This is a genomic window from Tumebacillus amylolyticus (assembly GCF_016722965.1).
GTDB lineage: Bacteria > Bacillota > Bacilli > Tumebacillales > Tumebacillaceae > Tumebacillus > Tumebacillus amylolyticus.
Map to the genome: position 1 here is coordinate 461,372 of NZ_JAEQNB010000001.1, position 57,671 is coordinate 519,042.

The 57,671-nt window shown below is 55.7% G+C and carries 50 protein-coding genes and 2 riboswitches (2 of these 52 running past the window's edge); of the genes, 45 read left to right on the plus strand and 5 right to left on the minus strand.

The window, feature by feature from the left end:
• The 18 genes from nuoH to fabZ form a co-directional block, all read left to right on the plus strand.
• Nucleotides 1–157: the 3' end of an NADH-quinone oxidoreductase subunit NuoH gene (gene nuoH / locus JJB07_RS02205; RefSeq protein ID WP_201630735.1), read on the plus strand. The gene continues 848 nt to the left of window position 1, outside the view; the window shows 157 of its 1,005 coding nt (coding positions 849–1,005); the start codon falls outside the window, past its left edge; its stop codon occupies nucleotides 155–157.
• 19 nt (nucleotides 158–176) lie between these two features.
• Nucleotides 177–617, plus strand: a complete 441-nt coding sequence (locus JJB07_RS02210; protein ID WP_201630737.1) for a NuoI/complex I 23 kDa subunit family protein — start codon at nucleotides 177–179, stop codon at nucleotides 615–617.
• Nucleotides 617–1,150 carry an NADH-quinone oxidoreductase subunit J gene (locus tag JJB07_RS02215; RefSeq protein WP_201630739.1) on the plus strand — a complete coding sequence of 178 codons (534 nt, stop codon included), beginning with the start codon at nucleotides 617–619 and terminating at the stop codon, nucleotides 1,148–1,150. Before JJB07_RS02210 ends, JJB07_RS02215 begins: the two co-directional genes overlap by 1 nt.
• Nucleotides 1,147–1,458, plus strand: a complete 312-nt coding sequence (gene nuoK / locus JJB07_RS02220) for an NADH-quinone oxidoreductase subunit NuoK (RefSeq protein WP_201632671.1) — start codon at nucleotides 1,147–1,149, stop codon at nucleotides 1,456–1,458. The genes JJB07_RS02215 and nuoK overlap by 4 nt, the downstream gene beginning before the upstream one ends.
• Before the next feature lie 33 nt (nucleotides 1,459–1,491).
• Nucleotides 1,492–3,396, plus strand: a complete 1,905-nt coding sequence (gene nuoL / locus JJB07_RS02225) for an NADH-quinone oxidoreductase subunit L (RefSeq protein WP_201630741.1) — start codon at nucleotides 1,492–1,494, stop codon at nucleotides 3,394–3,396.
• On the plus strand, nucleotides 3,397–4,914 hold the full coding sequence (locus JJB07_RS02230; protein WP_236587562.1) for a complex I subunit 4 family protein: 1,518 nt from the start codon (nucleotides 3,397–3,399) through the stop codon (nucleotides 4,912–4,914).
• Nucleotides 4,915–4,918: 4 nt separating this feature from the next.
• Nucleotides 4,919–6,454, plus strand: coding sequence for an NADH-quinone oxidoreductase subunit N (locus JJB07_RS02235; RefSeq protein ID WP_236587564.1), 1,536 nt, complete (start codon nucleotides 4,919–4,921; stop codon nucleotides 6,452–6,454).
• Between the two features lie 135 nt (nucleotides 6,455–6,589).
• The gene (locus JJB07_RS02240) at nucleotides 6,590–6,838 is read left to right on the plus strand and encodes a DUF1146 domain-containing protein (RefSeq protein ID WP_201630743.1); all 249 of its coding nucleotides are present in this window, start codon (nucleotides 6,590–6,592) and stop codon (nucleotides 6,836–6,838) included.
• Between the two features lie 83 nt (nucleotides 6,839–6,921).
• Nucleotides 6,922–7,683: a YwmB family TATA-box binding protein gene (locus tag JJB07_RS02245; protein WP_201630745.1), complete on the plus strand. Its 762-nt coding sequence runs from the start codon at nucleotides 6,922–6,924 to the stop codon at nucleotides 7,681–7,683.
• Nucleotides 7,684–7,698: 15 nt separating this feature from the next.
• Nucleotides 7,699–8,985 (plus strand): UDP-N-acetylglucosamine 1-carboxyvinyltransferase, encoded by a 1,287-nt coding sequence (gene murA, locus JJB07_RS02250; RefSeq protein ID WP_201630747.1) that lies wholly within the window; start codon nucleotides 7,699–7,701, stop codon nucleotides 8,983–8,985.
• 115 nt (nucleotides 8,986–9,100) lie between these two features.
• Entirely contained in the window at nucleotides 9,101–10,117 is a 1,017-nt protein-coding gene (spoIID, locus tag JJB07_RS02255) for a stage II sporulation protein D (protein WP_201630749.1), read from the plus strand.
• A 94-nt stretch (nucleotides 10,118–10,211) separates the two neighbouring features.
• A complete protein-coding gene (locus JJB07_RS02260; RefSeq protein ID WP_201630751.1) occupies nucleotides 10,212–11,174 on the plus strand; it encodes a M23 family metallopeptidase in 963 nt (320 codons plus the stop codon).
• Nucleotides 11,175–11,389: 215 nt separating this feature from the next.
• The gene (gene spoIIID / locus JJB07_RS02265; RefSeq protein WP_038087410.1) at nucleotides 11,390–11,698 is read left to right on the plus strand and encodes a sporulation transcriptional regulator SpoIIID; all 309 of its coding nucleotides are present in this window, start codon (nucleotides 11,390–11,392) and stop codon (nucleotides 11,696–11,698) included.
• 113 nt (nucleotides 11,699–11,811) lie between these two features.
• The gene (gene mreB, locus JJB07_RS02270) at nucleotides 11,812–12,840 is read left to right on the plus strand and encodes a rod shape-determining protein (RefSeq protein WP_201630753.1); all 1,029 of its coding nucleotides are present in this window, start codon (nucleotides 11,812–11,814) and stop codon (nucleotides 12,838–12,840) included.
• 40 nt (nucleotides 12,841–12,880) lie between these two features.
• Nucleotides 12,881–13,726: a flagellar hook-basal body protein gene (locus JJB07_RS02275; RefSeq protein WP_201630755.1), complete on the plus strand. Its 846-nt coding sequence runs from the start codon at nucleotides 12,881–12,883 to the stop codon at nucleotides 13,724–13,726.
• Nucleotides 13,727–13,744: 18 nt separating this feature from the next.
• Entirely contained in the window at nucleotides 13,745–14,593 is an 849-nt protein-coding gene (locus JJB07_RS02280; RefSeq protein WP_201630757.1) for a flagellar hook-basal body protein, read from the plus strand.
• 7 nt (nucleotides 14,594–14,600) lie between these two features.
• Nucleotides 14,601–15,119 carry a CDP-alcohol phosphatidyltransferase family protein gene (locus JJB07_RS02285; RefSeq protein WP_347338308.1) on the plus strand — a complete coding sequence of 173 codons (519 nt, stop codon included), beginning with the start codon at nucleotides 14,601–14,603 and terminating at the stop codon, nucleotides 15,117–15,119.
• A gap of 191 nt (nucleotides 15,120–15,310) precedes the next feature.
• Nucleotides 15,311–15,742, plus strand: coding sequence for a 3-hydroxyacyl-ACP dehydratase FabZ (fabZ, locus tag JJB07_RS02290; RefSeq protein WP_201630759.1), 432 nt, complete (start codon nucleotides 15,311–15,313; stop codon nucleotides 15,740–15,742).
• A 194-nt stretch (nucleotides 15,743–15,936) separates the two neighbouring features.
• Here fabZ and JJB07_RS02295 read toward each other — a convergent pair whose 3' ends face one another.
• Nucleotides 15,937–16,503, minus strand: a complete 567-nt coding sequence (locus JJB07_RS02295) for a sigma-70 family RNA polymerase sigma factor (protein ID WP_201630761.1) — start codon at nucleotides 16,501–16,503, stop codon at nucleotides 15,937–15,939.
• A gap of 201 nt (nucleotides 16,504–16,704) precedes the next feature.
• On the opposite strand from JJB07_RS02295, the gene JJB07_RS02300 reads away from it, so the two are divergent.
• Nucleotides 16,705–17,184 (plus strand): hypothetical protein, encoded by a 480-nt coding sequence (locus tag JJB07_RS02300; protein ID WP_201630763.1) that lies wholly within the window; start codon nucleotides 16,705–16,707, stop codon nucleotides 17,182–17,184.
• A 99-nt stretch (nucleotides 17,185–17,283) separates the two neighbouring features.
• Here the strand turns inward: JJB07_RS02300 and JJB07_RS02305 are convergent, their stop codons facing one another.
• A complete protein-coding gene (locus JJB07_RS02305; protein WP_201630765.1) occupies nucleotides 17,284–17,931 on the minus strand; it encodes a YigZ family protein in 648 nt (215 codons plus the stop codon).
• A 129-nt stretch (nucleotides 17,932–18,060) separates the two neighbouring features.
• Here JJB07_RS02305 and JJB07_RS02310 point away from each other — a divergent pair, with 129 nt between their 5' ends.
• The 16 genes from JJB07_RS02310 (at nucleotide 18,061) to JJB07_RS02380 (ending at nucleotide 45,626) form a co-directional block, all read left to right on the plus strand.
• Nucleotides 18,061–18,768, plus strand: a complete 708-nt coding sequence (locus JJB07_RS02310; protein ID WP_201630767.1) for an S-layer homology domain-containing protein — start codon at nucleotides 18,061–18,063, stop codon at nucleotides 18,766–18,768.
• On the plus strand, nucleotides 18,768–20,108 hold the full coding sequence (locus JJB07_RS02315; RefSeq protein ID WP_201630769.1) for an O-antigen ligase family protein: 1,341 nt from the start codon (nucleotides 18,768–18,770) through the stop codon (nucleotides 20,106–20,108). The genes JJB07_RS02310 and JJB07_RS02315 overlap by 1 nt, the downstream gene beginning before the upstream one ends.
• Nucleotides 20,109–20,125: 17 nt before the next feature.
• Nucleotides 20,126–21,253 (plus strand): glycosyltransferase, encoded by a 1,128-nt coding sequence (locus JJB07_RS02320; protein ID WP_201630771.1) that lies wholly within the window; start codon nucleotides 20,126–20,128, stop codon nucleotides 21,251–21,253.
• A 536-nt stretch (nucleotides 21,254–21,789) separates the two neighbouring features.
• Nucleotides 21,790–24,921, plus strand: a complete 3,132-nt coding sequence (locus JJB07_RS02325) for an S-layer homology domain-containing protein (protein WP_201630773.1) — start codon at nucleotides 21,790–21,792, stop codon at nucleotides 24,919–24,921.
• Between the two features lie 103 nt (nucleotides 24,922–25,024).
• Nucleotides 25,025–25,537: an SLAP domain-containing protein gene (locus JJB07_RS23870; RefSeq protein WP_201630775.1), complete on the plus strand. Its 513-nt coding sequence runs from the start codon at nucleotides 25,025–25,027 to the stop codon at nucleotides 25,535–25,537.
• 146 nt (nucleotides 25,538–25,683) lie between these two features.
• Nucleotides 25,684–27,378 (plus strand): phospho-sugar mutase, encoded by a 1,695-nt coding sequence (locus tag JJB07_RS02335; protein ID WP_201630777.1) that lies wholly within the window; start codon nucleotides 25,684–25,686, stop codon nucleotides 27,376–27,378.
• Between the two features lie 161 nt (nucleotides 27,379–27,539).
• Nucleotides 27,540–31,337: an S-layer homology domain-containing protein gene (locus JJB07_RS24340; protein ID WP_201630779.1), complete on the plus strand. Its 3,798-nt coding sequence runs from the start codon at nucleotides 27,540–27,542 to the stop codon at nucleotides 31,335–31,337.
• A gap of 60 nt (nucleotides 31,338–31,397) precedes the next feature.
• Entirely contained in the window at nucleotides 31,398–32,840 is a 1,443-nt protein-coding gene (locus tag JJB07_RS02345; RefSeq protein ID WP_201630781.1) for a S41 family peptidase, read from the plus strand.
• A gap of 98 nt (nucleotides 32,841–32,938) precedes the next feature.
• The gene (locus tag JJB07_RS02350) at nucleotides 32,939–36,742 is read left to right on the plus strand and encodes an S-layer homology domain-containing protein (RefSeq protein WP_201630782.1); all 3,804 of its coding nucleotides are present in this window, start codon (nucleotides 32,939–32,941) and stop codon (nucleotides 36,740–36,742) included.
• 148 nt (nucleotides 36,743–36,890) lie between these two features.
• Nucleotides 36,891–38,513, plus strand: a complete 1,623-nt coding sequence (locus JJB07_RS02355; RefSeq protein ID WP_201630783.1) for a CPBP family intramembrane glutamic endopeptidase — start codon at nucleotides 36,891–36,893, stop codon at nucleotides 38,511–38,513.
• A 137-nt stretch (nucleotides 38,514–38,650) separates the two neighbouring features.
• Nucleotides 38,651–39,937 carry a helix-turn-helix domain-containing protein gene (locus tag JJB07_RS02360; protein WP_201630784.1) on the plus strand — a complete coding sequence of 429 codons (1,287 nt, stop codon included), beginning with the start codon at nucleotides 38,651–38,653 and terminating at the stop codon, nucleotides 39,935–39,937.
• Nucleotides 39,934–40,083, plus strand: coding sequence for a hypothetical protein (locus JJB07_RS23880; protein WP_236587566.1), 150 nt, complete (start codon nucleotides 39,934–39,936; stop codon nucleotides 40,081–40,083). Before JJB07_RS02360 ends, JJB07_RS23880 begins: the two co-directional genes overlap by 4 nt.
• Before the next feature lie 117 nt (nucleotides 40,084–40,200).
• Entirely contained in the window at nucleotides 40,201–41,292 is a 1,092-nt protein-coding gene (locus JJB07_RS02365; protein WP_201630785.1) for an SGNH/GDSL hydrolase family protein, read from the plus strand.
• Nucleotides 41,289–42,434 carry an MBOAT family O-acyltransferase gene (locus JJB07_RS02370; protein ID WP_201630786.1) on the plus strand — a complete coding sequence of 382 codons (1,146 nt, stop codon included), beginning with the start codon at nucleotides 41,289–41,291 and terminating at the stop codon, nucleotides 42,432–42,434. Before JJB07_RS02365 ends, JJB07_RS02370 begins: the two co-directional genes overlap by 4 nt.
• 213 nt (nucleotides 42,435–42,647) lie before the next feature.
• On the plus strand, nucleotides 42,648–44,237 hold the full coding sequence (locus tag JJB07_RS02375; protein ID WP_201630787.1) for a copper amine oxidase N-terminal domain-containing protein: 1,590 nt from the start codon (nucleotides 42,648–42,650) through the stop codon (nucleotides 44,235–44,237).
• 68 nt (nucleotides 44,238–44,305) lie between these two features.
• Nucleotides 44,306–44,397, plus strand: a riboswitch (cyclic di-GMP riboswitch).
• A 62-nt stretch (nucleotides 44,398–44,459) separates the two neighbouring features.
• Nucleotides 44,460–45,626 (plus strand): copper amine oxidase N-terminal domain-containing protein, encoded by a 1,167-nt coding sequence (locus JJB07_RS02380; protein ID WP_201630788.1) that lies wholly within the window; start codon nucleotides 44,460–44,462, stop codon nucleotides 45,624–45,626.
• A gap of 91 nt (nucleotides 45,627–45,717) precedes the next feature.
• Here JJB07_RS02380 and JJB07_RS02385 read toward each other — a convergent pair whose 3' ends face one another.
• Nucleotides 45,718–45,873 carry an aspartyl-phosphate phosphatase Spo0E family protein gene (locus tag JJB07_RS02385; protein ID WP_201630789.1) on the minus strand — a complete coding sequence of 52 codons (156 nt, stop codon included), beginning with the start codon at nucleotides 45,871–45,873 and terminating at the stop codon, nucleotides 45,718–45,720.
• A 98-nt stretch (nucleotides 45,874–45,971) separates the two neighbouring features.
• Nucleotides 45,972–47,081 (minus strand): polysaccharide pyruvyl transferase CsaB, encoded by a 1,110-nt coding sequence (gene csaB / locus JJB07_RS02390; protein WP_201630790.1) that lies wholly within the window; start codon nucleotides 47,079–47,081, stop codon nucleotides 45,972–45,974.
• Between the two features lie 152 nt (nucleotides 47,082–47,233).
• Here csaB and JJB07_RS23885 point away from each other — a divergent pair, with 152 nt between their 5' ends.
• The 6 genes from JJB07_RS23885 (at nucleotide 47,234) to metK (ending at nucleotide 52,456) form a co-directional block, all read left to right on the plus strand.
• A complete protein-coding gene (locus JJB07_RS23885; protein WP_201630791.1) occupies nucleotides 47,234–48,349 on the plus strand; it encodes an LCP family glycopolymer transferase in 1,116 nt (371 codons plus the stop codon).
• Nucleotides 48,350–48,351: 2 nt separating this feature from the next.
• Complete coding sequence (locus JJB07_RS02400) at nucleotides 48,352–49,083, plus strand: WecB/TagA/CpsF family glycosyltransferase (RefSeq protein WP_201630792.1); 732 nt, start codon at nucleotides 48,352–48,354, stop codon at nucleotides 49,081–49,083.
• 83 nt (nucleotides 49,084–49,166) lie between these two features.
• A complete protein-coding gene (locus JJB07_RS02405) occupies nucleotides 49,167–49,646 on the plus strand; it encodes a hypothetical protein (RefSeq protein WP_201630793.1) in 480 nt (159 codons plus the stop codon).
• An 86-nt stretch (nucleotides 49,647–49,732) separates the two neighbouring features.
• Nucleotides 49,733–50,695, plus strand: a complete 963-nt coding sequence (locus tag JJB07_RS23890; protein WP_201630795.1) for an LCP family glycopolymer transferase — start codon at nucleotides 49,733–49,735, stop codon at nucleotides 50,693–50,695.
• Between the two features lie 96 nt (nucleotides 50,696–50,791).
• Nucleotides 50,792–51,025, plus strand: coding sequence for an alpha/beta-type small acid-soluble spore protein (locus JJB07_RS02415; RefSeq protein WP_201630797.1), 234 nt, complete (start codon nucleotides 50,792–50,794; stop codon nucleotides 51,023–51,025).
• A gap of 237 nt (nucleotides 51,026–51,262) precedes the next feature.
• Nucleotides 51,263–52,456 (plus strand): methionine adenosyltransferase, encoded by a 1,194-nt coding sequence (metK, locus tag JJB07_RS02420; protein WP_201630799.1) that lies wholly within the window; start codon nucleotides 51,263–51,265, stop codon nucleotides 52,454–52,456.
• Nucleotides 52,457–52,526: 70 nt separating this feature from the next.
• Here the strand turns inward: metK and JJB07_RS02425 are convergent, their stop codons facing one another.
• Nucleotides 52,527–53,771 carry a helix-turn-helix domain-containing protein gene (locus JJB07_RS02425; RefSeq protein ID WP_201630801.1) on the minus strand — a complete coding sequence of 415 codons (1,245 nt, stop codon included), beginning with the start codon at nucleotides 53,769–53,771 and terminating at the stop codon, nucleotides 52,527–52,529.
• A 436-nt stretch (nucleotides 53,772–54,207) separates the two neighbouring features.
• On the opposite strand from JJB07_RS02425, the gene JJB07_RS02430 reads away from it, so the two are divergent.
• The 4 genes from JJB07_RS02430 to JJB07_RS02445 form a co-directional block, all read left to right on the plus strand.
• On the plus strand, nucleotides 54,208–55,356 hold the full coding sequence (locus JJB07_RS02430; protein WP_201630802.1) for a histidine kinase: 1,149 nt from the start codon (nucleotides 54,208–54,210) through the stop codon (nucleotides 55,354–55,356).
• 16 nt (nucleotides 55,357–55,372) lie between these two features.
• Complete coding sequence (locus tag JJB07_RS02435; RefSeq protein WP_201630803.1) at nucleotides 55,373–56,065, plus strand: response regulator; 693 nt, start codon at nucleotides 55,373–55,375, stop codon at nucleotides 56,063–56,065.
• A gap of 79 nt (nucleotides 56,066–56,144) precedes the next feature.
• The gene (locus JJB07_RS02440) at nucleotides 56,145–56,582 is read left to right on the plus strand and encodes a glycosyltransferase family protein (protein ID WP_201630804.1); all 438 of its coding nucleotides are present in this window, start codon (nucleotides 56,145–56,147) and stop codon (nucleotides 56,580–56,582) included.
• A gap of 51 nt (nucleotides 56,583–56,633) precedes the next feature.
• A riboswitch (cyclic di-GMP riboswitch) is annotated at nucleotides 56,634–56,729 on the plus strand.
• A 514-nt stretch (nucleotides 56,730–57,243) separates the two neighbouring features.
• Nucleotides 57,244–57,671: the beginning of a putative bifunctional diguanylate cyclase/phosphodiesterase gene (locus JJB07_RS02445; protein WP_201630805.1), read on the plus strand. It continues 1,369 nt past the right edge of the window; only the first 428 of its 1,797 coding nucleotides appear in the window; the start codon lies at nucleotides 57,244–57,246; its stop codon lies off the right edge, out of view.

A 57,671-nucleotide genomic window follows, 5' to 3' on the forward strand; every position in this document is an offset into this window, starting at 1 on the left:
CAAAGTAACTTGCTTTATCTTCTTCTTCTTCTGGCTGCAGGCGACCATGCCGCGGATTCGTACCGACCAACTGCTCACTTTCGCTTGGAAAGTGCTGATTCCGCTCTCCATCGTGAACTTGGTCTTGACCGCAGTCCTGAAGTACCTTCTCCACTAAGAAACGGGGTGAAATTTCGATGTTTGGGTTCCTCAAAGGGTTGAAAATCACGTTTGCTCAACTGGCACACAAGAAAGTCACCCTCCAATACCCGGACGTAATGCCGGACTGGGGCGAACGCTACCGGGGCGTTCACAAGTTCTACGCAGAGAAGTGCATCGTTTGTAACCAATGTGCACGGATCTGCCCGACGTCCTGCATCTCGCTTTCCGGCAGTAAGCGCGAGGACAAGAAGTTGCACATCGATACGTACGATATCAACTTCGAGATTTGCATCCTCTGCGACCTCTGCACGGAAGTTTGCCCGACCGAAGCGATCCAAATGACCGACCGCTTCGAACTGGCTACGTACAGCCGCGTCGACCTGTACAAGAACATCTACTGGCTTGATGAGAACGCTCGTCGAGCTGACGGCGTGATCGAGCAGGAAGGCAACCAGAAAGCCGGGGGTGAGAAGTAATGTTTTCCGGACTTGTCATCACGGGCCAAACGGTCGCATTCTTCCTCATCGCACTCTTTCTGATCGCATGCGGCGTCATGTTGCTCTCGATGAAGAAAGTCATCTACATGGCCATCTCCATCGGCGGCGTGTTCATCGGGGCGGCTGCCATCTATATTTTGCTGGAAGCGGACTTCCTCGCGTTTGCACAAGTTCTCGTCTACGCAGGCGCGATTACGATCATGCTTCTGTTCGCCATCATGCTCACAAAGCATGAGGAGATGGAGCGTCCGGCTGTGCTGACCGCGCATCCGGTCTGGGCCACGATCGGCACCGCCGGTCTTGGCTTGATCGTCCTCTGGGTCGTCAAGTTCTCCAACATCAAGTGGCCGCAAGCGACGCCCGACTCTCCGTTCCAAGGGCAAGACAACGTCAAGCTGATCGGTGAAGCGTTGTTCAGCCAGTATGTGATTCCGTTTGAGCTCGTGTCGGTGGTGCTGATCGTGGCACTGGTCGGCGCGATCACGCTCGCGAACAAGGAGGAGAAAAAATAATGCTGAGTGTCGAGCAGTTTTTAACCCTTGGCGCGATTCTCTTCTGCATCGGACTGTTTGGCGCTTTGACCAAGCGCAACATCATCATCGTCCTCGTATCGGTCGAGTTGATGCTCACCGCCGTGAACATCAACTTGCTCACGTTTGCACGTTACGGCCTCACCCCGTCGATCAACGGTCAGATTTTCACGTTGTTCGTCATGACGATCGCGGCGGCGGAAGTCGCAGTCGGTCTTGCAATTTTGATCGCGCTTTACCGCAACCGCAACACCAGCGATGTGCGGGATCAGGATCTCATGAAGTGGTAATGATCCTGCAGAACTCCGGAGAAAGGTGATCTTATGGTACAAAATGCCTGGGTTATACCCCTCTTTCCGCTGGTGGCCTACGTGCTCCTGTTCGTATTGGGGCGACGAGCGCAAGAGGGTATTGTAACAGCGATCAGCGTGCTGGCGGCACTCGCCGGCTTCCTTGTGTCCCTGTTGATTTTGTCGGATGTGAGCGCGAACGGCGCACAAGCACCGTACGTGTTCCACTGGCTGACGGTTGGCCAACACTCCTTGAGCATGGGCTTCGAAGTAACCCCGCTCAACGCGATGATGTTGACCGTCGTCACGTTCATCTCCACGCTGGTTCTGCTCTTCTCGAAGGGCTACCTGCACGGCGATGCGCGCTACTCGGTTTTCTATCAGTACTTGAACCTGTTTATCTTCTCGATGCTCGGTCTCGTCATCTCCCCGAACTTGCTGCAAGTCTACATCTTCTGGGAGTTGGTCGGTCTTTGCTCGTTCTTGCTCGTCGGTTTCTGGTATTTCAAACCGGAAGCGGCGGCGGCAGCGAAAAAGGCCTTCATCGTCACCCGAATCGGGGACGTCGGCCTGTTTATCGGGATCGTGTTGATCTACGTTGCGACCGGTACGTTTGAGTACTCGGGCGTTTTCGAAGCGTTCCAAGCGAAAAAGTTTGCGATTGACTGGATCTCTCCGGAACACCTGATCACCCTCGTGGGGATCTTGGTCTTCATCGGGGCGATGGGGAAATCGGCGCAGTTCCCGCTTCACACCTGGTTGCCGGACGCAATGGAAGGTCCGACTCCGGTATCTGCGCTCATCCACGCCGCCACCATGGTTGCAGCGGGTGTTTATCTCGTCGCCCGCGCGTTCCCGATCTTCGAAGCATCTCCCGACACGCTGACCGTAATCGGCATCATCGGGGGCATCACGGCGATCTTCGCCGCGTTGATCGGTCTCACGCAAAACGACATCAAGCGCGTGGTTGCGTACTCGACCGTTTCGCAGCTCGGGTACATGGTCATGGCACTGGGCGTTTCGGCGTACACCGCTTCGACGTTCCACCTGATGACCCACGCGTTCTTCAAAGCTCTGCTCTTCTTGGCTTCCGGTTCGGTCATTCATGCGATTCACCACAACCAAGACATTCGCAAGATGGGTGGTCTGTGGAAGAAACTGCCGTTGACCGGTTGGACGTTCCTGATCGGGGCGCTCGCACTGTCCGGGATTCCGCCGTTTGCCGGCTTCTGGTCCAAGGACGAGATCTTGCTCGGTGCGCTGAACTCCGGCCACTACGTGTTGTTCACGCTGGCGTTGATCGCGGCGTTCTGCACGGCGTTCTATATCTTCCGCGTGTTCTTCATGACCTTCACGGGCGAGTTCCGCGGGGACAAGGAAGTCTACGATCATGCACACGAATCCGGTCCGGTGATGTCGATTCCGCTCGTGTTGCTCTCGATCATGGCGGTTGTCGTCGGGTTCTTGAACTCTCCGCTGATGGATCATGCGTTTGAACACTTCCTGTTCAAAGGCGGCGAAGAAATCGGCAACGTGTACGAAGCGAACTGGGGTCTGGCAGGTCTGGCCACTCTGGTCGCGCTGGCGGGGATCGGACTTGCGTACCTCATGTACAAAAAGCAATCGATCAAGCCGGAAAGCTTGGCAAACGGTCCGCTGCGTCCGTTCTACCAACTTTCGCTCAACAAGTTCTATGTGGATGAACTGTACCATGTTGCGATCGTGAAACCGGTCGTCTGGATCGGTCACATCCTCAACTTCATCGACAAATGGATCGTCGACGGCATCGTTCACCTGTTTGGTGAAGGAACGTTCATCGGCTCGCTGGGCCTCAAGTACTCCCAGAACGGTCAAGTGCAAACCTACGGGTTGGTCACTTTGGTCGGGGCGGTGCTGTTGATCGGCTTTGCGATGTATGCAGTAGGGGGGGTTAAGTAGATGATGGGGAATTTGTTGACGCTCATCGTATTCCTCCCGTTGCTTGGCGCTCTGATTCTCGGGTTTGTCCCGCGCTCTGCGAGCAGTCAACCCAAGGCCATCGCCTTGATCGCAACATTTCTTCCGCTGCTGTTCGCCGGCATCCTGTACGGGAATTTTGACGGCGCACAGCACGGGATGCAATTTACCGAATCGAAGGAATGGATTCATATCGCGCACGCCTTCCAAGACAAGGAGCTGGTCATCGGCTACTCCTTGGGGGTTGACGGTCTGTCGCTTCCGTTCCTGCTCTTGACCTCGATTGTGACGTTCCTCGGCGTGTTGGCGACGAAGTCCGTACAGCGCGTGAAGGAGTTCTTCATCTGGTACCTGATCTTGGTCACCGGTCTGTACGGCTGCTTCTTGGCCCAAGACCTGTTCCTGTTCTTCCTGTTCCTTGAGATGACGCTCGTGCCGATGTACTTCCTCATCGGAATCTGGGGCGGCGATCGCAAAGGGCAGGTGGCAACGAAGTTCTTGATCTACCGCGGTTTGGCTTCGGTAGGGATTCTCGTCTCCTTCGTGGCGCTGGCGTTCAAAGCGGCAGCCGTTACCGGGGTGATGACGATGGATATGACGTCGATTGCAAACGCCTTTGCGAAAGCTCCGGCCGATGTGATCTCGTCGAGTTTCAAACACGGGATCTTCCTCGTGCTGTTCCTCGCGATCTTGATCGAGGAAGCGTTCTTCCCGTTCCACACCTGGTTGCCGGATACGCATGAACAAGCGCCGTCCACGATCTCGATGGTCGTCGGGGGCGTGCTGATGAAAATCGGCGCGTACGTGCTGTTCCGCATCGGGGTCGGCATCTTGCCGGATGCCATTCAGTATTACGCGACGCTGATCGCTGTGATCGGGGTCATCAACATCGTGTACGCAGCACTTGTCGCGATGGTGCAAAAAGACTGGCGCCGACTGCTCGCGTTCTCCGCGATCTCGCACATGGGGGTTGTCCTCCTGGGCGTGGCGGCGCTGAACCAAGAGGGTCTGCAAGGCGGGATCTTCATGACGATCTCGTCCGGTCTGCTCTCCGGTCTGCTGTTCTTCTTGATCGGCGCGATCAAGGAACGCACCGGCACGACGGTGATCAACGCTCTGGGCGGTCTGTCCAAGCCGATGCCGATTCTGGCGGGCTTCCTGTTGGCCGCCGCGCTCGGATCGCTCGGCTTGCCGGGCATGAGTGGGTTCATCTCGGAGATCTTGGCGTTCATGGGTGCTTTTGCAGCGTTCCCGGGTCTGTCCGCTGTGGGTACGCTCGGCATCATCTTCGCCGCTGTCTACCTGCTGTGGGCGATGCAACGCACCACCTACGGTCCGACGACGGCGCAATGGGAAGGCCTGTCTGACGCACGCGCGGTCGAATACGTGCCGATGGTCGTGTTCGTCGCTCTGATCATCTTGATTGGTGTCTATCCGTCGATCCTCGGTGACCTGGTGAACCCCACGATTTCCTCATACGTCACGAGGATAGGAGGATAGTTCCATGAATGCGATGAACGGTGTTACACAACTTGCATTTCCTGATGTCTGGCACGTCATGTCGCCGGAGATCATCTTGATTCTGGGCGGTTTCTTGATTCTCGTGCTCGATCTGTTCATGAGCAAGGAGAGCTCTCGTCGCCTCTCGCCGCAACTGGGGATTCTGTTCCTGATCGCGGCGTTCGTCCTGACCATTCGCAACTTCGGCATCGTCGCAGACAATGCGGCGGCCGGAACGGGCGAGATGGTCAACCTCTCGAACATGCTCTACGTCCTCGATGACTTCGGCAACGTGTTCAAACTCTTGTTCACGGCGGGGACGGCGATCGTCCTGCTGATGTCGATGGACTTCTTCAAGCACAACTTGGAAGTCAAAGTCGCCGAGTACACGTACATCATGCTCTTCGCGACTGTCGGTGCGATGGTCATGGCGTCCGCGCTCGACCTGATCACCCTGTTCGTCGGCCTTGAACTGCTCTCGATCTCGTCTTATGTGCTGGTGGCGATGCGTCGCAACCACGCGAAGTCGACCGAGGGTGCGATGAAGTACCTCGTCATCGGTTCGATCGCTTCGGCGATGGCTCTGTACGGGATGTCGTTCATCTACGGCGTCACCGGCCAGACCAACCTGGCGATGGGCGCAGGGACGATGCTGCAACTCTGGGATCAGTTCAAGCCGTTGCTCGTCCTCGGCTTCCTGCTCATGCTGGTCGGTTTCGGGGTAAAAGTGGCGCTGGTTCCGTTCCACCAATGGGCACCTGACACCTACGAAGGTGCGGGCAACCCGGTGACTTCGTTCCTCGCGGTCGTGTCCAAAGCGGCAGGCTTCGCGCTGATCTTGCGCGTGTTCCTGTGGGGCTTCTCCCGCGAGTTTGGCGACATCTACATCTACCTCGTCATCCTCGCGGCGGTCACGATGGTGATCGGGAACGTGGCGGCGCTTTCGCAGAAGAACATCAAACGCCTGCTCGCTTACTCCTCCGTCGCTCAAGCCGGGTATCTCTTGATCCCGCTGGCGACGCTTGGCAAGGGCAGTGCCATCGACAACATCTGGTTGTCGCTGGGTGAGACGGTGTTCTACCTCGTGGCGTATCTGTTCATGACGATGGGCGCGTTCGCCGTGCTGAGCGTTGTGACGCGCAACGGGGGCAACGAAACGCTCGAATCGTTCCGCGGTCTCTGGAAGCGTTCGCCGTTCCTCGCCGTGTCGATGGCGGTGTTCATGCTCTCGATGGCAGGGATGCCGTTGACCGCCGGTTTCGTCGGGAAGTTTTACATCTTCCTGAGCACGATCAACACGGAAATGTACTGGCTCGGCGGCCTGTTGTTCGCAACTTCGGCCATCGCGTTCTACTACTACTTCGGCGTGCTCAAAGCGATCTTCTTCAAAGACAGCGCCGTGGAATCCCACGACAAAATCGAAGTTCCGACTTCGATTGCCGTCACCATCGCCATCGGCCTGATCGGCACGATTGCGCTGGGGGTCTTCCCGGACTTGCTGATGAAAGTTCTGAACGGACTGCACTGGTTCGGACAATAACAAAAAAAAGACTCAGGTCCTCACGGGCCTGAGTCTTTTTTTATGGGCAGTACCAAAGTACGGTACCCTCCAACCGCGCAGTATGGTAGAATCGAGGTTGTATGTATGAACCCGTGAGTCAGGAGGAATCCCCTCATGCCCTTGGAGCAAGTCGCAACCGATGTGGGTTGGATGGCAGGGCTCAACATGGTGTTGTTGCTGTTCGGGATCTTGATTGCGTGGTACAGCTTGCAGGCGGTGCGTTGGGATGTGTTCGTCAAGGACCCCAAGGGCCGACCGGCGGCGGTGCTCCGGTTGTTGCTTTCCGTGACACTGGGCTACTCCCTCATGAAATTCGTCAGCGACTACGTGTCCTTGTCCTCGATGCTGAAACATCTTTTCTAGAAATCTAGCAAGTAGAGTATAAATGCTCTCCCCCGCGTCCAGAATGGGTAGTATCATTCACACGGCGTTGGGAGAGATACTCTATGAAAAAAATCGGCATCGTTGGCGTCATCCTCTGCTTGTTGATTGCAACCTACAGCGTGATTCAAACCCGTCAACAGACGGTGGCAAGTCAGGCGGACACGGGTGATTTCCTCGCCCAAGCGTTCGCCGCGACCAAAGCGGATGTGGAAGGCTACACCGTTCACAACTGGTCTCTCGTGGACAAGGAATTCCACACCCCCGACCAACTGAAAGCGCTCGGCCAGAAACTCAACAAGACCTTTGCCATGCAAAACGCCAAGGAGTCGCAAGATTCTGCAGGCGATCAGAACGCCTACACCTTGCGCGGAACGACGGCTGTCGGCGGTACGGCGCAGATCGTACTGACTTCGATGAAGTTCCAAGACAAAGCCCCGCAAACGGTGCTGGTGCTGCGCGTCGAACGCGAAGCCACAGACCTCGGCGGTTTCAAGGAAGCGATTCAAGGTGTGCGCGAAACGGTCTCGGAAGCGAATGCAATCCCACAAATTAGCACTTGTATCAAAGGTTTACGTGCTGATAAAATGAGTGACGGTTCCTCGAACTCTTTGATCCAAAACGTGTTTCAAACGGTGAAGGCCAAGGAGATCGAAGGGGTTCGCTCGGAACTTGTGACCAGTCTGTCCGGCTATTCTCCTCTAACCAAGGATTACATAGTCACCAACGGAAACAAGATGAACCTGCAAGTCGCCGTCCACTACGACGCGCATCTCGACAAGACGCGTGTTCTGGTCGGCTCCCCGATTGTGACGATTGAATATTAGGGTGGAGGGTCACCATTGGCACTTATCGTCGTTCAGGGCGGACAACGCCTAGAAGGCACCGTGCGTGCGTACGGTGCCAAGAATGCAGTTTTGCCGATTCTGGCAGCCACGCTGTTGCCCGAGTCCGGTGCCTCTCTCTTGGATCAGGTGCCACCGCTCTCTGACGTATACCACCTGCGCGGGATCTTGGACGCGCTCGGCTGCGTCACGGAGGAACTCGGCGACGGGAAACTGCGCCTCACTGCACAACATGTTGATACAACAGAAGCGCCGACAGAGTTGGTCTCCAAACTGCGGGCTTCTTTTCTCGTTATGGGCCCTTTGTTGGCACGATTTGGAAAGGCACGCGTCGGCATGCCCGGCGGGTGTTCGATCGGCTCGCGTCCGATCGACCTGCACTTGGAGGGCTTTGCAGCGCTCGGCGCCGAGATTGAAATCGGCGAGACGTTTATTGAAGCAACGGCACCGACAGGACGCTTGAAGGGGGCTTCCATCCCTTTGCGTTTTGCCAGTGTCGGCGCCACGCAGAACTTGATGATGGCCGCCGTGCTCGCAGAGGGCAAGACGGTCATCGAAAACGCAGCGTGTGAGCCGGAGATCGTCGATCTCGCCGACTTCCTCAATGCGATGGGAGCCGATGTCCGCGACGCGGGCACGGCGACGATGACCATCTACGGCGTCGACTCGTTGCGCGGCGCGAACCATTCGATCATCCCGGATCGCATCGAAGCGGGGACGTTCCTCGTCGCCGGTGCGATCACGGGCGGCAACGTTCTCGTCGAAGGAGCGCAAGCGCAACATCTGCGCCCCGTGATCGAGAAACTTCGCGAAGCCGGAGCTCAGATCACCGAGGAAAAAAACGCCCTGCGCGTCGTGCGCACAGGTCGTTTGCGTCCCCTCGACGTCACCACCGGCGTGCATCCGGGCTACCCGACCGACATGCAAGCGCAGATGTCGGCGTTGCTCGCGGTGACGCCGGGCACGTCGTATGTGACGGAGACGGTGTTTGAGAACCGCTTTCAACACTTTGACGAACTGGCACTCATGGGAGCAAATGTACGTATCGATGGCCGCACTGCGGTCGTCACCGGCGTCAACCGCCTGCAAGGGGCCGACGTGACGGCGACCGACCTGCGCGCCGGAGCTGCGATGATTCTCGCCGGCCTCGTTGCCGAGGGAGAGACTCGCATCCACGCCATCCACCACATCGAACGCGGCTACGTAGACGTCGTCGAACGCTTCCGAGCGCTCGGGGCCGACCTGCGCAAAACGGAAGATGTGCGGGAACTGCAACTGAAGTAAGTGAAACGAAAAACGACTCTGGTATCCCGCATACCAGAGTCGTTTTTTTTCATAACGCCTCCCACTCTCTCATAGACTCTGGTAGACACTCTGAGAATGGAGGATCTTCACCCTTATGACCAAAAAGACCTGGCTCCTGATCCCACTGCTCATCCTCGCGCTGATCACTGCAACGGTGCTCGTGCCCTCGGCGTTCGTCACGCTGTGGCCGTCGAGTGCCAAACAGAACGCCTCCACCTCGCCAAGCCTCGTGGAATTGGACAACCAAGACGATTTCGAAATCAAAGTCTACCTCAAAGACCAAGACAAGATCGTCCCGATGAGCCTGGAGAAATACGTGCGCGGTGTCGTGGCGGCCGAGATGCCGATCACGTTCCAAGACGAAGCGTTAAAAGCCCAAGCCGTTGCCGCTCGCACCTACGTCGTGCGTCGTCTCCTCGCCGGGACGAAGACCGAGCAAGGGGCGGACGTCAGCGACGACCACAACGACGGGCAGGCCTATTCCACCGACGAGAAGCTCCAGAAGAACTGGGGCATGTTCAACTACCCGAAGAACATCTCCAAAATCAACAACGCCGTCAACGCCACCAAAGGCAAAGTCTTGCTCTACCAAGGCAAGCCGATTGAAGCTTTGTTCTTCTCAACCTCCAGCGGCAAGACGGAGAATTCCGAAGACTACTGGGGCAAGGAAGTTCCTTATTTGCGTTCGGTCGACTCTCCGTGGGACTTGAAATCGGAGAAGTATGCGGCCGACCTGACGCTTTCGCTCGTGGACTTCTCCTCGAAACTCGGCATCACCGCCGTTTCTGCTTCCACGATGAGCAAGTTGATCGCTCCCGTGGAGCGCACCGTCGCCGATCATATCAAGAAGATCAAAGTCGGGGACAAAGTGTTCAGCGGCCCGGACTTCCGCAAACTGCTCGGACTGCGCTCGACGATGTTCACGTGGGAGATCGACCGCGGGAACAACACGATCGTGTTTCACACCAAAGGCTACGGCCACGACGTTGGCCTCTCCCAATACGGGGCGGACGGAATGGCCAAGGAAGGGAAAAAAGCGGAGGAGATCCTCCTGCACTACTACCAAGGCGTGCAGGTTGGCAACGCCCGCGATTTGTTGCAAACGAAGTAGTGTGCGCAGACTTCTGTTTTTTTATCAAAAATCTCCGGGGGACATGTTTATCAATCTCACAATGGGGTGAGAATGTCTTCTAGAGGTGATTGATATGAACAACAACAATGAAAACAAAAACATGCAAGACAAAGCGCAAGAAACGAACAAATCTGCCAAGTCTTCGTTTTTTGCCAAGCGCTGGACGTTCCCGGTTATCTATCTCGCAGCATCCGTCCTCATCGTTGGTTTGATGTACGCCAAATCCCAAGAAGCGTCACCGTACGATGTGAAGAAAACGACGGAAACCCCGAATGTGGCCGGCCCGACGATTCCGAGCACCGACAACGCGGCAACCCCGACGAACGCAGCACCGACCTTCCAATGGCCGGTCGGAGAAGGCGGCGGCGACGCGGCGATCTCGATGGACTTCTACCGCGAAGACGCGTCCGAAGAAGAGCAAGCGGCATCGCTGATCTCCTATGAAAACCGCTTCATCCCGAACCAAGGTGTGAACCTCGGTCTGCAAAACGACGCACCGTTCACCGTCATCGCAGCAGCGAAAGGCACCGTCCTCTCCGTCACCGAAGATCCGCTGATGGGTCAAACCATCGAGATCCAACATGACGGCGGCTACACCACCTACTACGCATCGCTCTCCAACGTCGATGTGCAAAAAGGCGCGCAAGTCCTCGCAGGCCAACCGATCGCCAAGACCGGCAACAACCGCCTGGAGAAAGACGAGAAAAACCACCTGCACTTCGAACTGCGCAAGGACGGCAAACCGGTAGACCCGAACACCCTGCTCCCGGAAAAACCGAAGATGGACAACGCGAAAACCACGCATACCGACTCTCAGCAATCGACGACCACGTCCGGCACCGCAAGCGACGCTTCCGAAAAAGCTTCCAGCACCGCAACGCAACCGGCTGAGAAGAAAGACGGCGCGAACGCTTCCGACACCAGCAAAGCGAAAGACAGCACCAAAACCGATGACACCGGCAAAGCGACCGACGATGCAGCGAAAGACCAAGCTCCGGCTGAAAAAACCGACGGTGCAACGACTCCCGCCGAGTAGTCTCCAAGACGCACAAGCGTCTCAAAACCGCCTCTCACCCCGCGTGAGAGGCGGTTTTTTTTCGACTTCCTAAAAAAATGCTAGGGTGAGATAGAGAGAGATATTTAGCGAAAAACGCCTGTCAGGGCTTGTCAAACCGCAATTTTGGAATATGAAGTACCCCTCCTCATATACATGTATCAGACAATCCGATGAACATGGGGAGGCGAAGGAGAATGCATGATTACATCAAAGAACGCACCCTAAAAATCGGCGAATACATCGTGGAGACCAAGAACACGGTCCGAACGATCGCCCGAGAGTTTGGGGTCTCCAAAAGCACGGTACACAAAGACCTGACGGAGCGTTTGCCGGAAATCAATCCGGATCTCGCAAACCGGGTGAAAGAGATTCTGGAATACCACAAATCCATCCGCCATCTGCGGGGAGGAGAGGCGACCAAGAAGAAGTACCGCAAAGACGAAACAAAGCGAAAAATGGCGAAAAACCTGCATGTGGAAAGAGGAGTTTCCGCACCCCTGTAGAACTTCTAGAGAGCGGAATCTCATCTACTTAGCCCTCTAGTGGCGTACCCGAGCTGAGACTTCGCTTCTACCTATGTACAAATGCAACGGGGCTAAGGGAGGATCTTTCGAACATGTTCGGAATTGACATCGGCGTGGACTTAGGTACGGCGAACGTGCTGGTTCATGTCAAAGGCAAGGGTATTGTACTCGATGAGCCGTCAGTCGTGGCCATCGACAGTCAAACGAAAAAAGTCGTTGCAGTCGGCGAAGAGGCGCGTCGGATGCTTGGACGTACGCCGGGGCACATCGTGGCAACCCGGCCGCTGCGTGAAGGCGTCATCGCCGACTTTGATACTACAGAGATTATGCTTCGCCATTTCATCAACAAGTCGATCGGCAAAAGTCCGTTCAAGCGTCCGCGCGTGATGATCTGCGTGCCTTCCGGGATCACCTCGGTCGAGCAGAAAGCGGTCATCGAAGCGGCGGAGCGAACGGGTGCGAAGCAAGTCTATTTGATTTCAGAACCGAAAGCAGCCGCGATTGGGGCCGGGCTCGACATCTTTGAGCCGTCCGGCAGCATGGTGGTCGATATTGGCGGAGGCACGACCGACGTAGCCGTTCTCTCGCTCGGAGATGTGGTCACCGCCAATTCGATTCGCGTCGCGGGGGACAAGTTTGACGAAGCGATCATTCGCCATATTCGCAAAGACCATTCTCTGTTGATCGGTGAACGCACGGCCGAAGAAATCAAGATCAAAGTGGCGTCCGTTTTCCCGTATGCTCGTCATGAGACGCTGGATATTCGCGGTCGCGACATGATCTCCGGATTGCCGAAAACGGTGACGGTTGTATCGGAAGAGATGCGGGAAGCGTTGCAAGAGACGGTCGATCTGATCGTCGTCACAACGAAAAGCGTCTTGGAACAGACCCCGCCGGAGTTGGCAGCCGATATTTTTGACAAAGGCATCGTATTGACCGGGGGCGGCGCTCTGTTGCACGGGCTGGACCGCCTGTTGCAGCAAGAGTTGCAAGTTCCGGTGCATATCGCCCAAGACCCGCTGTTCTGCGTCGTCAAAGGCACCGGCATCGCACTGGACAACCTCAACAAAGTCACTCGGTCGCTTCTTAATAAAAAAACCACCAACGCCGTCCATGTCTAAGCACCAGAGTTCGCAGTCTCTACGAGGGAGGAACTGAGCTATGATTCGCGGTCTGTACATCGCACAGTCGGGCATGCATTCCAACGAACGCATGCAGGAAGTGATCACGAACAACATTGCCAACGCCAATACCGTCGGCTACAAGGGCGACACGTCTGTCGTCCGCTCGTTTCCGGATGAGTTGCTGTTTCGCATGAACGACTTGCAGAAGGGCGGACCGGGCGGCAACAAGCGCGAAATCGGGACGCTCAGCAGCGGGGCTTTCTTGGAAGAGATCGTGCCGCGCTTCGTGCAAGGTCAACTCGTCGCGTCGGACAACCCTCACGCCCGCGCCATCGTAGACTCTCTGCCGCGCGACGATCAGGACTTCCGCCGTGCTTTCTTCCCGGTGCAGGAGCGCAACTCCGGCAACGTCATGTATACGCGCGACGGTGATTTCCATGTCGAGCCGGGCACGAACTTCCTCGTCGATTCCGGCGGCAACTACGTGCTGCCGACCGATTCGACGACGCACAACGCCGTCAACGACGCTCGGATCAAAGTCGATCCCGACGGCAAGTACGCGATCACCGACGCAAACGGCCGAGGATATCAAATTCCGCCGGGCCGCACGATCCAAGAGGGCATCGTTTACATCCAAGACAGCAACAAATTGGAGAAGTACGGCGATTCGCTCTACCAGGGCGGCACGGTGATCACGAACAACGCCGAGCTCTCGACTCTTGCAAGCACCATGCAGGAGAAGCAGTTGGAGCAGTCCAACGTGGACATGGCGGGCTCGATGGTCTCGATGATGCAAGTGATGCGCAGTTACGAAGCCAATCAACGGATGATCAAGACGTTGGACGGCACGCTTGAAAAAGCCGCCACCATCGGTCGTCTCTAAGAAGAGGGGGTGTAAGCCATGAGATCGCTGTGGACTTCGGCTCATGGGATGTCCGCGATGCAGACGCGTCTGGATTCGCTCGGGCATAACATGGCCAACTTGAACACGACCGGCTACAAGTCGGAGGATGTGCAGTTCAAAGATATGCTCTACCTCACGATGCAGCAGAAGGACGGAGTCAAGTCTCTCCCGGGACGCTTGACGACGGCAGACCTGCGGCTGGGTCACGGGGTTCTCGCCGTCGGTACGGTCGCGTCGTTTGCGCAAGGCGAGATTCAGACCACGCAAAACGCCCTCGACCTCGCGATTCAAGGGGACGGATTCTTCAAGATCCGAGCGTACGACCAATCGAACACCCCGTTCGACGCGTACACCCGTGACGGTTCGTTCAAAGTCGGCACCGTCGGGACCGATCAATACTTGGTCACCGCCGACGGCAATCCGGTGCTCGACACCAACAACCAACCGATCCTGCTGACCGACTACGACGCGGCCTCCGTAAAAGTCGATCAGAACGGTGTGATCTCGGCGCTCCCGAGCTCGCCTGCCAACGGCACCGCGTATGTGGAGCTTGGCCAGATCGAAGTAACGCGCATCGCGCATCCGGAATCCAATCTCACCGCTGCGGGTGAGAATCTCTATCGCCAGGTGGCCAACGCCAACCCGGCTGACATTCAAGCAAACGGAACTGTACTCAACGGCGTTCGTCACAGCACCCTGCAACAGCGGGCGCTGGAAATGTCCAACGTCGATATGTCCCAGCAGATGACGGAGATGATCGTGGCCCAGCGTGCCTACTCGTTGAACGCACGCGCCTTGACGACAACCGATCAGATGATGGGCATCGCCAACAACCTGCGGGCGTAGGTTCTGGATGTTGAACCTTCCGAACCTGTTGACGATGCTGCGATTCGGGTGTATCCCGGTCTACGGCATCGTCTTTTTTTCGGACTCTCCTTACAACATGCTGTATGCGTTGCTCGTGCTCGCCCTCGCCGGGCTGACCGATGTCATCGACGGGTACTTGGCACGGACGTTTGATTGGGTCACGGAATTGGGTTCGATGCTCGACCCGTTGGCCGACAAACTGATGATGCTGGCGGTGATCCTGTCCTTGGTGATCGACGGTCGCGTCTCGTGGTGGGCAACCGGTTTGATGGTCCTGCGCGAAGTCGGGATGATCGTGACGAGTGTGTTTTTCGTCTCGCAGGGCAAGAAAACCGTTCCGGCGATGTTCTGGGGCAAAGCGACGACGGTGCTGATGTATCTCGCGCTGGTCGCCTTGTTGTTGCGCTGGCCGCACGCAGAGTGGTTGTTATGGGGAGTCCTCGTCGTGGCTTTCGGTACATCCTGTGTCTATCTGCAACGATTCCGAGCGCTGAACGTCAAATAAAAAGCACCTCTACCCGTACTTGTTGCGGGGTGAGGTGCTTTTTATATAAACTCCCGTGCCGGCCGGCCTGCGGAAGGTGTCTGTAGTATGTGACCGAGGGCTGTTCGCTATGCGGCGTAGAAAGCGGAAGTAAAATTTGGTATGCTAAGAGACAGTGTATTTCCGTTGAAGTCGAAGGAGGACGAACAGCCATGATGAACATTGATGAAATTCAATCGGTGTTGCCGCACCGCTACCCGTTTTTGCTGGTGGACCGTATCGAAGAGGTTGTCATCGGGGAGAAAGCGGTAGGGATCAAGAACGTCACGATCAACGAACCGTTCTTCCAAGGTCACTTCCCGGGCTTCCCGGTGATGCCGGGCGTGCTGATCGTCGAAGCGATGGCACAAGTCGGCGGCGTGGCGATGCTCTCCAAACCGGAGAACCAAGGTCGTCTCGCTCTGTTTGCCGGGATCGACGCATGCCGTTTCCGTGGACAAGTCCGCCCGGGCGATGTCCTGCGCATGGAAGTGGAGATCACCCGCTTGAAGGGGCCGATCGGCAAAGGCAAGGGCGTTGCAACGGTAGACGGCAACGTGGTTTGCGAAGCGGAATTGATGTTTGCGTTCGTGGATCAGAAATAATTTTCGAGAAAAAGACCTCGTCCTGAGCTGGACGAGGTCTTTTTTTATTGCGTGTTCTTTCAATAGATAGCGGGAGTTTCTGAAGTCTTGCAGAGGTTCGCAAAGGCGTGCGTTTCTACGCGAGAGTTCCCGAGGCTGTGCGAGCGTTTGCCGAAAGTTACTCCCTTGACGTGGGCTTGGCGGGTCTGGTTTGATTAGCTCCGACGGAGTTGCGCTTTGATCTTGTGGAAGGCTTGTCTCTTCCACATGTGGACGGTGTTGCGGTGGACGCCTTGCAAACGGGCGATGTCTGCCACGGTGTGACCGTCGAAAACGAGACTCTCGACATAGAGAACTTCGCGGTCTGAAAGTGAGGAGAGCAACTCGTGCCATTCGATTTCGGAGAAGTCGGCGTGGAGTTGGGGGCTTGAATTCGGCAGCAAGTCGAGGAGAGAGTCTTGGCCGTCGGCAGTCTCCCGGCTGGCAGAGAGTTCGCGAGCCTGCCTTCTGCCTCGCATCCTGACATAGTGCCAGACGGCCGCTTTGGTTTGCGTTTTGGCAACGCTGGCAAACGGGTGGTCGAGTTCGGGGTCGAAGGTGTGGATCGCTTTTAGAAAGCCCATGTACGATTCTTGCAAGAGCTCACTGCGCTCTTGGTGGGGGACGTTGTAGCGTTTAACAGCTGAGAGAATCAGATTTTCAAATTCATTCAGTAATTCGATCATGGCGGCAGAATCTTGCTGCTGCGCTTGTCGTACGAGAGGCGTCCAGCGGTCGGGCATCGGTTGGAACTCCTACTGACTTGGGGACCGGTCTTCGTCGGAATGTCGTATACGCACTCTCAGGGTAGTGCGAGACAAGTCCTTCGTCCAATGCGCACCCGGTGCTCGCTCGGGTGCGACTCGCCTCGGGAGGAGTCCGACTCAACGTGTGTCGCAGGGGACTTGGGTTCGCCGGAACTTTGAAAGGAGAAGTGGTGTGGAATGCAACAGGACGTTGAAACTTTCATCCGCGAATTGGCGTTGTTGGAGCCGGTGTACGTGGAGGGCGGCGGAGATAGGACGAGGGTGGTATTGGCAGACGGCACACAGCGGCTGGACCCGCGCACGGTGTCGGTTTTGCTCAAGGGCATCGCCCGCTATTACGGCGTGGACCTCACGGCTGTGCGAGAGCGCTATGGGGACATACTAGGGAAAAGGTTGCATGTTCCGCTGCCTTTTTCGTCGGGTCTCGTGCTGATCCCGCTGAAAATGCGCATCCCGCGCATCGCCAAGGACGGCACGACAGGGTATGTCGTCGCCCGGCGCATCGACTTCATTCGCGAGGGAGCAACGCCGACGGAGTGCCGTTTGGAATTGCAAAGCGGGGACGGCGTGACTTGCTTGCAAAGCGCCGACTTCGCGAAGCAACAACTGCGCCATGCGCGAATCGTTCAGACCTTCTACCAAGAACGCATGCGTTAAAAAAAAGCACCCCCACGCGTGGCGGGAGCGCTTTTTTTGAAAACATGTGTGTGCGGTGGTGAATCGCGAGGGCTGCGAACTGTACGTTTTGTTCGCGTGTTATTTGACGAGCTTGCCGTCTCGGTCGAAGAGGTAGTATTGTTCGGTGTTGGTGAGGATGGCTTGTCCGTTTGTCGCGTTGATCAGGCGTTTGTGAACGGCTTCCGTATCGTCGACGGGGCAGAGGGCGTAGACGGTGACGCGATCGAGGTAGTCGACACGGTCGATGTGCCAGCCGCCGGCGTGGAGTTCGTTTTCGATCTTGCCGTACCACGTATAGTCGATGTCGATGGCGATCTCTTGGAACAGGATGCGCGTCACGATCCCCGCCGCTTGCAGTCCGGCTCCACAGCCTGCGCTGTAGGCGCGGATCAGTCCGCCGGCCCCGAGCATGATGCCGCCGAAGTAGCGGGTGACGACGACGGCGACGTTGTGCAACTCTTCTTTTTTGATCACTTCGAGGATCGGTTTGCCGGCGGTGCCTGCCGGTTCGCCGTCGTCGCTGGCTTTTTGCACTTCATCGTGCGGGCCGAATACATACGCAAAACAGTTGTGAGTGGCGTCCCAGTGCTTTTTTTGCAAAGTGGCGATAAAGTGGAGCGCTTCGTCCTCCGATTGAACGGGCGTGGCGTATCCGATGAACCGGGATTTTTTGATAATCAGCGTATCTTCACCCGGGGCGAGTAGTGTGCGATAGGATTTCAACATGGGGTAGGACCTCCCTTTTTTGCAACTTGTCACCCTTTTGTTACGACAGTTGAATTGACGTGTCCTTCCACGAGTCTTACAATAAGTAAGGTATTTTGCTACAGGAGCAGATAAAGATGGAGGAATCTCATGCGGAATAAAAAATTCATCTGGTTCACTTCAGTGGTCGTGGTCCTCTATTTCGCTACGATCAGCGTGTTCTACCAGCTTCCGTTCAAGACGGGGACGACGGTTTTCCAAGACGTCGACCAATCTCATTGGGCGGCCTACGACATTGAGTACATGTACGACCAGGGCCTTATGAAGGGCCGTGATGAGACGGTCTTCAACTTCTATCCGGAAGCGGTGATGACGCGCGCCGAGTTGGTGGCGTTGATGCTGCGCGTCGACGGTGCCGATCTGGCCAAACTGGACCAGACGGCGACGGTGAAGTACACCGACATCCCGTCCGGGCATTGGTCGATTCCGGTGCTTGCAGAAGCGGAGAAGCGCAACTTGATCCCGTTCAAGGATGTGGCACAAGGCAAGTTCCAACCGGACAAGCCGGTCACCCGCGGGGAGTTGTCGCAGGGCGTCGTTCAATCGCTCCACTTGCAGTATTCCACCTTGATCGACGGCATACAGCCTGTGAACGACATCGGAGGCAACTTGTACGAGCCAGCGATCTCCACGATGCTTACGAACAAGTATGCCAAAGGGTACGAAGACAACACCTTCCGCCCGAATGAGAACGCCTCCCGTGCAACGGTGGCGAGTCTTTTTGCAAAGGCATTGCGTGAGAACCGTCCGGAAACCAAGACGGACGCCAATGCCAAGAAGAAGGGAGGAAATCAATAATGGGAGTCGCCTTGCAGAAGTCCCGCACTCGCGACTGGACGTATTATTTGTTGCTCACCCTCTCCTTCTTCTCGATGGTGAACTACATCCTGCGTGACACGATTGGCCACATTCCGGTCATCGGTTCGCTGGTCCCGGCATGGAAGGAATTGATCATCCTCCTGCTGTACATCGCGTTTTACATGAAATCCAAAGCAGAGGGCCGCTTCGATTGGAAGTCGTCCCGGATGCACAAACTAATCCTATTCGTCGCGATCGCGGCGGTGCTCTCGGGGGTCTACAACTGGGTGTTCGACCCGGAGACCTTGCGCATCGCACCGAAGCCGTATACGTGGGTTCCGGTTCATCTGGACCTCTCCACGTTTGTAGACGGCATCCGGACGCTGCTCGAAGCCTCGCTGTACTTTTTCGTGCTGAATGCACTGCTTGATGACGAAGACACGATCAAGGATATGATCAACGCGATGATCATCGCGGCGTTCCTCGTGGCGTGCTACGGCATCTACCAAAAACTCTCCGGGGTGGAATCGCCGAAGAGTTGGGTGTACTCGGAGCAGGAATCCAACATTAAACTGCGCGTCTTCTCCACGATCGGCAACCCGAATGCGCTCGGCGGGTACATGGTGTTGATTACGCCGATTGCGTTGTCGCTGGCGATTCACGCCAAGGACTGGCTGAAACGCTCGCTCTACGGCATCGTGGCGTTGTTCCTCATGTACACGATGGTCATGACCTATTCGCGCGGGGCTTGGATCGGGTTTGTGGCCGGCATGGCGCTCTACACGGTCATCACCCGCAACAAATGGCTGGCGGGGATCGGCATCCTCGGTCTCGTCGCGGCTCCGTTCGTCGCACACGATGTTGTGTCGCGCTTGACGCTCGCCTTCACACCGGAGTACCTCGCGAAGTCTGCGAACAAAGGCCGTGTGGAATTCTGGGGACGTGCGATCAAGATCTGGCTGAAAAACCCTGTGTTCGGGACCGGGATCGGAACCGCGGGGGACTCGGTTGCCACCCGTCACAACATGCCGGGGGCGACGTGGATTGACAACCAGTATGTAAAATTGCTGGCGGAGACGGGCATTGTCGGGTTGCTCACCTACCTCGCGATGCTGTTCGCTCCGGTCATCAACGGGGCGAAGTCGGTGTTCGGTTCCAAGCAAAAAGGCACGTACTTGTACGCGCTCAATGCCGGGATCACCGCGGCGCTGTTCGGGATGATCGTTGAGAACGTCACGGCAGCCATTATTGAAGACTTGAACGTTACCACGCACTTCTGGGTGCTGATTGCGATCCTCTATGTCGGGGTTCGCATGGCGCGCGAGAAGGCAAACGCATAAAGGCAGGCGGTAAACCCATGGTGGAAGCACCCATCCGCGTCCTCTATCTGATCGGAGGCGGCGAGTTCGGCGGGGCGGAACAGCACTTGCTCGGACTCGTCAGCCACTTGGACGCTCATGAATTTCATCCGCAGGTCGCCGTCTTTTATGAAGAGGAGTTCTCCGCCAGAGAGCGGGCGCTGGGCATCCCGACGACCGTCCTCAAAAGCGACTCGAAGAATCTCGGCGGTTTGAACCCTCTGCGCGACCTGATTCGCGATTGGCGGCCGCACGTCATCCATACGCATGGTGTGCGCGCCAACTTGATTGGACGGCTGGCGAACCGGGCCGAGGGCTTTCCTGCGAAATCGGTCACCACGGTTCACAGCATCATGTCGCTCGACTATCCGGTGGCATGGAAGCGCATGATCTTCGGCGCTGCGGAACAGAAGACGTGGCCCTACGTCGACCACTTCATCGTCGTCTCGGAAGCAATGAAGCGAGACTTGATCAAAGTCGGCATGCCCAAAGACAAGCTGAGCGTCATCCACAACGCGCTGGAGTTGCCGGAAGAGCCGCAAGAGCATCATCCGGTGACCGACCTGCGCGAGTTGATCGGGGTGGGCGAGGACGTCACCATCGTCGGCACCGTCGCCCGCTTGCATCCGGTCAAGGGGCATACGTACCTGCTCAAAGCGATTCAGAAGATCGTGCAAGAGCGTCAAGACGTCGTGTTCCCGTGGTTTGGCGACGGCGACTTGCATGCGGAGTTGGAGCGCGAGGCGAAGGAATTGGGCATCGACTCCTACGTCAAGTTCCTCGGGTTCCGCAAGGATGTGCCCGATCTCTTGCCGCAGTTGGACGTGTTCGTGTTGCCGTCGCTCTCGGAAGGTTTGAGCGTGGCGATCCTCGAAGCGTTGGCGGTCGGCGTCCCAATGATTGCGACGGCCGTCGGCGGAACACCGGAAGTGATCACGGACGGTGAGGACGGTTTGTTGGTCCCTTCGGCGAATCCGAACGCACTTGCAGAAGCGGTGTGTCTCCTCGTCAAGAACACGGAGCTTCGCAGACGTCTCGCCGAGGCGGGTCAAGAGATGGTCTTCCGGCGTTTTGCGATCTCCAGACTGGTCCGCGAGACGACAGAAGTATACAAGAATCTGCTTTAAGTTTTCGACAAACGGAATGAAGCAGCCCCTGCTCACATAGGTTGAGTAGGGGCTTTTTCATACCCATGGAAAAAAGTAGTTGTCAAAAAGATGAGTCCTGCTCTACAATCTATAATTGATCGCTCTGTAAAGTCGGGCGGGACGCCTATAGCGGCTGCGCGTGAAGACTGTCGAATATTCTGTATGTTTCAAATTGGTCACACTTACAGAATCTAGTGGGCTACTTTTTGTCTCCTAGCTAGTGACAAACTTTTCGCAGTTTGCTATAGTACAGACATAGGCTCGAGCCCTTGAGAAACTCAACCGCCGTGAAGCTGTCATGAGAGCTTCGCCGGGGAGTGGTCTTGGCGCCACCAAGACCACAAACTGCTAGCCAGCCTGTCGCATCGAGCCGATTCGACAGGAGCATATATCCTCAAGGGTCTATACAATTTTTCTTTAAGAGGGTCTCGACGGTGTACGCCGAACTTTCTGAACTGTTGCAGAGGTTCGAATCGACAGTGATCAAGACTCGCAATCAGAAGGAGGAAGACTCTGTGACTAAAAGCAAGAAGCTCACCGCAACTGTAGCTGCATCCGCAGTTGCATCCGCACTCGTAGCACCGGCAGCATTCGCTGGTACCAACTTCTCCGACATCGACGGTTCTTTCGCGAAAGACGCGATCATCCAACTCGCTGATGCTGGTATCCTCAATGGTGTAGGCGGCGGCCAATTCAACCCGACCGGCCTGATCGAGCGCCAAGACTTCGCGATCGTTCTCGCAAAAGCTCTGAAACTCGACACCTCGGCTGCTCCGGCAACCGCAACCTTCTCCGACATCCCGGCTGACCACTACGCGTACGCAGCTGTTGAAGCTTGCGTAAAAGCTGGTCTGATCAAAGGTCAAGGCAACGGCACCTTCGGCGAAGGCGCTAACCTGACCCGCGAAGACATGGCTGTATTCTTCGGCCGCGCTCTCAACCTGGTTGCTGGTTCCGACGTTGTTACCGGTCAAGCTTCCAAGCTGAACTTCTCTGATGCTGCTTCCATCTCCGACTACGCGAAAGACGCAGTAGGCGCAGCATTCGACCTTGGTTACATCTCCGGCTCTAACGGCGCTTTCGATCCGAAAGGCACCGCTACCCGTGAGCAAGTTGCTTCCTTGGCTACCCGCTGGATGACTGCAGCTGACAAAGTTGCAAACAACGTCTTCGCTGGCGTAACCTACACCGACGCTAACACCCTGACGATCAACTTCTCCAAAGAAGTTGCTGACATCAAGGCTGCTGACGTTACGGTCGCTTCCAAAGCTGACGGCAAAGCAGTTGCAGTTTCCGCTGTAACCCTGTCCGCTGACAAGAAGTCCGCTACCGTTAAAACCGACGCTCTTGCTGGTGCAACCACCTACTCCGTAACCTTCGGCGGCAAAACCGTAGAAGTGACCACCCCGGACAAACTGGATGCTACCGTAGCAGCTGCTGGCGCTAAGAAGATCTCCGTGACCTTCAACTCCGCAGTTGACACCACCAAAGCTTCCTTCTCCGTTAAGAAAGGCTCCATCGCAATCAACGTTGCTTCGGTTGCTTTCGATGACGCTAAGAAAGTTGCAACCTTGACCCTGTCTTCCAACCTGACCGCTGGCGACTACACCGTAGCTGCAAACGGCCTGGCGAACGCAGTTTCCAAGACCTTCACCGCTGAAGATCAAAAAGTTGCAAAAGTCGACATCAACGACAATGCAATCTTGACCGGCGTTCCGGCTGATGCAAGCAAAGTTGTAAACGTTGCTTACACCGTTTCTAACCAATACGGCGAAGATGTAACCACCACCCTCGGCACCGGCGTGAAGTTCACCGTTGGTAACGGTACTGGTGCAGATACCGATAGCGATGGCGCTTACACCGTCACCTCGCTGACCGATGCTGGTTACAAAGTCGGCGACAAAATTACCATCGCTGTACTTGATCCGACCACCGGTACCTTTGTTTCGAAGGCAGTAACTGTATCTGACAAGTCTTCCGTAAGCGAAGTTACGATCTCTGACCTGTTCAACACGAACGCGAAGACCCTGAGCGCAGCTACCAACCTGGCAACCGATGAGTTCGACCTCGTCGTATCTGCGAAGGACCAATACGGCAACGCTGTTGCTGCAGGCAAGATCGCAAACGACGTTCTTGTTACCGTATCCGACTCTTCCATCGTTACCATCGGTGCTTTCAAAGACATCACCTTGGCTGATGGTACCAAAGCAGTTGGTCTCCAACTGATGAACGGTAACGGTGCACTTACCGCTCGCGCTGGTGCAGCTAAAGTCACCATCGTATCCCGCACCACCGGCAAATTGGCTTCCTACGATGTAAACGTTAAGGAAACCGTTGCTGTTGATACCCTCTCCATGACCGCTCCGGACTTGGCTGTTGCTGGTGAAACGGTAACCATCCCGTACACCGCTGTTGACCAATTCGGTGCAGAAACCACCGATGTTAACGTCCTTCAAAACGGCGTTACCTTCACCTCTACCGTTGGTACGGTTGCTTTCGTTCCGAACTATGTTACCGGTAAAGCTGAACTGAAGTTGACCCTGCCGGCTGATGCAAATGCAGGCCACGCTGTAATCTCCGCGATCACTTCGAAAGCGAAGAGCGCATTCGTTAACGTAGCGTACCAAAAAACCGCTGTTCCGACCGTTATCACGGGTCTGAAAAACATCAACACCAACTTTGCAAAAGACGGCGCTTCCAAACTGACCTTGGATAACGTTGTACTTGCTGACCAGTACGGTCGCACCTACGACAACTCCAAGTTGGCTGCGCAACTCGGTGCTGCTGAAGGCAACTACCAACTGAAGATCGAATCCTCGGATTCTGCTAAAGTTGATGGCGCGACCACCTTCACCTCGGGTATTGATTTCACCACCTTCCACGGTCTGGTAAAAGGTTCTTCGACCCTTACCTTCACCCTGCTCAAAGTTACCGGCGGTGTAGCTGCTCCGGTAGCTAACTCCGGCTTCACCTCCACTTCCACCGTCGTGGAAAAAGCAGACATCAAATCTTACGAGCTGGCTGACTTCTCCAAGCTGCTCGCAAACGATGCTCCTCACGATGTAGCAGTTAAGGTATCCGGCGTACTGGCTGATGGTTCCAAGGTTGTAGTTCCGAGCTCTTACTACACCGTTCGCACCAACGATGCTGGCACCGCTTACACGGATGCTGACACCAACACGATTCACTCCGATGGCACGGTTGTTGACGCTACCACCAAGGAAGGTACTGTTCCGGTTATCGTAACCGTAGAAGGCGCAACCGGCCCGCAGACCATCGTGAAAAACCTTGTTGTCTCCACGGCTCCGGCTGTCGCTAACACGCTGTCCTTGACCGACGATGTAATGGTATCTGACGGCGTTGCAACCGTTAGCTACGCAGCTATCTATGATGCTGTGGCTACTAAGACCACTAAAGCTCTCGTAGATACCTTCGTAAACGCAGCAGTAGACGTTGTTGACCAATACGGCATCGACATCTCCGCTAACAACACCTTCACTACCCAAAACGTACTGGTAACCAACATCGTTAACTCTGCTGGTGTTGCTCATACCATTGATACGATCGCTGCTGGCGATACCTTCAACGTAACGGCTATCACCAACAACGGCAAAATCATCACCTTCAAAGTTATCGTTAAAGCTTAATTACGATAATCCGAGAAAGGAGTCCCTTCGGGGGCTCCTTTTTTGCGTTTTGCTAAGTTTGTGCGGCCTGCGGTATACTCTTCTGAGAAGGAGGTGTATCGGTGTGAGTGGTTTTTTCAGTCGTTTGTTCGGACGTAAGCCGGTGACCGCAGTTGAGGAGCAAGAACCTGTGCGTGAGGAACTTGATGAGAGATCGATCCCGACTACTGCAACGGTGCTCAACCAAGTGTTCTTGGACGTAACGCAGAAACAGAAGGGCGAGTACAGCATTTTAGAGATCCAGCAATTTGAGCAGTTCTTGGCCAAATGCCCTCCGCTCTTGATCGGACAGTTCGATTTCCAAGCGTATGAAGCAGGTCCGCACCACGGTGGGTGGTTTGCTCACGTTTTCATCCGCAATGCCGTGTCTGTCGGCGATAATTTGAGTTTGCAAGTGATCCCGCTCTCTCTCTATGATGCACTCGGAGAGAAGCTTGCCTCGCATCTGTTCGAACTGGACATGCAACCGATTAAGTTCGGGGAAGCGAGACTCCACACATTCTACTGGCCGGGCGAAACGTCGCTCAAGCCGTCGGCGCTCGCAGACCTGACCACCTTCCGCGTGGACATGGTCTAAGACATCAAAAAGCCTTCCCACCAAGCAGGTGGGGAGGCTTTTTGCGTTGGTATAGATACTTGGCAAAGGAATAGATATAGGTGACGACGAAAAGGGTTGAATAGCACAACCCAGTAGATCGGTGAAGGAATCAGGAGGGGTTTCGTTTGAAAGGGTATCAGTCCGAATATCAACGTTGGCTGCATCATCAAGCGCTCGAACCGCATCTGTTGCAAGAACTGCAAGGTCTGTCGGAGGAGAAAGACATCGAAGACCGCTTCTACCGTCATCTCGAATTCGGCACCGGAGGTCTGCGCGGCGTCATCGGCGCGGGGACGAACCGGATGAACACGTATACGGTGCGCCGCGTCACCGAAGGTCTCGCTCGCTATCTCGTTCAACACGTTGAAGGCGCACAGAACAAAGGGGTCGTCATCGCCTACGATTCTCGCCACATGTCCCCGGAATTCGCTGCGGAGGCCGCGGGGGTACTGGCGAACCACGGCGTGCGCGCGTACTTGTTCCAAGAACTGCGCCCGACGCCGGAACTGTCGTTTGCCGTGCGTCATCTCGGAGCGGCGGGCGGCATCGTCGTCACGGCGAGCCACAACCCGCCGGAGTACAACGGCTACAAAGTCTACGGCGAGGACGGCGGACAACTGCCGCCGCATGCCGCCGATCAGATTCTGGCGGAGATCGACAAAGTAGAGGACGAGTTGGTGTTGCAAGCTCTCTCACTCGAAGAAGGCATCGCACGGGGCTTGATCACGATGCTTGGCGACGAGATTGACGAGCTCTACACCGAACGACTCGTCGGCCTGTCTCTGCAACCTGAACTCATTCGCGCTGTGTCCGATGAAGTGCGGATCGTGTTCACTCCGCTGCACGGCACCGGCAACAAACCGGTGCGCCGCGTGTTGGAAGCACTCGGATTCCGCCATGTCCACGTCGTGCCGGAGCAAGAGCTCCCGGACCCGAACTTCTCCACCGTGAAGTCGCCGAACCCCGAGGAACGCCAAGCGTTCACGTTGGCGATGAAACTGGCGGAGGAAGTGGACGCCGACGTTATCCTCGGCACCGATCCCGATGCAGACCGCGTCGGGGTGGTCGTGCGCGATGCCGGCGGTGAGTTCATGGTTCTCAACGGCAACCAGACCGGAGCTCTGCTGCTGCACTACATCCTCGAACAGCGCAAAGCAAACGGCACGCTTCCCGCTAACGGTGTGATGCTCAAAACGATCGTCACATCGAACCTCGGCCGCGCCATCGCCGAGAAAAACGGCGTCACCACCGTCGACGTCCTGACCGGCTTCAAATTCATCGGCGAAAAAATCAAAGAGTACGAAGAGACGGGAGCCCACACGTTCCTGTTCGGCTACGAAGAGAGCTACGGCTACCTGATCGGCGACTTCGTGCGCGACAAAGACGCCGTGCAAGCGGCGATGATGGCCGCGGAGATGGCGGCGTATTACAAGGGTCAAGGCAAGACGCTCTCCCAAGTGCTGCACGAGGTATACGAAACGTACGGAACCTACCTCGAAGATCTGCTTTCGTTCACCTTCAAAGGCAAGGAAGGCCAAGAAAAAATCGCCCAGATGATGGAAGACTTGCGCCGCACGCCGTTGACCGCGATGGGGAGCCTGCAAGTGGAAGCCGCCAAGGACTACGCGCAAGGCATCGAAGGGCTGCCCAAAGCCAACGTCCTCAAGTACGTGCTGACCGACGGTTCCTGGGTGGCGATCCGCCCGTCCGGCACCGAGCCCAAGATCAAGTTCTACTTCAGCGCCGTCGCCGACAACCGGACAGTCGCAATGGAAAAACTGGAAGAACTCAAATCCTTCGTGCTCAACCTGATTCAATAAAAAAACGACCCCCGGCGCATGCGACGGGGGGTCGTTTTTTGTTTGTGGGGGTCGAACGAGGTAGTATTTTGTTTCCAATTTACATCATTCGGCAGGACTTGTGTCCGAACCTGTCGAAAGTGTACGCTACTCAGAAAATACCTGCAGAGGAGGACATTTGGGTGGCTCGCAGACAAAGTCGTTTGCTGAGCGTGCTCGTTGCGCTGGTGATGTTGCTCACCTTGATTCCCGTTTTCCCGGCGCAAGCGGCCAGCTCGCAATATTTCACGTTCCCTGCCTTCGGTAAGACCCCTACGGAAGCCATGAACAATCCGGTCAACGTTGCCGTGATCGACCAGTTCCACGGGCAGTTTTCACAAACTGTTCCGACGAACCTGTCGTACAAAGTTCAGCAGCAAGTGCTGGATGCGGGCAACAACTGGGTGGACAAAGGAACTCCCAAAGTCGTGCAAACTGCGACTCCGGTGATCTCCGGCCCTTCCAACCAAGAATTTTCGCTTCAGAACATTGCTTTATTTGTCGGGATGAACAAAATCACCATCGCAACTCCTAGTGGTGTTGAAGGCATTTGTTACATCTACTATGACAATGCGCCGGTTATCTTGGACATCTCGCTCAACGGGGCCGAGAAGCTCAACGACTCCACGATCCCGTTCGTGGATCAAGCGCAACAGTTCTTCTTGATCTCCACTTCCAACGCCCAGTCGGTTACCGTCAACGGCACCAACGCAAACAAGTATGGCACGAATAGTTTCTCCCTTTCGAACTATGCTCTCACGCCTGGATTGAACACGCTGACGTTCGTGGCGAAGTCTGACACTCGTCAGTACACCATCCAGCGCAAGATCATCTTCTTGAATGGTCCGGGCGCCCTGTACAACGTCTACATGCAATCGGACATGAACAACACGGCCAACGATGCTGTGCAGATCGACGGAGGCAGCGTCATCTCTTCCTCGACCGGCCTTCCGAGAGGGATCAAGGCACAGGTTTCCGTTCCGTCCAACGGCGGCATCGATCCGCAGTTGCAATTCGATACGGTCGCTCTCTCTCGCGATTCTGCCGGTGTGTTTGCCATCTCGACGGCAGACCCGCAGCTTGTGGGGAAAGTGAACATCGTCAACCCGCCGGTCGATGACACAAAAGGACACAAGATCTACACGTTCTTCATCGATCTCTCCGGCGTCACGGCAACGGCCGGTTGGCCGATCTCGACCAACGGTACGTATACGTTCACGTTGACCGGCAAGTATTACGACGGGTCCAACCAGCAGAAACCGCTGATTTCGACGATCCCGTTCGTGTACAAAGACTCATCCAAAGCCTCGATTTCCAACGTCAAACAGATTTTCGGCGTCGATGAAACGACCGACACCGGCGGAACCCCGGGGTACTTCTCCTCGGCGATCTCCACGTTGCCGATCTATGCGCAAATCAACGCACAGAACAACGCAGGTGCTTTCACTCCGCAAGTGTCCGTCACCCAAAACGGCAACACCGTCACCCTCGTCAACGGCACCGATTACACCATCGTGGCGTCCGACGACACACCGGGTGCCGGCTCGCGGGAAATCAAGATCCTCAAATTGCCGTTCGTCGGCGACATGAACTTGAATTTCTCGATCACCGATTCGGGCAATACGGACAACTATTCTCCGATCCAAATCAAGTACACCCCGATTCCGTCGATCGCCGTCTACGGCATCTACGACGGGGACAACTATACGCTGACCGATTTGCCGGACTTCAGCGGGAAACTGTTCAACTTCGTGGACAACACGGAGAAGCAGAACATCAAAGTCACCGTGAACGGTCAAGTCAAGCATGCCACCATCAACACCTCCACGAACCGTTTCACCGTCGTGAACGCCGATCCGGCCGCTCCGAACCAGTTGGCGGGCGTTCTGAACGAAGGTGCCAATGAGATCAAAATCGAAGGCACCGCACAGGGCATTCCGGTGCTCACCCGTCTGACGGTGTACTACTTCACCAACGACGCGCCGAACATCGCGATGCCGTTCCCGGTTCCGGTTCCGCCGCCTGCGCAAGCGTCTTCGCGCAACGTGACGGACGCTACAGGTAAGTTCGTACTGGAAAACGGCACCGACTCCACCTATGACACCACCGAGAAATCGGCGGATATCCTGTTCTCCGTCGGCAACGCGGACAAAGCGGTCATCATGAAGGACGGCGTTCAGTTCTTCACGATCACGTTCAACGCCGACGGCACGACGACGCCGGCCGCTCCGTTTATCATCAACGGCACGACCATCGACATCGAGCCGCGTCTGTCGGGCTCGTCGACCTACTACCGCATCACGGGCATTCCGCTTACCCTCGGTACGAACTCGTTCGTCATCAAGGGGATCAAGGGCCCGATCACCACGTTCAAGCCGCTCTCGATCATCCGCAGCAACCCGCCTTACCAAGTTCTCTCGCCGCTGCTTCCGCAAGAGCGCGTCGTCAACCAAAACTTTGTGCCGGTCGTCATCAAAGCGGACGGTGCTGACAAAGTTCTGATCGGCAAAAACGAGATGACGAAGTACGTAGAGAACGGGGAGACGTACTACAAGTACGAAGTCACCGGCCTGAAAGCGGGCAACAACACCATCAAGTACTCCGTCGTGCGCGGGACGCAGCAGTCGAACGACCAGTTCGAAGTCAACTATGCGAACACCGACACGATCGGCGCGCAATACAAAGCAACGCTTTCCTCCAACACGAACATGAAAGTCTTCAACAACAAAATCAGCGTCTCGTTCCCGAAAGGCACGATGCTGACGCCGTTTAACGACACCACGACCAAAATCGAACTGTTCGACAAGCAACAGTTCCTGTTTGGGATCGCCGATCAGGTCGACGGTCGCACGCAAAAGACCTTCAACCATCTGGGACAAGTGGTGAACATCAACTCCGATCCGTTCCTCAAGACCCGATTGTCCGTTCAGCAACACTTCGGCTACGCAAGTAACCTGTTCTGGGTGGACTCCGGGTTCTATGATTCGATGCAACCGGGCTACGTGCAAGTCAACGGGATGCAGCCGTACTACGGAGAAGAGATGAACTATAACCAAACGGGTACGCCGTTCTCCAAGTACAACGTCTTGAACCGGAACATGCCGACGTCTTGGTTGAAACCGACCAACCGCGGCACGATCACGCTCAAGTACGATGACGCAGTTCGCGACTTTGCAGCGAACCGCCTGTCGATCTGGCACTACGGCCTGCTCGACCAAAACGGCACCACCAACTGGGAGAACATCGGAGGGAAAGTCGACACCAAGTCGCACACGATCTCCGCTTCCATGGACGACTTTGGGTACTACGCAGTCTTCCTGAACACGTATGGCTTCGACGACACCGAATCGCATGACTTCGCCCGCGATGACATGGAGCTGCTGTATGCGCGCGGCATCATGAACTCCAAGGACGGCGGCGAATTCGGCGCGTATGAGCCGACCACTCGCGGTGAGTTCGCGCAGATGATGGTCAAAGCCCTCGACCTGCCGCTGAACTATGACCCGAACAACTACCTGTTCCTCGACTTGCCGCACGCTGTGAACGTCTCCCCGTATTGGGACTGGCGTTACATTGAGACCGCAGGTCAAAAAGGCATCGTCCGCGGTGTCGGTACCCGCCAGTTCGCACCGGATGAGAAAGTCACCCGCGAACAAGCGGCCGTCATGATCGCGCTGGCGATGAACTTGAAGCTCGGCAAGGACTACGACATCTCCAAGAAAAACCTCGACAAGATCTACACCGACTCCGGAGATATCTCGATCTACGCTCGTACCGCAGTTGAAGCTGTCAACTCGAACAAGCTGATGATTGGACGCACGATTGCAAATTCCGATCCGAAGGGCAAACCGTTGCTCATCTTCGAACCGCAGGCGAACATCACCCGCGCGGAAACCGCCAAAGTCGTTGCGAACATGATGCGCAAGTTCAACCGACTGTAAGACGACAGCAGGAAACCCCCTTTGCCGTACCGAATTCTGGTACGCAAAGGGGGTTTTTTCATGCGCTGGAAAACCAAATGGACGATGACCGTCCTCGCCGGAGCCCTGTTGCTCAGTCCTGTAAGCTCGGCTTCTGCCGCAGTCGATCCCAAGAACCTCGACACATTGACCAAAATCTACTCGTTGCTCGTCGACGATCATTTTACACATCCAGACCAAGAGAAGCTGTTGAAAGCGGCGGTGAGCGGCATGCTCAACGAACTGAACGATCCGTTCACCAACTACTTCACGCCGCAGGAGTACCAGCAGTTCGTCGATGCGATCCAACAGGCGTATGCAGGCATCGGTGTTCTGTTGGAACACAGCGACGACGGCCAAGCCTTGGTGGTGAAGGAAGTCTACGCCGGTACTCCTGCCGAGCAGGGCGGTCTGCAAGTCGGGGACCGCATCGTACAGGTGGGAGACACCGCCGCCGCTCCGTCGACGCTGGATCAGCTCGCAGACCTCTTGCGCGGCTTGCCGAACACCACGGTGACGTTCCGGATCGTGCGCGGCACAGAGGCACCGAAGTCGGTCACGCTGACTCGTGAAGCGATTGAACTGCCGATGGTTGCGCAAAAAGACCTCGGGAACGGCACCGGGTATATCCGTATCTATTCCTTTGGCGACCGCACAACCCAAGAGTACGCCAAAGCCCTCTCCGACCTGCAAGAAAAAGGAGCGAAGCGCCTCGTGCTCGACTTGCGCGGCAACGGCGGCGGCTTGGTCAAAAGCGCGCTGGAGATCGCCGACAGCTTGCTGACCAAGGGCATCATCCTGCAAATGCATGAGGACGGGAACATCGTCTCCTTCGATGCGGACGCAGCCGGTGACGACCAACTGCCGGTCACCGTGCTGATCGACCGTCATTCGGCGAGTGCCTCGGAAATTCTCGCAGGCGCTCTGCAAAAAAACGGACGCGCCAAGTTGGTGGGGGAAACCTCGTACGGCAAAGGCACGATGCAAGAACCTGTGGAACTGCCCAACGGCGGTTACATCAAAGTCTCCATCGACCAGTGGATGCTCGCAGACGGCACCACACCGGATCATGTCGGCTTGACCCCCGATGTGCGCATGACGCGCCCGGAGAGCTTCTTGAACGCAGCTCTCGGCGTGCTGGAACCTGACCACGAGCAATCGGTGGTGTTCGATTCCAAGGACAACACAATTCCGGCGCCTCTCACGTTGGACGGACAGGTCTATCTCCCGCTTCGCTACACCGTCGAGATGCTGGGAGCGCCTGTGACATGGGTGGCGGAGCAAGATCAGGTCACCTTCACCCTGCAAGGACATCAAGCGACGGTGCGCCTTGCAGACGGAGTTGTGACGGTGGACGGTACCCAACTCTCGGGACATCCGTTGCGCGTGATCGACGGTACGAGTTACTTGTCCGTCGACGCTCTTAAATGGATGAAAGTAAAGGTTGACTCCACGGAAAACACAGTGAAGATCCAAACGCATTAAATGCGTTTGGATCTTTTTTTTCAAAAGTGGTTGAATTCTAACATCTCCAGGATGTACCCTATAGAAAACGAGACTACTAGGTGAGGGGATCTATACCTGTGAAAAAGTTGAACCAATGGCTTGCCGCTTCTCTTGTCCTGACGACCGCCTTGGCACCAACCTCTGCGCTTGCTGCTCCGACGACGGGAACGATCGCAGATCTGCAGAAAGCGGATTCGTGGGCACAGAATGCCATCGTGCAAGTAAAAGACCTCGGACTGATGAACGGCGACCCTACGGGTAGCTTCCGCCCGACCGATACGATTACGCGTGCTGAATTTGCGGTTTTGCTGACCCGTTTGATGCAAGTAGAGGTTCCGGCGGCCACGACGTCTTCGTTTGCAGACGTTCCGTCCGGACACTGGGGCTTGTCCTATATTGAAGCTGTAAAAAATGCCGGCCTGATGCTGGGCGATGGCAACGGCACGTTCCGTCCGGATGATGTAATCACCCGTGAAGAGTTGGCGGTGCTGTTGGTCAAAGCAGGGCAAGGCAGCGCGCAAGACGGCGAGTTGACGGTGGCAGACCAAGCAAACGTCTCCTCGTGGGCAAAAGGGTACGTACAAGCGGCGCTGTCGATGGGCCTGATGAACGGCGACGGCACCAACTTCAACCCGAAAAACACCGCCCAGCGTCAAGAAGTGGCGCAAGTGGCAGTCAACTATGTGAACAAAGTTCCGTCCAAGATCGACATCGTGGCGGACAGCACGGTTACCGTCAAAGGCATGCCGTATCAGGTGTCCGGCGCTCTGAAGCCGCTTTTCAACGTGAAGAACTCGGCGGCTCTCAAGAACGCGAAGATGCGTTTTGAAATCAAAGACAAAGTGATCACCAAAGTCACCTACCTCGAACTGGTCCACGAAGGCCAAGCGCCGGCGGCAGGGTCTGCCGAATTCAGCGGCAACGCCGTGCTCGATGCAGGGGGCGCGACGGTTGACGGCCATGTAAAAGTTTCGGCGGACTACGTGTCGCTGCTGAACTTGAACGTGAACGGGGACTTTGAAGTGGGCGAAGGCGTGAAGCATGACTTCTACTCCAGCAAAGTCAAAGTCAGCGGCAAGACGGTCGTCAACGGCGGCGATGAGAACACGGTCGTGTTCGACGGCGCGACGCTCGGTGCGGTGGAGATCAACAAACAAAACGTACACGTCAAATCTGCAAACGGCACGACGGTTGACCAAATTCAAGTCAACGCAGACGCACGCCTCGAAGCGGATGAACATGTCACCCTGACGAACGTCACCGTCGGCGCCGGCGTCAAGAATCTCCAACTCGACGGCAAAGGTTCGGTCGAAAACTTGAACGTGCAAGACAAGTCGTCCAAGATCACCCTGCTGCCGGGCACCCAAGTTCAAAATGTAAAAGTACCCCAAGGCTCGCAACTCTCCGATGTCTTCGCGAACTACGACAAAGCGAAAGACCAAATCGGCAAGGGCCACGGCAACGATAACGGTCATGGTACCGACAATGGCAACAATGGAAATGGCAATGGAAATAGCAACGGCAACGGCAATAGCAACACTGGAAATAGCAACGGCAATAGCAACAGTGATGATAGCCGTGGTTCTAACTTCGATATCTATTTGAGAGCCATGACGGCCTTGAAGGACCTGCCGCAACCGGAGAACATCACGATTGAAAACTACCGACAAGTTCACGAAAAGCTCGAATGGGCGCAAACGATGGTCGCAGAATTTAATGCCCGCCATTCGAAATACACGCTCACCAACCTCGACATCCTCGCAGCCGACTTGGAAAAAGTCGATCAACTGATCAACCAAGTGAATCACGACCAGTTCCGCGATTCCGCAGTCCAAGCACTGGCTCAATTGCCGGATGCATCGGAGATCACGTACGACAACCTCGGCACGATCTCCGTCGAAATTACCGCCGCCGTAGAAGCGGTCAGCGCGGCACGGGTCAACGGCGTGTATACGCCGGAACTTCCGGGCCTCGACAAGTTGGTCAAAGTCGAGCAATTGAAAGTGAACAAGCTGTTTGCGACGGACGCGAACGGCGACCTCGACAAAGACCACCTCGCAGCCGACTTCGACATGGAGAAGTTCTACGAAGTATTCGACATGTTCGACGTTCTGCTCGACCCGCAATCGATCGCCCTGTCCGGCATGTCGGAAGCAGATGCTCGCCATGCCTACGTCGAGGCGATGAAACGCATCGTGGGCCTCAGCGATATGGACATGGCCATCTACAACCTGATCGACGACCTGAACCTGCTCTACATCCTCGAAATGCAGGAGAACTTCTTCGATCTGATCGGCATGATTCCGACTGTGGAGCAAGTCACGATGGCCGACAAAGGAACGCTCTCGTTCCTCCTCGACCTCGACCAAACGATCACGTTGACTTCGATGACCACGGGCCAAGCGATCCCGAACTACGGCGACTGGATCGATGCCGAGATCAAACTGTACGACGCATCCGGCGCACTGGCTCCGTCTGTCGTCGAAGCCCTGTTCACCGACAACACCCACACGGCATTGGCAAGTGACATTACCCAAGGGTCGCTCAACGAAGCAAAAACTTTCGTAGACAATGCAGACTACTCCGTCAAAGATGACCTGTACGCGCTCCTCGATGTTGCGCAAGGACTGTTCGCGAACCAAGAAGATCTCCTCCCGGAAATCTTGTTGGCTTGGACACAAGCCAACATGGACCCGTCGACCTGGAACCATGAGATTGTAATCGGGGACGGATTCTATGTAACGGCCAACAAAAACTCCAAAGTCTATCTGGTTCCGAACAACGCGCACCCGCTCAGCACGGAGGGGTTGGAAGCGTTGGTCGCAGACCACAAAGCAGCGGTGACCTCTGTGACCGGTGTAGGTGAAGGCATGACCGGCGAGATTCCGACGGCCGGCCTCGCCAGCGGCGATTATCGTTTGTATATGGCCGACAACTTCGGACACGTCAAGCCGGATTGGGCGACCTACACGCTCGTCGACAACGTGGCTCCGTACGTGGTCTGGCCGATTCGAGATCAGGTATTGGAAGTAAGCGGCCCGATACCGCGTATCCCGATTCAATTTACCTTCCAAGATACGCCGGACGATACGTTGACTTACTCGGCGACTTCAAGTGATCCGTCGATCTGCGATGTCATGGTTGCCTCGCTTGGCGTGCGTCTGCAACCGCATGCTCCGGGCGTCGTCACGATCACCGTTACGGCGACCGACAGCCGTGGAGCGACCGGCTTCACGACATTTAAGGTTACCGTGAATCCGGACCCGCCCTTTGTGAACCAAGACCCGCAAATGGTGAACCAACTTCCCGATTACGTCACCAAAGTTGGCGACGATGATCAGCAGTTCGACCTCAACAACTATTTTGTCGATGAAAATCCGGAAGACATCCTGTCCTATTCGCTGGCACCGTACACCGATGACAGCGTGGCGACGGTCAGTTTGGAGAACAACGTGCTCAACATTCACGGAGTCGCACCGGGTACGGCAACTGTCACCCTGATCGCATCGGACGGCCATGGCGGCACCGACGCCACCATGACGTTCCATGTCAATGTGGCAGCTACCGATCCGACGCCTGCTGCCAACCATGATCCGGCTGTAGCCAACACGATCGACACGCAGAACCAAACGATTGGCGATCCGGACCTGACTTTCGACCTGAACCAAGTGTTCAGCGACGAAGACGGTGACGCGCTGGCCTACACGCTGACCTACGACGGCTCCGAATACGCGGACATTCAACTGGACCAGACCACCGGCATCCTCACCATCCGCGGTCTCGCTCCCGGAACCGCGACAGTCACCTTGGTAGCATCTGACGGCAAGAGCACCAACGACGCGACCGTGACCTTCCAAGTCAACGTGACTACCCAAGCCTAGAAAGCTTTACCCGTCAAAATTCCGATCATCATCCAAAATAAGGAAAAAGAGAAGCGCTCCGGCGGAGGTGCTTCTCTTTTTTTGCGCTTGAATGTGCAACTTTCATGTGGTATACACTGGAAAGAAGAGTAATTCGGGAGGAATGTTGATGAGGAACGGGAAAAGTATAAAGGACAGGTATTTATGGATAGCCGGAATAGTCGGACTTCTTATCTTTCTCGTCATGACTTGGTTCGACCCAACGGTGCGTCAAACGTACGCCGTGGACCATGCGGGAGCGCAAGCGAAAGCGGTTGCTTTTTGGAAACAGCAAGGAGTAGACCTCCACGCGTATGAGTCCACCGTGGTGATGGACAGCGACCAACTGGCAGACGGCTACCTCGGCAAGTACGGTTTGCAGGAGAAGTTCGATCTCGAAGGCCTCCGCGCGGAACCGATCGTCTACTGGACCGTGACGTACTACAAGCAGCAGAGCCACGACAAGTATGTGACCCGCATCGACCCTGATACCGGGCAGATCGTGACCTGGCAACGTGGGGGGCAGGCGGTGGAACACGACTCCGACGAGGCAGGCGCGTTGCAAAAAGCGCAACAAGCTTTGCAGACACAGGGAGTCGAACAGGGGGCACCGACGCTTAAGACGAGAACGGTGGATGATCATTTCATTCATACCTATACCTTTGAATACCAGATCCCGTCGTCGGAGTTTGCTCTCGGGGACATGCAACTTCTCTATCACGTTGAGGTCAAAGGCGACACCGTGAGCGAAGTCAGCTATTCCTACCTCACGCCGACGGAGTTTCAAACTTGGCACAGCACCCAAGAAAAAATCGGCATGGTCTTGACCGGGCTCAGCTTGCTGCTGACGTTCGTGTTGTTCGTGCTCGCCTTCATCTTTCTGTTCTTGGTCAAGCAAAAAAAACCTTGGTGGTCTTCACTCTGGCTCGGTCTCGTGGTGACAGGGTTGTTCGCCCTCTCCAACCTCAACGAATGGCCGACGCTTCAACAAAAGTTCTTTGAAGCCGGGAGTTCCGGCGTCTCGCTCAGCATCGGACTTGTGGTGGTGATCCTCATCGTGGCGATCCTCTCCGTGCTGATGGGCGGGGCTTCCTATGTGATGATTCTCACCGGCGGTGCGCTCGTCAAGGAAGTGGACCTCACGCTATGGACACCGTGGCGCCATCCCGAGTGGGGGACCCGTCTGCGTCGCGCGATGTGGCGCGGGTTTGCGTTGTGCTTCATCTGGCTGACGTTGCAGAACTTGTTCTACTGGGTAGCCCAGCATGTCTTTGGCGTCTGGTTTGAAAACGACTTCTCGATGTCGCCGTCGAACATGTGGTTCCCGCTGTTGATGCCGTTGATGGCGTGGCTCGCCGGCGTTCAAGAAGAGACCACCTACCGACTGTTTGGCGTAACTTTTTTCAAAAAGTACTGGAAGAGCTCATTCCTCGCCTGCCTGTTGCCCGCGATGATTTGGGCACTCGGGCACAGCATGTATCCGATCTATCCGGTTTATACGCGGTTCATTGAATTGACGCTGTTCGGGTTGTTGATCGGGTATTGTTACTTGTGGTGGGGGTTTGAAACGGTGCTGTTTGCCCATGTGGCGTTCGATGCCGTGCAGATGGCGATGCCGTTTTTGTTTGGAGGAAATGGAAAGGAACTGGCAGTTGGAATCCTCTATTTGCTCCTGCCGATCGGGGTTGGATACGGCTTGAGCCTTGTCAAATCTACAAATGCTCGGGAGGGAATCAAAATCCCACCCTTGTAAAGTGAGAAGATGTTTCGAAAATGTAGCTGTATCATGTATGCCCGTCTTTCAAAAGACGTAAGTATCAGATATGATATTCGTTAAGTAAGCGACGCTCTTTTCTGTAAAGAAGAAGATCGATTCGGGGGGAAACGTTCATGGATAAATCGCTCGGACAGAAAATTAGGGAATGGCGCATGCGCAAAGGAATTACGCAGACGGAGTTGGCGGAGGGCCTCGTGACCCCGAGTATGATCTCTCAGATCGAGTCGGACAAAGCAAACCCCTCCTTTAAACTCCTCGAAGGTATTTCGCGCAAGCTCAATGTGCCGATTGACGAGTTTTTGATGGATATGCAAGATCAACTCGAAGAAGACACCCGCTATAAATTGGCGAAGTCTCTGATGGGTTCTCATGATTATAAAAAAGCCATTCAAGTGCTGGAAAGCCTCGAAGGCATCGACGAACACCACACCGAAGAGATCAAACTCGATCTCGCCGACGCGTACGTATTTGCTAAAGAGTTCGACAAAGCCAACAAGCTTTTAGAGGGTATGATTGACGAAATTGCGTTGGAGCGCGATCGTTCGAAAGCTGTGAAGCTGTACATGAAGCTCGGCTGGGCAAGGATGAACTCCAACAATTACGTGCTGGCAAAGCACTACCTGAACCAAGCGCTCAAGGAACTGAGCAAAGTCAACGACTTGCCGAACGAGGACAGAGGGATCCTGCTCAGCCGTTATGCGCTGACCGTTTCCTACTTGGGAGAAGCATCCGTTGCACTCATTTACTACAAGAATGCGATCGAGATGTTCCAAGGTACATCGAATCTGTTCATGCTGGGTCAAGCGTACCAAGGGCTTGCGAACACCTACTGGCGTCTGCAGGATTTCAAGCAAGCGGCGGAAACGACCCGCACGGCGATCACGATGTTCCGAAGCGTCAACAATCGAGTACAAGAATATCGCGCCAAGCAGAACTACGGGATTATGCAATATGAACTCGGGAACTTCACGGAAGCGCAAAACGTGTTTGAAGAGTGTATCGAGGAATTTAAATCGGTCGGCAACGAAGAGTTGATCGCCAATGCATATGGAGAGATGGGCAACCTGAATCTCCGAATGAAAGAGTACCAAGAAACGGAAAAGTGGAGTTTCAAAGCTTTGGAATTGCTCCCGGCCGAGCACAGTGAACGCGCCTTCGTTTACAGAACTTTGGGAATTCTATACAAGGAACTTCAAAATTACGATCGGTCATTAGAGTATATGTTAAGTTCTGTCGGTCTTTTTGAAAAATTCGGCTTGCTTGGTGAGGTATCTAAGTGTTATGCTCTTATTGTAAGCATATACGACTCGCGTGGGGAGCTCGACAAAGCGAGCGATTATATGCAAAAAATGACGACTTCCATGCAGGAAGGACTCAGGGTGAGGGGGCTTTATCTTTGAAAAAAGTAGTATTCTCTCTGGTGGTAGCTCTGGCAGTTGTTTTCTCCCTTGTTACGGTAAAGGCACAGAACCAAGCGTCCATAGCTGAGCCTAACTTCGGAGCTTCTTCCGTATCGTCCTTATCTATCTTAGAACCGGAATTTTAAGATCTCTTTTCATCATGCACGACCGCTCCGTACCGGGGGCGGTCTTTTTTTGTTTTCGGAGAACATCGTCGTGTGATACAGTGGTAAGAGTGTCAACTGTAACGATGAGGTGGTATTGTGAAAAAATTACTCGCGATGTGCGTGGGTCTCTGTTCCACCTTGCTTCTCGTGGACTTGTGGGCCGGCACGTTTGCGCCTGAGACGAAGGAGACGGAGCGGTTGGTTTTGGATGACACGTTCTATGAACAGAACATCCAACTGGACAACGCCGTCGCACAACTTCGGGCCACCCCGTCTCCGAAAGTCATCGCGCTGGGCGACTCGACGATGTACGGCTCGGTCGTCTACCAGAACGAGACGATCCCCTACTTTCTCCGGCAGAATTTGCAACGGCAGATGCCCCATGCCTCCGTCACCAACCTCGCGTATCCGGGAGCTCGACCTGCCGACCTGTACGCGATGCTGAAATTGATACCCGACGCACATCCCGACCTCGTCGTCGTCGATGTGAACGTTGTGTTTTATTCGCAGCGCATCTTGCAAGAGGGTGCGCTTGCCAACAAGACGCTCAAGCGGGAGTTTCTGTACGAACCGGACGTACCCAAGGGCGTTTTCGCCGACAACCGCGTGGAGGAAACTCTCAAAACGTGGCTCAAAGATACGAACATCGGCCAATACCAGACGGCGATCAACAAGCAGTTGTTCGGCCTCCAACCGAGGCAGTACGTCCGCGATGCGGTCGATGCGCTGTCGCCTCCGAAGGCATCCGCACAGCCTCCCGCAAACACGGCCACTCCTGAGAACATCATCGGGGTTCCGTGGACGAGCAAGACGTGGGGGGACCAAGAGCGTGCCACGATGGAGCGCATCTACGGCAAAGGGTTGCTTGTGAAGGAAGAGAACGATTCGGTGAAGATGCTCATCGCCTTCCAAGAGTACGCCAAGGAGCACGGCATCAACGTCCTCTACTACCTCGCGCCGCAGAACGAGTCGTTGATCGGGCAGTTTTTCTCGCTCGGGCAACTGCACGACAACCAAGAATTTCTGCGTGAAAAATTGGTCCGTGGAAGTTCGTGGTACCTCGACTTGAGCCGGGAGATTCCGTCCAACCTCTTTGGCGACTATGACCATATGCTTCGCGAGGGCAACGCCCGCGTCGCCGATCGATTGGCCGACGAGATCAAAGCCAAGGGGGTCTTGGGCCGATGATCTTCACGACGTATACATTCCTGGTCTTTTTCGCCGTCACGTTGTTGCTCTATACGCTCGCTCCGGCCAAAGTACGTCCGTTCGTGATGATCCTCGCCGGGTTCGTGTTCTACGCGTATGACAGCGTCCCGCATTTCGTGTTGCTGCTGGTCCTGACACTCGTCATCTACTCTCTCTCCCGTTCGAAGTCAAAACGCGTGCTCCTCTTCGGCATCGTGCTGTCTGTCGGGTTGCTTTTCTACTATAAGTATTGGAAGATGGCGGTCACGACGATTGACACCTGGTTCGGGGGCAACTTGCCGGTCGTAAAACTGGCGGTGCCGCTGGCGATCTCGTTCTTCGTCTTCGAGTTCGTCCATTACCTCGTCGACGTCTACAAAGGCAAAGCCCAGCGCGTCACGCTGCGGGAGTTTTTCCTGTTTATTTTCTTCTTCCCGTCGCTGGTGGCGGGTCCGATCAAGCGCATCCAGTCGTTTGAAAAAGACCGCATCTCGTTCACCTCGGGAGATGTCTACCAAGGGCTGTTCCGCATGGGCATCGGGCTGTTCAAAAAAATCGCCCTCGCCGATTCGCTCAACCCGTTGTTCGCGCCGATCTTCGCCGATCCGGGCTCTGCGTCCCTTGCGGCGCTCTGGGTGGCGATGTACGCCTATGCGTTCAAGATCTACCTCGATTTCTCCGCGTACTCCGACGTCGCCATCGGGGCGGCGCAATGCTTTGGCTACCACTTGCCGGAGAACTTCAACTGGCCGTACATCTCGCGGAGTCTCGGCGAGTTCTGGCGGCGCTGGCACATCTCGCTGTCCTCGTGGATTCGCGATTATCTCTACATTCCGCTGGGCGGCAACCGCAAGGGATTTGCGCGGGGACTCCTGTTCCTGTTCCTCGCCATGACGATCTCCGGTCTCTGGCACGGAGCGAACTGGACGTTCGTCGTCTGGGGGATGTGGCACGGCGTCGGACAAGCGGTGAACAAAGTCTGGAGCAAGTACCGTCCGAAGTCGACGTGGCTCCCGCGACCTCTGGGTCAAGTGGCAGCTTGGGCGCTGACGTTCCACTTCGTCTGCTTGGGCTGGGTGTTTTTCGCTTCTCCGACGTTGCACAACTCCTTCGTTTTCTTAAAACGCATGTGGGGGGTCTGATCCATGTTCAAGGCGTTTGCCAAAGGGGTCTTGCTCGCGTTGCTCCTCGTCGCCGTCTATCTGATCGCGGAAGGACCGAGCGAGCGCTTCATCTACACCGACTTTTAGCAAAAGAGCACCTGACCGCACGCGGTTCAGGTGCTTTTTTTTCCAGTTGCAAAGTAGGAAACTCTCACAGTAGGATGGTAGCATGAGAGAGGAGTGTGTTTGAACATGACTTTGTGGAAGCGATGGACGCAAACCCTGTTGCTGGGCGTCTGTGTGGCGGGCGGTCTGGGAGTTGCTCAGGCGGCTTCCGCTGCGACGCCGGAGCGACCGGACGTCTATGTGGACGGCGAATGGATTCGGTTCGATGTGCAGCCACAAGCGTTTCAATACCGCACCCTCGTTCCGATGCGGATGATTTTTGAAGCTTTGGGCGCCGATGTGCGCTGGGAAGAGGCCACCCAAACGGCGGTGGCGACCAAGGACGGTGTGACGTTGCGCCTGCCGATCGGGAGCACCCGTGTCACCAAAAACGGGGTGGCGATGCCGATTGACGTGCCGGCGCAATTGGTGAAGGACCGGACGATGGTGCCGGTGCGATTTGTCGCCGAGTCGTTCGGCGATGAAGTGCTCTGGAACGAAGCGTTGGGCCGCGTGACGATCAACAGCGTCAACGCGCCGAAAATTCGCGTGGTTGGCGACGACGCGCTCTTGAAGGACGGGATGACGGCGAATCTTCAGTCGTTGGTGCGCCGCAACGACCTGACGACGCTCGTCGAAAACGAAATCGGCAAGACGTTCAAGAAGCCGGTCTGGGTCTACTTGGCGAACTCCGCAAAGGGCTTTGAGCAGAACATCGCGAAGTACGGCGGCGATCGCAACGCGAAGTCGATGGCGGAAACGGCGGAGGGCGTGACCTATGGGTCGCATGTGCTGATCCCGCTGAACAAACTGCCCAATGACGGGGAGCTGACCCAGACGGTCTCCCATGAACTGATGCACGTCTTGCTCAACCAGAACGGCGGGCTCTCCCTGCCGTCTTGGGTACACGAAGGCTTGGCGTGGCAGACGGGGCTCGATGCGCAGTTCAAGTCGCAACCGGCCGTCATGCGCCGCCAGATGGACGGCATGCTGCGCGATTATGTGCTCGGGGTCGTGGAGCAAGGCAAATACCAACCCCTCCTGTCGAGTCAGGACGGCACCATCGATGCCCTGACGACCGCCGGGTACAACGTGGAATTGCAAGACTATCTCGCCTATCAATATTACGTGGCGACGTACGGCAAGACGAAATTCCTCAGCTATCTGAACGCGTACGTCTCGGGCGGTACCCATGCGTTTGAATCGGCGACGGGGGTGACGGAGGCGGCGTTTGAAGCTGACTACCGGGCCTATCTGGATCGCGAAGTCAAGCGCACGTCCAACGGCATGGAGATCACGCTCAACGTTCCGGCGAATTTCCAAGGCGTGGTCCAACTCTTGCCGCAGGGCACAGGCAAGACTTCGACAGACGCCCTTGTGTTACAACCCGGTCTCCAAAAAATTCGCGTCTACAAAGACGGGCACGTCGAAGGCGTTCAGACACGACCGACAAACGACCGCTCCGATCGCGAGCAGAGTGCCGTCTATCTGTTTGTCGATGTGAACCAAGCGGTGAAGGAACAGGGCGTGTCCACCGAGAGCGGCGGGATGGGATTCTATGATTCGTACGGGGAGTATTACTACGGCTATGCGTGGTTGGAAACGGAGCAAGACGCGGTCTATCCGGACACCAATCGAGTGTTGGGGTTGGAAATCCTCGATGTCCATGCGTTTTAGCTAGGACTTTTGTCGCTTGTGACAACTTCGCAAGGTTTGTAAGATTAATAATATAGACAAACATTTTCTCCCGATAAAGGCAAACCTGATCGAAAGACAGGGACGCAAAGCCACGGGCCTACCGTGCGGACGTATGCACGACGGCAGCCGGGTTGCCGAACTTGAGATGTTTTTTCAAGAACGGTGAGCAGCACTCGTTGGGAAAACGAGGAGGAGTTTTTTATGAAAAAGTGGAAGTTTGCGGCGATGATCATGGCCGTGACGTTGATGACCGCGCCGGTCTCAGCTGCATTTGCAACCGATCCGGGTACGCCGACCCCCCCACCGACTCAACCGACCGATCCGGCAGAACCTCCGGTCGTCGTACCGGGTGACGATGGCGGCACGACAACCGACCCGACGACAGGTGACATGTGCTCCGACGACGACGAAGGAGATCAGGACGACAACGGGGGGACGACCCCGACTCCCGACCCGACACCTGTGCCCGACCCTACGCCTACTCCCGACCCGACACCTACGCCGGAACCGACTCCGCAACCGAGCTTCGGGTTTGACAAAAACGACCACGGGCACGGCAAGGGCGACGACAAACAGCATGACGAGCACGGACAAAACGACAACGCTTGGGGCCACACGGACGGCAAAGGCTCGGGCGGCGTGACGACGACCTGCCACTCCGACAACGGCAAACACAAAGGCTGGACGAACAAAATCACCAACATGGTCAAACACCTCGACGAGCTCAAAAAGCAACTCGCGTCGCTGGAGAAGCAACTCGACCTGCTCTTAGCTTGGGCGAAGCAAAACGGCTCCACCACCGACCAAGACGCGCTGCAACAAGTGCTCGAAGCGCTCAAAGCCAAGGACGACGCGGGCGAAGCAGCACCGGACGATCTCGTCGTGATGTCGGACGCGCAAGACAAACTGCAGAACCCGGACGGCGCCATCCAGTCGCTCGAAAAAGCGCTGACCCTGGATTACAACAACCAAGACATCTACACCCGCCTCTCCAAGCAACACGTCAAGAAGGGCGATACCAACGAAGTGAAAGTCTATGTCCAAGGCAAGAAACCGGCCTTCGACGTACAACCGGTCATCCTCGACAACCGCACCCTCGTTCCGCTGCGTGCCATCGGCACCGCGCTGAACGCAGACGTGAAGTGGGACGAAGCGACGCAAACGGTCACCCTCACCAACAAGAACGGCAAAGTCGTGACCTTGCAGATCGATTCAAAGCAAGCGACCGTTGACGGACAGCCGGTTACCCTCGACGTTCCGGCCAAGAAGATCAACGACCGCACGCTGGTTCCGCTGCGAGCGCTCGGCAACTTCTTCAACTTGACCGTTGACTGGGATGACAGCGCACAGATGGCGATCTTGAAGTAACTCCACAAAAAAACCTCCGCATCCGGGCAACCGGAGCGGAGGTTTTTTCGTAAGGTCATCGGGACGGACACGCAAACAAATCGGAAGGTGGCTATTGCAACGGCTTGCTATGATAGGTGACGATGTAGCGATCGAGCTGTTGGCTCAACAGGAGGACATTCGGGTGCAAGAGATCCCCTTGGTACTCCTTCACGACTTCGTTCAACTTTCGGCGGATGCGTTCGATTTCTTCCAAGTAGGTGTCCATTCGCAAAACCTCGTTTCGGAAAAGGTCTTTCTCTTATTTTAGACAGTTTGTGGAGAATTAACAATAGTTAATTCACTCGGAGTTGGTAAAATTTCAAGTTAACCCAAGTAGCGAACTGCTAATTCTCCACTTTTCTCCGCTTCTTGACGCAATTCTTCCACATGCGGGCGCATCATGACGCGGTAGTGTTCGAGGTTCTCCACACAATCTTGGATCGTGTCACGTAGACTTTCGTAGGTGACGTTGTTCACCGCATCGATTTGGCGGTCGTAGCCGACACGCTGGACGAAACGGTCGATCTTGGGATCGTAGGAGAGCGAGACGAACGGCACTCCGCAGTGCGCGGCGAGGATCAACGAATGCAAGCGCATCCCGATGATCAGGTCGGTGTTGGCAATGATATTCGCGATGTCGCGGAATGAGAACTGGCGGTTGAGCAAAACGGCGCGCTCCTTCATGTAGGAGAGCACTTTCTGCGACGCGCCTACGTCCCCCGGATATTGCATCGGGATGAACACGACTTTCCAGCCGGCGCGAATCAAATCGTCGGCGTTCTGCGCGAGAACTTTGTGGAACGGGTGCGGCGTCACCCAGTTGCGAATCGCGATGCCGGCGATCTTCTGCTTGCCGCCCAAGTAGGGGGTCTGCACACCGAATTCGCTCAACATCTTGGCACCGGCGTCCTTGGAGAACAACTCCGGGTTGATCGCAAAAGCCGGGTCGGCCGTGACGTACATCTCGGGCTTGGAGACGCCGTACATTTCGAGATCGTCGCGCGACTTGGCGTCACGGACGGTGATTAGATTGACATGGTTGACGACTTTGCGGATCAACCTCTCGCTGAGCGGCTTGGAGATCGGACCAATGCCTTGTCCATAAAAGACAATCGGCTTGCCAATCATCTTCGCCAGTCGTGCAATCCCTAAGTAATACAAAATGCTGCGTCCACCGGTTACGTCCTGCAGGAGACTACCGCCTCCCATAACCAACATGTCGCAACGCATCAGTTCGCGGAAAATCACGCCAAAATTCCAGCGGTTAAAAGCTTGGATGCCAAACAAGGCTTCCGTGCGGGTGGGCTGGTTCGAGAGCACGACGAGTTCCGCATCAGGACGTTCCTTGCGAATGCTCGACATGATGCCGTACAGGACGGTGTCATCACCCAAGTTGTCGAATCCGTAGTAACCGGATATTAAGATACGCGGCATTAGCTCTGCTCCTCGTGCGGTCAAAATACAGAACTAGTATACCATTCGACCCCCCCGATGAAAAGCGATGGATGGGAAAACTTACAGCGCATGACGACCCTGATTGTTCCTCATACTACACCAAGAAAATCACGACGGAGGAGGCGACCGAAGTGGCACGAAATACCCCGCGCAAATCGAGATTCCGGTTTCTTTGGACGCTGCTTGCCGCCACGCTGGGGGTCATCCTCGTGCTATCAATCTACGGATTTTATAAGTGTAACCTGCTGGCGGACCGCATATACCAGCCGGCCGCGCCAAAACCAAATGCCATGCAAGATTGGTACTCGGTGCAACGGGAGCAGCCCCACGCTCACGTCCACGTCCAGCACGTAAAACCCGAGCCTGAACCTGCGACAGAATCTGAACCGCAACCTCCTCCCACGGTGCAAGCCACACCGCAAGAAGCACACCCCTTCGCCAAGTGGCTGAGCGGCTACATGTCAGGACTCAACACGAATCAAACCGCCAAAACAGGCAAGACGTTTCTCTTGCTCGGCGTCGATTCACGCAAGGGCGAAGCGGCCCGCTCCGATACGATTGTCGTCGCCACGGTGCCGCCGGACGGGAGCGACGTCTATTTGATGTCGATTCCGCGAGACACGCGAGCTCAAGTGCCGGGCCACGGCTGGACGAAAATCAACCATGCGATGAGTTGGGGCGGGTTGCCGCTCATGAAAAAAACGGTGGAGAACTTCCTGAACATCCAAATCGACCACACCGCCACCGTCGATTTTGAAGGATTCCGGCAGATCGTCGACAACCTCGGCGGACTGGATGTGACGGTCGAGAAAAACATGCGCTACAACGACCCGTCCGACGGGACCCATATCAATTTGGTGCAAGGGCAAACGCTTCAAACCGGGAAGCAAGCGCTGGACTACTCTCGTTTCCGTGCCGACGCTTTGGCCGATACGGGTCGGATGCAGAGACAGCAACGCGTCATTCGTGCTATGATTCAAAAAGGAAGCGAGCCGTCGAACTGGCCGAAACTGGTCAAGACGCTCGACATTCTCGGCGACCACGTCAAAACGGACGTGCCGCCGCGAGACTGGATGGCGCTGGTGATGCGCTATTCGGGCACCCGTGCGGACGGGATCAAAACGCTCAATTTAAGCGGTCAGAACCGCATCTCGAAGTATGACAACCTCTGGTATTTCTACGTCGACGATGCTCAGCTGCGCCAAGTGAGCGCTCAATTGCAAGCGCTAAAGCGAGGGAATGCGTAACCATGCAGAACCGGGTTCAGATTTTAGGCGTGCCGTTTTCGACGCTGACTTTTGAAGAGACGCTTCATAAATTGGAGCAAGATTTGCGGGGCACGACTCCGCGCCATATCATCACAGCCAATCCTGAGATCGTCATGTTGGCGCGCGAGGACGCGGCCTTCATGGCGCTTCTTCAGGATGTGGAATTGATCACGCCGGACGGCATCGGTGCCGTCTGGGCGTCGAAGTATTACGGCCATGCCCTGCACGACCGCGTCACAGGCGTCGAACTCTCCACCGCTTTGATTGAACACTGTGCCGAAAACGGCCACGGTGTCTTTTTGCTGGGGGCGAGTCCGCAGTCGAACGCGCTGGCCGTTCAGAACTTGCGCCATCGCTACCCGAATTTGCGCATCGACGGTCGGGACGGGTATTTCAAAGAGACCGATCTGCCGGAGATCAAAGCGGCGGTGCGAGGGTTCCAACCGAGCCTCTTGCTCGTTGGACTCGGCGTGCCGCGCCAAGAGCTGTTCATCTCGAAGCACAAGTCGGAGCTGAACGTGCCGGTCTCGATTGGAGTCGGCGGTTGCATCGACATCTTCGCAGGCGTTGTGAAGCGCGCTCCGAAGCTCTGGCAGAACTTGAAGTTGGAATGGATGTACCGTCTGCTCTCTCAACCGAGCCGCTGGCGTCGCCAACTCGTGCTCCCGAAGTTCGTGATCACCGTCCTCACCGACAAAAACAGGAAAAAATAAGGTCTTTCGTCCTGCAGGATGGACCGCGTTTTGTGTCGAAAAAGAGTCTCAGCAGAACTCTGGACTGGAGGACACAACCACTCATGAAAAAAGCACTTACCTTCCTGGGCACGATGGTGCTGACGCTCGCCATCGGCGTCACCATTGGACAAGTTTCCAAAGCAGATGCACCGAGCGCACCGGGCTCCGCAGACGACCCGATCGTCACCAAGAGCTATGTGGACCAAAAGCTGGCGGGTGTCTCCAACGGCGGAGGCGGCGGGAACACCGGCGGCGGGACGCCGGCGTCTACAGACGCTTCCTACAAAGTCGTCACCCTGAGCGCCGGGCAGTCGATCAAAGGGGGCGAAGGCTCCGAATTGATCTTGCGCGGAGGGACGGCGACGGCGATCGCTTCTTCGAACGGCGGCGTTTCGGACGTCACCGGGGGCGCCGATCTGGCACAGGGAGACAAAGTTGAGCTGAACCACTTGCTGCTCACACCGCGCAATGACGGTCGCGGCATGAAGGTCGGCAACGGCACCGCCTATGTCATGGTGCGAGGCACCTATACGGTCCAGTAACCAACCATGAGAAAGAGGCTCTGCCGGCAGACGACAGAGCCTTTTTTCGTACCGTTTTTAAACTGCAATGGGGGATCTGAAAACCAGTGGCCTATCTCGGGAAACAGTATGGCAGCAACGCCAATGTCGTTCGTTCCAATCAACCGACGCCACCGAAGAAGCCCAAGAGAAAGATCAAATGGGGCCGTCTGTTGCTGATTCTGTTCGTCTTCACATTTGTACTGGGCTTGACCGGACTTGCAGCCTACGGGTGGTACTTGGAGCGCAAAGTCGTGCAAGCGGATGCAAACGTCCCGCCGATTCCGGACGGCAAGCCGGTCAACGTGCTGATCATCGGCGTGGACCGCGACCCGAAGTCGGGAGAAGCGCAACGTCGGGAGAATTTCAACACCGACACGCTGATTCTCGCGCACATCGACCCGTCGAAGCACCAAGCGTCGATGCTCTCCATCCCGCGCGACACGAGGGTGCAACTGCCGACCGGCATGGAGAAGATCAACGCCGCCTACGCGATCGGCGGGATGGATCGTCTGAAAAAAACGGTCGGCGACCTGACCGGCCTGACCGTGGATCGCTATCTGATGATCGACTTCCAAGGATTCGTGAAGATGATCGACGCCGTCGGAGGTTTGGACTTTGCCGTCGATAAGCCGATCTACGACCCGGAAGGAACGGTCTCGCTGCAACCGGGCACGCAGCACTTGAACGGTCAGCAATCGCTCGCCGTCGTGCGATTCCGCCACGAAGAGATGGGCGACATCGCCCGCGTGCAACGCCAACAGCTCTTCCTCGAAGCGCTGACGGCCAAGATGAAGGATTCGTCGCTCGTCGATTGGACGAAAGCTCTGCGCGGCATGAGCGATTCGCTGACGACCGACATGTCGATCAACGACATGGGGACGCTTGCGTACTCCATGCACGGCGATGCGGCGAAAGTCAGTGCGTATACGGTGCCGGGCGACTTCCTCGATCTGTACGGCGTTTCTTATTGGAAGTATGACCCGCAGAAGCTGAAAGGCATCGTCCAACAGATGAAAAATGAACCGTAACCTCCAAGTTCTTTGCAGGGTATCCTGCACCGACCTGCACACACTAGAAGTACCGACAGACGACCGTCGGAAACCCCAAGTGGAGGTGCATACGACATGGCACTCGGAAGCGGCAGACGCAACAAAGGCCAATTGCTCCAAGAAGCACACAAGGCGCTGGACGACATGAAGTATGAAATCGCGGCGGAGATGGGCTTGCCGGTCTACCAAGGCAGCGAGGACTACTGGGGGCATATCACCACCCGCGATGCGGGCGCCGTCGGCGGGCACATGGTCCGCAAACTGGTCGCCTTCTCGCAGGCGGCGTTGGTGCAGGGAAAACAGTCGTAAAACTGCATAAAACTTCATACAGCTCTATGTACAGACGGCTCCGGGTGCGACCGGAGCCTTTTTCTGTTACTCCTATCTTAGACAGACGAAGAGAAATCATGCGTATTGGGGAGAACACGTTGACACAGTCTAGGAAATGCAGTACATTAGACATGTTTTCTGTAAAAAACTTCTGTACCTGAAGAGAAACCTCGGAATTCGTCTGAGGAAATTGATACATAAAAGGGGGACCACCTTATGGCAAAACGTTACCTGTTTACCTCCGAGTCTGTCACTGAGGGCCATCCGGATAAGATCTGCGACCAGATCTCCGACTCCGTTCTGGACGCAATTTTTGCAAAAGATCCAAACGCGCGCGTCGCGTGCGAAACCTCCGTTACGACCGGTCTTGTTCTCGTAGCCGGCGAGATCACCACTTCCACCTACGTAGACATCCCGCGCATCGTTCGTGAAACCATCCGCGAGATCGGCTACACCCGTGCGAAGTACGGCTTCGACGCGGATACCTGTGCGGTTCTGACCTCCATCGACGAGCAGTCGGCCGACATCGCAATGGGCGTTGACAAAGCTCTCGAAGCTCGCGAAGGACAAATGTCCGACGAAGAGATCGAAGCGATCGGCGCAGGCGACCAAGGTCTGATGTTCGGCTTTGCTTGCAACGAAACCGAAGAGCTGATGCCGCTCCCGATTTCGCTCGCGCACAAACTGTCCCGCCGCCTGACCGAAGTTCGCAAGAACGGCACGCTCCCGTACCTGCGTCCGGACGGCAAGACCCAAGTATCCGTTGAGTACGAAGGCGACAAACCGGTTCGCATCGACACCATCGTCATCTCGACCCAGCATGCTGAAGAAGTGACCTTGGAGCAGATCAAAAAAGACCTGCACGAGCACGTCATCGCAGCTGTGATCCCGTCTGAACTCGTGGACGACGCGACCAAGTACTTCATCAACCCGACCGGCCGTTTCGTCATCGGCGGACCGCAAGGCGATGCAGGTCTGACCGGCCGTAAGATCATCGTTGACACCTACGGCGGCTACGCTCGCCACGGCGGCGGCGCGTTCTCCGGCAAGGATCCGACCAAAGTTGACCGTTCCGCAGCGTATGCAGCTCGTTACGTGGCGAAGAACATCGTCGCGGCGGGTCTCGCAGACAAGTGCGAAGTGCAACTGGCGTACGCAATCGGCGTTGCACGTCCGGTTTCCGTCATGGTTGACACGTTCGGCACCGGCAAAGTAGCAGACGAAACGATCGTCGAACTCGTCGAGAAAAACTTCGACCTGCGTCCGGCTGGGATCATCAAGGAACTCGATCTCCGTCGTCCGATCTACCGTCAAACCGCAGCATACGGCCACTTCGGCCGTCATGACATCGACCTCCCGTGGGAGCGCACCGACAAAGCAGACATTCTGCGTACAGGTGCGGGTCTCTAAGACCGATCAAAAAAGCCCCTCGCCACTTCGGTGGCAGGGGGCTTTTTTTGCTGCTTGCTCGTTTTCGTTGTTACGCCGTGATCGCTTCGCCGTATTTGCTTTGGCGGAAGTTATCCCACTCTTCGTAGAGTTTGACGGAGAGGCTCATCGCTTCGATCAGGCCGACCGATTGGCCTTGTTTTTGGTAGAGGTGCAGCGAGTTGTTGAGGTGTTGGATCGCCGTCGGGAGATCGCGCTTGTGGCGGTACATGTCGGCGAGCATGTGGTGGGCGCGGGCCGTTTCCAACTCGTTGTGGCTGAACTTGCCAAGCGAGTTGTGCAGGCGTTCAATCGCCGCTTCGAGGTCGCCTTTGGCATGCAGAATCTGTGCGGCCTCAAGTTCCGTCAAGCCGAGGTTGTACAGGTCGCCGTCACGCAGGTAGTGTTCCATGCACTCCTCCAGAATCGTCAGCGCTTCCAACGCTTGGCCTTGCTTGCCCAACAGGACGCCAAGCGAACGCTTCACATCGGTTGCCAGCTTCATGTTGGTTTGGCTCTTGAAGATGATGTACGCTTGCTCGGAGAAGTACGCCGCTTTTTTGTAATCGTTGGAGTCGCGGTACGACAGGGAGAGGTTCAGGTACATCTGCCCGACTTCTTCCAGAGTGAGGAACGACTCGCGGGAGTCATACGCTTGTTGCAGGAATTGCAGCGACTCTTCCAGGTAGCCGAGTTTGTAGTAGGTGTTGCCAATCGACGTCAAGAGACGCGATTTGACGGCCGGGTCGATCTCGCTTTTGTTCAAGAGGTCGTACGCTTTGTGCCAGTGGTAGAGCGCGAGTTGGTACTGGCCGGATTGCTCGGCGATGTCGCCGAGGCGCTGCAAGATCGTGACCTGCTGCGAAACGTCGCCGTTGTGAATCGCATTGGAGAGCAGTTTGTCGAGCGGCTCGCTCGCTTCCTCGAATTTGCCGAGTCGTTGGCAGCACTCCGAGAGCGTCATCTGGAACTCGTCCTGTTCCGTTCCATGCGTTTCCTGCAAGGTTTTGAGCAGAGAGTACGCTTTTTCATAGGACTCAGACGCCATCAGGGCTTTTGCCAGCGTGTAGGAAGAGCGTTGACGCTTGGACGCATCGGTGTCGCTTACGAAGAATTCAATCGGCTTGTTCAGGCGCTCAGACAGCGATTGCAACACTTGATAGGAAGGGAATGCTTTGCCGTTCTCAATCTGGCAAATCATGCTGGAAGTGACGATTCCTTGTGCAAGTTCGTTTTGCGTCAGGCTCAATTCTTTGCGGGCTTGGCGGATGCGTTGACCTAAAGACGTATTGTTCATAGGGGTAAGCCTCCTTTATTTGATCGGGATTCGGATCGAAGATTTGATAAGTTTATGGTAGCAATACCCTTATTTAAAATCAAAGTTAAGAGTCGTTCTGAGGCGATAACCACCTCCTCACGCCTTGTTTTCGCGCCCATTCGCTTGTTTTTATGTAGCTGTTGGTTGAATTTCTCAAAAAATTAAGGTGTTTTTGTCGAATGTCCACGTATTCTTAACAGACTACGTCGAAGGACAAAACTTTTTTTTGAGATTCCTCAAGTTTGACCCCCAGACCCTCTCCCAAACGTGCGTATTACTATGGCATATCACCCTTACCCCATTGCTTGGGGGCGCGGACGACCCATCTGCGCCCCCCTTTTTTATTTTTGCAGGATTTTCGACAAGATGTATGGAATATCATTGCTATAGACTGTCCAAAGCGGGGTAATAGACTGTGCCGATTGAAGTAGATGCGAAGGTATTGGATGCCGCCATCAACGGGACCCTGCAAGCTATCGAGGACGGCAAGAACCAAGTCTTCGAGATCGCGGAGAGCGCCCGCAAAGAAGAGAAAGCGATGCGCGAGGATGCCCTGGTGATTCAACGCCAAGTGGCGGAGACCATCCGTGAAGTGGAGCGTTTGGAACGGGCCTCAACGATGGCGCGTCACAAATTAGTAGAAGTCAGCCGCGAATTCGAGCGTTATTCGGAAGCGGAGATCAAACAAGCGTACGACGATGCCCACAAGATCCAGACTCAAGTCTTGGTCACCCGCGAGCGCGAGCAGAACCTGCGCACCCGCCGCGACGACCTCGACCGCCGACTGCGCAATTTGGAACAAACCATTGCGCGGGCGGAAGCGCTGATCACCCAGTTGGGCGTAGCGTTTTCCTATCTATCCGGAGATTTGCTGCAGATTGGCAACGTCTTGAAGAACGTCGAGCAACGCCGCTTCCTCGGCATCCGCGTCATTCAAGCGCAAGAGGAGGAACGCAAGCGCGTCGCCCGCGAAATTCACGACGGGCCGGCGCAAACGATGGCCAACGTCGTGTTGCGTGCCGAAATCTGCGAGAAGATGCTGGACCGCGATGTGGAGAAAGTCCGCAGCGAGCTGCGTGAACTCAAAGACAGCGTGCGCGTCTCGCTCTCTGAAGTGCGCCAGATCATCTTCGACCTGCGTCCGATGGCGTTGGACGATCTGGGCTTGGTGCCGACGTTGCGCCGCTATCTCGCCGATTTTCAAGACAAGCACAAGATCCTGACCGAACTCAAAGTGTTCGGGCGGGAGAAGCGCTTTAACAACCCCTTGGAAGTGGCGGTCTTCCGCTCGATCCAAGAAGCGCTGAACAACATCTGGAAGCATGCAAAAGCGCAGACGGCGACCGTCCGCTTGGAGCTGACGGACAAGCAAGTCAACGTGCATATAGAGGATGACGGAGTCGGTTTCGATGCAAGCGAAGCCACTTCCGGCCCCGAGGGCGGTCACTTCGGACTGCTCGGGATCAAAGAACGCATCCAGTTGCTCGACGGCAAACTGGAGATCAAGTCAAGTCGAGGAAAAGGCACGAAGGTGATTCTCTCGCTGCCGATCACAGATGAATGAGGAGGCTGAGCCCTAGATGCAGAAAGAAAAAATCCGACTGCTCTTAGCGGATGACCACACGCTGTTTCGGCAAGGTTTGCGCCGGATCTTTGAACTAGAGGATGACATGGACATCGTCGGCGAATGCCAAGACGGCGAATTGGCCGTCTCCAAATCGCTTGACCTGCGCCCGGATGTGGTGCTGATGGACATCAACATGCCGAAGAAGACCGGAGTCGAAGCGACGCGTGACATCAAGCTTCAAGAAGAAGGGATCAAGATCCTGATCCTCTCCATTCACGATGACGAAGCGTACATCTTCGAGACGATCCGCGCCGGCGCGAACGGGTACTTATTGAAAGACGTGGAATCGAATACGCTGGTGGAAGCGGTGCGCCAAGTGGCGAGCGGTTCTTCGTTCATCCACCCGCAAGTGACGACGAAATTGCTCGACGAATTCAAGCGTCTGTCCAACCAAGTGTACGACGGCGACTATGAACCGAACGAGCCGACGTTGTCTCTGGAATGGCAGGACATCTTGACCCAGCGCGAGATGGAAATTCTCAAGCTGATGGCGGAAGGCAAAAGCAACCGCACCATCGGCGAAGTGCTGTTCATCTCGGAGAAAACGGTCAAGAACCATGTTTCGAGCATCCTCGGCAAACTCGGCGTCGACGACCGCACCCAAGCGGTGATCACGGCGGCCAAGCGTAGCTGGGTCAAATTGTAAGATAATTTCGCATTTGTTCGTACACGTTGGATAAGCGGGGCAGCATATCTTGATACCATCCACGGAGGAGGTGTTGAGAGTGCTCGCCCTTTTTATCTGGGGATTTGCGTTGTACGGATTCTGCGTGATGCTCTGGCGTTTGTTTCGTTTTCTCATGTCGAAGAGTCGGCGGGGAGTTCCGGTAACGGCGGTGATGATCGTCCAGGAGGGGGCCTCTTACATGGAAGGCATCCTCCGAACGCTGACAACCGCTGAACCGTTCGTCGGACGCGAGTTGGAAATTGTCGTGATCGACTGCGGTTCCCATGACGAGACGGTGCGGATCGTGGAGGGAATTTCCCGACGCCGACCGAGCATTCGCTTGGTCCATGCGCACGGCGACCCCTATGCCGCGATGTTGCCGTGGCTTTCCCGCAGCAATCGTCATGTGCCGTGCATCTTCGATTTGCGAGGCCGCGTGTCGCCGCGAGAAGTCGTACCGACCCTGGCCGGCTTTTGGAGCGAATTGGGTCTTTAGTCTCATGCGAACAAACAGTAGCCGTCATATAATGAAATCAGATGATGAGTCAATCAATAAAGGCAAACCCGTCGAAAGCCGGGGACGCAAAGCCATGGGTCTAACACCGAGTCTCCCTAACTCGGTCATGATTGCCAGGTTGCTGATTGATACGGTTGCGGACCACTACCCCATGGTCTGCTAAGTATCCTCTTTCGGCAACGCGCGGAAGAGGGTATTTTTATACTCAGCGTTTGACTCATCCGGTAGCATTCTCTCATTTTTTTCCCTTTTTGTAATCCCCCTACCCCCCACAACGAAGAGAGACCTTGCAGGGCCCCCAACCCGCATGTGTCTCTCTTCGTTTTTTTGTGGGTTTTTTTGCGTTTTCTGCCCCTTGTGCGCACAAAAAAAGGGCCTCTTCTGCCAGCAGAAGGGGCCCAATCGTGTTTCGAAGGAGGTCAGGAAATGAAAAAGTGACTCACCACAATGGTTGTCGTCCGTAGTGAAGTATATGCAGGCGATGCACCAAAGTGACCTATATTGTCAGAATTGGCAGTTTGATTAAAATACGGTGTGGAAGGAATAAATCGCCTGTTGTACAATAGAAGATATCGGGTCAAATTTAGGACATGAGTCGGGGTTATACAGGGCAAACCGTCAATTTAAATGGGGGATGAGAATGCACGAGAAAAAACAAGCATCCAAGCGTCGTTCGCGTGGTGTCATCGTCAAGCCCCTGTTGCTGGGGAGTTTGCTATCTTTTGCGATCGTCTCTGCCGTCGTGCTTCTGTTGGAGCAGGGCAGATCACATACTCTCTTCGGCCTGCCTTGGGGGGCGCCGAACGGAGAGAACATTGCACTGCGGGCGTTGATCATCAACGCCATTCAATTGGGGCTCGTCTGCTTCGGTCTGTTGTTCCGCGGCTACGATGTGATCTCCAGAGCGTTTCGCCGACGGATCAACGCGGTCTACACCGTGATGCTGGGACTTTCCTACGGCGCGCTGGTCTTGAAGTACTTCAATTCCACCACGATCAACGCCATCGAGCAAATCTTCGGCGTGGTCGGGATCGTCGGCATCCCGGCGACGCTCTATGCGTTGTATTT

What these genes read in the sequence shown, in the direction of transcription:
- fabZ (WP_201630759.1), top strand. Translation starts at nt 15,311, where the DNA reads ATGATGAACATTGATGAAATTCAATCGGTGTTGCCGCACCGCTACCCG.
- JJB07_RS02230 (WP_236587562.1), top strand. Translation starts at nt 3,397, where the DNA reads ATGATGGGGAATTTGTTGACGCTCATCGTATTCCTCCCGTTGCTTGGC.
- JJB07_RS02295 (WP_201630761.1), bottom strand. Translation starts at nt 16,503, where the DNA reads ATGCCCGACCGCTGGACGCCTCTCGTACGACAAGCGCAGCAGCAAGAT.
- JJB07_RS02240 (WP_201630743.1), top strand. Translation starts at nt 6,590, where the DNA reads ATGCCCTTGGAGCAAGTCGCAACCGATGTGGGTTGGATGGCAGGGCTC.
- JJB07_RS02380 (WP_201630788.1), top strand. Translation starts at nt 44,460, where the DNA reads ATGAAAAAGTGGAAGTTTGCGGCGATGATCATGGCCGTGACGTTGATG.
- JJB07_RS02285 (WP_347338308.1), top strand. Translation starts at nt 14,601, where the DNA reads ATGTTGAACCTTCCGAACCTGTTGACGATGCTGCGATTCGGGTGTATC.
- JJB07_RS02400 (WP_201630792.1), top strand. Translation starts at nt 48,352, where the DNA reads ATGCAGAACCGGGTTCAGATTTTAGGCGTGCCGTTTTCGACGCTGACT.
- JJB07_RS02375 (WP_201630787.1), top strand. Translation starts at nt 42,648, where the DNA reads ATGACTTTGTGGAAGCGATGGACGCAAACCCTGTTGCTGGGCGTCTGT.
- JJB07_RS02320 (WP_201630771.1), top strand. Translation starts at nt 20,126, where the DNA reads ATGGTGGAAGCACCCATCCGCGTCCTCTATCTGATCGGAGGCGGCGAG.
- spoIID (WP_201630749.1), top strand. Translation starts at nt 9,101, where the DNA reads ATGACCAAAAAGACCTGGCTCCTGATCCCACTGCTCATCCTCGCGCTG.
- JJB07_RS02245 (WP_201630745.1), top strand. Translation starts at nt 6,922, where the DNA reads ATGAAAAAAATCGGCATCGTTGGCGTCATCCTCTGCTTGTTGATTGCA.
- JJB07_RS02305 (WP_201630765.1), bottom strand. Translation starts at nt 17,931, where the DNA reads ATGTTGAAATCCTATCGCACACTACTCGCCCCGGGTGAAGATACGCTG.
- nuoL (WP_201630741.1), top strand. Translation starts at nt 1,492, where the DNA reads ATGGTACAAAATGCCTGGGTTATACCCCTCTTTCCGCTGGTGGCCTAC.
- JJB07_RS02215 (WP_201630739.1), top strand. Translation starts at nt 617, where the DNA reads ATGTTTTCCGGACTTGTCATCACGGGCCAAACGGTCGCATTCTTCCTC.
- JJB07_RS02360 (WP_201630784.1), top strand. Translation starts at nt 38,651, where the DNA reads ATGGATAAATCGCTCGGACAGAAAATTAGGGAATGGCGCATGCGCAAA.
- metK (WP_201630799.1), top strand. Translation starts at nt 51,263, where the DNA reads ATGGCAAAACGTTACCTGTTTACCTCCGAGTCTGTCACTGAGGGCCAT.
- JJB07_RS02415 (WP_201630797.1), top strand. Translation starts at nt 50,792, where the DNA reads ATGGCACTCGGAAGCGGCAGACGCAACAAAGGCCAATTGCTCCAAGAA.
- JJB07_RS02275 (WP_201630755.1), top strand. Translation starts at nt 12,881, where the DNA reads ATGATTCGCGGTCTGTACATCGCACAGTCGGGCATGCATTCCAACGAA.
- JJB07_RS02385 (WP_201630789.1), bottom strand. Translation starts at nt 45,873, where the DNA reads ATGGACACCTACTTGGAAGAAATCGAACGCATCCGCCGAAAGTTGAAC.
- JJB07_RS02280 (WP_201630757.1), top strand. Translation starts at nt 13,745, where the DNA reads ATGAGATCGCTGTGGACTTCGGCTCATGGGATGTCCGCGATGCAGACG.
- JJB07_RS02405 (WP_201630793.1), top strand. Translation starts at nt 49,167, where the DNA reads ATGAAAAAAGCACTTACCTTCCTGGGCACGATGGTGCTGACGCTCGCC.
- spoIIID (WP_038087410.1), top strand. Translation starts at nt 11,390, where the DNA reads ATGCATGATTACATCAAAGAACGCACCCTAAAAATCGGCGAATACATC.
- JJB07_RS02210 (WP_201630737.1), top strand. Translation starts at nt 177, where the DNA reads ATGTTTGGGTTCCTCAAAGGGTTGAAAATCACGTTTGCTCAACTGGCA.
- csaB (WP_201630790.1), bottom strand. Translation starts at nt 47,081, where the DNA reads ATGCCGCGTATCTTAATATCCGGTTACTACGGATTCGACAACTTGGGT.
- JJB07_RS02300 (WP_201630763.1), top strand. Translation starts at nt 16,705, where the DNA reads ATGCAACAGGACGTTGAAACTTTCATCCGCGAATTGGCGTTGTTGGAG.
- JJB07_RS02425 (WP_201630801.1), bottom strand. Translation starts at nt 53,771, where the DNA reads ATGAACAATACGTCTTTAGGTCAACGCATCCGCCAAGCCCGCAAAGAA.
- mreB (WP_201630753.1), top strand. Translation starts at nt 11,812, where the DNA reads ATGTTCGGAATTGACATCGGCGTGGACTTAGGTACGGCGAACGTGCTG.
- JJB07_RS02310 (WP_201630767.1), top strand. Translation starts at nt 18,061, where the DNA reads ATGCGGAATAAAAAATTCATCTGGTTCACTTCAGTGGTCGTGGTCCTC.
- JJB07_RS02345 (WP_201630781.1), top strand. Translation starts at nt 31,398, where the DNA reads ATGCGCTGGAAAACCAAATGGACGATGACCGTCCTCGCCGGAGCCCTG.
- JJB07_RS02355 (WP_201630783.1), top strand. Translation starts at nt 36,891, where the DNA reads ATGAGGAACGGGAAAAGTATAAAGGACAGGTATTTATGGATAGCCGGA.
- JJB07_RS02435 (WP_201630803.1), top strand. Translation starts at nt 55,373, where the DNA reads ATGCAGAAAGAAAAAATCCGACTGCTCTTAGCGGATGACCACACGCTG.
- JJB07_RS02235 (WP_236587564.1), top strand. Translation starts at nt 4,919, where the DNA reads ATGAATGCGATGAACGGTGTTACACAACTTGCATTTCCTGATGTCTGG.
- JJB07_RS02370 (WP_201630786.1), top strand. Translation starts at nt 41,289, where the DNA reads ATGATCTTCACGACGTATACATTCCTGGTCTTTTTCGCCGTCACGTTG.
- JJB07_RS02260 (WP_201630751.1), top strand. Translation starts at nt 10,212, where the DNA reads ATGAACAACAACAATGAAAACAAAAACATGCAAGACAAAGCGCAAGAA.
- JJB07_RS02315 (WP_201630769.1), top strand. Translation starts at nt 18,768, where the DNA reads ATGGGAGTCGCCTTGCAGAAGTCCCGCACTCGCGACTGGACGTATTAT.